The organism is Paenibacillus sp. 79R4 (assembly GCF_013393165.1).
Lineage (GTDB): Bacteria > Bacillota > Bacilli > Paenibacillales > Paenibacillaceae > Fontibacillus.
In genome coordinates, this window is the sequence record NZ_QJOT01000008.1 from 1 (window position 1) to 57,671 (window position 57,671).

Below are 57,671 nucleotides of genomic sequence, written 5' to 3' on the forward strand. Positions count from 1 at the left end.
TAAGACCCCTTGAAGACGACGAGGTTGATAGGCCTGAGGTGGAAGTGCAGCAATGTATGGAGCTGACAGGTACTAATCGGTCGAGGGCTTATCCAAAAACATCTAAATATGCAAAATGAGTTTCGTATCCAGTTTTCAAGGATTAACCTTGAACGTTTGGTGGCGATGGCGGAGGGGTTCCACACGTACCCATCCCGAACACGACCGTTAAGCCCTCTAGCGCCGATGGTACTTGGACCGAAGGGTCCTGGGAGAGTAGGAAGCCGCCAAGCGAAACCCCTTAGGGGGATTTTTTTTCGCCGGTGTATTTATACATACTAGTTCGTTGAATCGTGTTCCTTTAATGAGGGCCCTTAGCTCAGTTGGTTAGAGCGCACCCCTGATAAGGGTGAGGTCGGTGGTTCGAGTCCACTAGGGCCCATTTTATATCAGTATGGGGCCATAGCTCAGCTGGGAGAGCGCCTGCCTTGCAAGCAGGAGGTCAGGAGTTCGATCCTCCTTGGCTCCACCAATATTCCCTGATAGCTCAGTTGGTAGAGCACTCGACTGTTAATCGAGTTGTCACAGGTTCGAGTCCTGTTCGGGGAGTTGCTTTCCCAGAAGGTGAAGATTTTGCTATTGAAGCTTAATCCATTCGCTTTCTGGGGACCCTAAACACATGGAGAGGTGTCCGAGTTGGCCGAAGGAGCACGATTGGAAATCGTGTAGGCGTCACAAGCGTCTCGAGGGTTCGAATCCCTCTCTCTCCGCCATGATTATCTAGCATGTTATATTTAATGTAAGGCCCGTTGGTCAAGGGGTTAAGACACCTCCCTTTCACGGAGGTAACAGGGGTTCGAATCCCCTACGGGTCACCAAGTATGGAGGCTTAGCTCAGCTGGGAGAGCATCTGCCTTACAAGCAGAGGGTCAGCGGTTCGATCCCGTTAGCCTCCACCATTATATTCTAATTGACGCGGGGTGGAGCAGTCCGGTAGCTCGTCGGGCTCATAACCCGAAGGTCGTAGGTTCAAATCCTGCCCCCGCAATTAGCTTCAAGTTTTACAACTCAATGAACAACATTATGGCGGTCGTGGCGAAGGGGTTAACGCACCGGATTGTGGCTCCGGCACTCGTGGGTTCAAGTCCCATCGATCGCCCCATTTAATCTCAAAGTAGTTGTTGGGGATTAGCCAAGCGGTAAGGCAACGGACTTTGACTCCGTCACTCATAGGTTCGAATCCTATATCCCCAGCCATTTTATGAGCCATTAGCTCAGTTGGTAGAGCACCTGACTTTTAATCAGGGTGTCGAAGGTTCGAGTCCTTCATGGCTCACCAGTATTCTTCAGGAGAATACATTGTGTATGTGCGCGTGTGGCGGAATGGCAGACGCACCAGACTTAGGATCTGGCGTTTCACGACGTGGGGGTTCAAGTCCCTCCACGCGCACCATGCTTTGCGGACGTGGCTCAGCGGTAGAGCATCGCCTTGCCAAGGCGAGGGTCGCGGGTTCGATTCCCGTCGTCCGCTCCATTTGCGCCCTTAGCTCAGCTGGATAGAGCGTTTGACTACGAATCAAAAGGTCAGGAGTTCGAATCTCTTAGGGCGCGCCATTTCAATTCAATAACATCATGTTTAACGGGATGTAGCTCAGCTTGGTAGAGCACCTGGTTTGGGACCAGGGGGTCGCATGTTCGAATCGTGTCATCCCGACCATCATTTTGCGGGTGTAGTTCAATGGTAGAACTCCAGCCTTCCAAGCTGGTAGCGTGGGTTCGATTCCCATCACCCGCTTTGTACCTTTTAAGACTCGAAACCCTTATTTCAAGGGTTTTTTGTTTCCATAAAATTCGATAAAGCCCAAACTACTTTCTCGTAGGGGGCGTATTGTGGGGCAAATTTCTGGTTTGTTGATCAAAGTTCTCCTCGAGTATCGCTGTACTCTGAAATAAGTTTGGAATCAATAATACGTCATTAGCAAGCAGATCGGGGATACATTCAATAGATTAGCAGCTAAGCTTCCCCAATCTAATGTTTGATCGAGCCCCTTATCAAGGTGCTTTTTATTTCCCTGCAGGGGGCGGAAAAAGAAGAACACCGACATCATTCGTTCGGTGTTCTTTCGGTTTTAGCTAGTTGGAACCCATACGCCATTTTGGCCGGTATGCAAATTTTCGCTATGGTAATGTGGGAATTCGGGTCCGTAGTAATAGGTACCAGCTGAATCAGAGTATGCACAGTTTGGGGGATTGCATATAACCCCGGGAGCATAATCTGAGGTGGTATCAGCTTTTGCAGCAGCTCTGGTAGTAGTTGAGGCCAGATAAGGGAAGTACCCACTCTGGAGAATGATGTACAGGAAAATGAATAACACTAATATAATCACCGGTGAAGTATCAACTTTGCTCGTACTCAATTGTTTACCTCCTTCAGGTAAATAGTTATTGCAAGATATGAGCGGAGTGGGCTTTTTGACCTGGTCATTTGACCATATTGCGGAAAATTAATAAAAAAGAGCTATGATCATGTCAGGAAACGTGGAGCAATAAATACCGTACTCATGTTGAACTTGAGCTTCTGCTGCTCGGGGCATGGACAGGGAACGGGTAATTGATGAGCAAACTCCTAAACGTTCATAGGAAAATCCCACTGATCAATGAAGATCGGTGGGATTGTTGTTTATTCCATATGGCATTCTTATTAGTGATGATGTTCATGGTGGTGGTGTCCGGAGGCTTCAGCCTTCACGGTACACAGAATCGAATTGTCATGACGATGGGCAGAAGTCTCTAATTGAATTGTCATATGATGAATGTTCTTATGTTCAAGCTCATGTTCGATTTGACGGAGCAATCGCTCACTGTCAGCAATGGACATTTGATCATCTACAACTGCATGGCAGGAAAGAGCATTTAACCCGCTTGTAATCGACCAGACGTGCAGGTCATGAACGCTTTGAATTCCTTTTGCATGTTGGAGCGTTTGAATCACTTCGTTCATATCTACATTTTGCGGAGTTCCCTCCATCAGGACATGGAGCCCGGACTTCATAACATAATAACCGCTGCGTAATACGAGTGCGGCAACAATGACACTGGCGAGTGGATCTGCCCAGCCCCAACCGAAGAACATAATCAGCAGCGCGGCAATAATCGCACCCACAGAGCCAAGCATATCACTAATGACATGCAGATATGCTCCACGCATATTCAAGTTTTCTTCCACATCCCCACTGCGCATCATAAACCATGCTACAAAAATATTAACCAGCAAACCAATTGAAGAGATGATCAACATGCCGGTTGAAGCCACTTCAGGCGGGTTTTGAAAACGCTGGATCGCTTCATAGAAAATATAGATTGCAATGAATACGAGCGTCACCCCGTTAAGAACTGCGGCTAATATTTCAAATCGTTTGTAGCCATATGTTTTATTGTAGTTGGCCACCTTTCCGCCGAGGGTAAAAGCCAATAGTGCCACACCAAGTGAGATGGAGTCACTTAACATATGGCCTGCATCAGATAATAACGCAAGGCTGTTGGTAATAAATCCTCCAAATGCCTCAATGATCATATATCCTGTAATAATAATAAAACTTATCAGTAATGCTTTTTTATTTGCACCATGTGTATGGTCATGTCCATGATCGTGTCCCATTATATGTCTCCTCTGCATTATAGATGTACAGCATGCTCAATGGCTTTCCCCAGCAGGTTCATAACGTGATCATCATCTTCTGAATAATACAAGGTAGTGCCTGCTCTTCTAAACTTGACCAATCTTAAGTTTTTCAAAAAACGCAATTGGTGGGAAACGCTCGATTGGCTTAGATTTAGTAGCTCCGCAATTTCATTGACGGAATGCTCCCCTTTACACAATAAATGCAAAATGCGGATTCTTGTTGGGTCGCTCAACGCTTTGAAGGTTTGTGAAACGACAAATAACGTTTCTTCATCCAGATCCTGCGCTCCGTCATGAAATGCTTCTTTGTATTCCTGCTCTTCACTCATTTATTACACCCCTCTGTAAGGAAAATTAGATGTATATGAACATATACTCATATTGTCATACATAGATTATAATACTCTGCACGGAATGTCAATCCGCAGGTTTCACATTTATTTCAGTCTTGCCGTTTCTCCAAAGGATCAATCATATGATCATGGGCTCCTCGATTCTCGTGACACTAATCCATCTCTTACATCCTACTTTTATTCAAATATCTAAAATAAAGAGGGATAAACCTTTAATTTGATAAGTTGTTATGTAAACGCTTTATTTCTATAATTTACAAGTAAGGAGGTGAAAAATAGAATTTTCAGGAAGAAAAAACAGTAAAAGTTACGTACTGCAAGTAAAACCGACAGAAGGATGTAGGGTAGGGCGTAGTTGCAATAATATATTAAGGAGGTATTCTATGTTCAAATTTAATAGGAAAATAATGACGGCATTACTCGTAGCAGCGATGAGTTTTAGTATGTTTGCAGTGACCTCCAGTGCAGCAACAGACTATTGGCAAAATTGGACCGATGGTGGCGGAACCGTTAATGCGGTTAATGGATCTGGCGGCAATTATAGTGTGACATGGTCAAACTCCGGCAACTTTGTTGTGGGCAAAGGCTGGGGTACGGGATCACCATCCAGAACCATCAACTACAACGCTGGCGTCTGGGCACCAAATGGCAACGGATATTTGACGCTTTATGGTTGGACAAGAAACTCGCTTATCGAATATTACGTTGTAGATAGCTGGGGAACTTACCGCCCTACTGGAACGTATAAAGGCACTGTATCAAGTGACGGGGGAACGTATGACGTTTATACAAGCATGCGGTACAATGCTCCTTCCATTGACGGTACACAAACTTTCCAACAGTTCTGGAGTGTTCGTCAGTCGAAGAGAGCGACAGGAAGCAACGTTGCTATTACGTTTAGCAACCACGTTAATGCATGGAAGAATTATGGAATGAATTTGGGCAGCAGCTGGTCTTATCAAGTGTTGGCTACAGAAGGATATCAAAGTAGCGGCAGTTCTAACGTAACGGTGTGGTAACAGGTCGACTGTAACCAGGTCGATGAACAATGCCAGGCCGTAGCTTCAAAGTTAAAGTTCTAGAGCTTTCTTAACGCTGAATAGCGCCAAAGGCCTGCCGGCCCACAAGCCGGCGGCCTTAATATATTTATTATCTTCTGTAAATGTCCAAGCTTAACCACTTTTTTCATCTATTTAAAGGAGATATATCCATGAGAAAATTATTCACTTTCCTTCTAGTAGCCCTAGTATTAGTAGTCAGCGCTTGCTCACAAGAGAGGCCTGGGAAAAATGACGCCAATCCCGGTCTTGTCTTTGTAGAAGGTGGGGCAATGACGAACACGAAGTCCAACTACTATGGAAAAAGTGTAACCATATCAAATTTCTACATTGGTAAATATGAGGTCACTCAGAAAGAGTGGGCCGAGGTTATGGGCTACAATCCATCCGGATTCCAGGGAGACCATTTGCCGGTTGAAATGGTAACCTGGTATGACGCGATTGAGTACTGCAATCAGCGAAGCGTCAAAGAGGGCCTGGAGCCATACTACATTATCGATCAGAACAACCAGGATCCGAACAATATGAGTGAGAACGATAATATGAAATGGATAGTAACGATGAATGAAGGGGCTAACGGTTACCGATTGCCGACCGAAGCCGAATGGGAATATGCTGCTGGTGGAGGTCAGTTGAGCAAGAGCTACACCTACAGTGGAAGCGATAAGGCTGATGATGTAGCATGGTATTGGAGAAATGCCGGAAATAAATACTTATCAGGGGACTGGAACTGGCCAATCATAGAAGATAATAAAAATAAAACCCAATCTGTTGGTGCCAAAAAGGCTAACGAGTTAGGGCTCTACGATATGTCAGGCAATGTAAGGGAATGGTGCTGGAACTGGTATGGGGAAGATCTGGACAGCAGCAGCGGATCTTTTCGGGTGGTGAAGGGCGGCGGCTGGATCGGTGATGTTAGCAACAATGAGATTGCTTTCCGCGGCAAGTTCGAGGCGAATGGCCTTGGCCCTGACCAAGGGTTTCGAGTGGCTCGCAGTGAGTAGAATGGACAGGCCGCCATTTCACGCCAGTGACAAGTTGGTGGGGATGGGGGCTTTATTCAATTACAATTCCTATCTAACAATATCCCTGTTTGTCCAATTTTTAGGAGCGGCGGTCGTGGGGGCTGTGGAATGGGGCTTCAGGTACGGCATATCTTTAAAGCTCCTCCATGGCAGAAAGCGTAACATTTTTAATTCACACATCAGGTCGATTTGGCTATTGTAAGCAACTTGTTTCTGTTTAAAATTAGGAGTAGATTAAACAATCAATAAAAGGTGAGACCGCCTTTTCGAAATACGTTAGGAAATAATAAGGGGGATCCATTAAATGGACTATACGAAGCTTGGAAATACTGGATTGGATGTATCTCGGATCTGTCTTGGTTGTATGGGCTTCGGTGATGCAGATAAGGGGCACCATCGTTGGGTGCTTCGTGAGGAGCAAGCTCGCCCAATAATCAAAAAAGCTTTAGATAGTGGAATCAATTTTTTTGATACAGCGAATGTATATGCCGACGGGACAAGTGAGGAAATTATTGGAGGGGCTCTAAAGGATTATGCCAATCGAGATGAGATTGTTCTAGCAACCAAGGTTTATAACCGCATGCATCAAGGGCCAAACGGAGCTGGACTTTCCCGCAAAGCGATCATGAGCGAAATCGATAAGAGTCTTAAGAGATTAAAAACCGACTACGTCGATTTGTATCAAATTCATCGTTGGGATTACAATACACCTATTGAAGAGACGATGGAGGCACTGCACGATGTTGTTAAGGCTGGTAAGGCGAGATACATTGGTGCTTCTGCCATGTACGCCTGGCAGTTCCTGAAGGCGCTGCATGTGGCTGAGAAAAATGGGTGGACACGATTTGTATCCATGCAGAATCATTTAAACCTCATATACCGTGAAGAGGAACGGGAGATGCTGCCACTTTGCAAGGAAGAAAAAGTCGGAGTGATTCCTTACAGCCCGCTCGCGGGAGGAAGACTGGCGCGCGAGATAACAACATACCGTGCTGAAACTGATCAAATTGCAAAACAAAAATATGATACAACAGCGGATGCGGATCAAATAGTTGTGGATCGGGTTGTAAGTCTCGCAGAGAAACATGGCGTTCGTCGCGTTCACATCGCACTTGCTTGGCTTCTGCATAAAGAACCGATAACTGCTCCCATCGTTGGGGCAACAAAAATCTCTCATCTTGAAGATGCGGAAGCGGCTCTAACCATTAAATTAACAGCCGAAGAAATTGCGTTTTTGGAAGAACCTTACGTACCGCACCAAGTCGTTGGCCATTATTAATTGAATTATTTGGTACCGCACAGTTTAGCGAATACATATGGAAAACGGGCTTGACGTGTTTTTAAGTCATTGACTGTAGTGAAATAGGGTTCGTCCAGCGAAGCAAATTATCACATAAGGTTACGTAGGAGGTAACAGTTCTGAGCGTTACCTCCTGCTTAATTCCTATTTGAGGAACTTACCTTATGAAATTTTCGGAAAATGCTTTTATTCGATCTACGAAAATTCCTTTCAATTGATCCGTTCCTTCTTTTGGTGCAGCGTGAGCCTTATAACCGCCAAACGATTCAATGCAGATAGCTGCTTCTTTTAGATCGGCGGGGATATTCCGTTCTATTATTTCTTCAGTCTCCTTTGGCTTCTCGTTACAAATGAAGTAACCCATTCTTTTTTTCAATAACTCTTGATGATTTTTTTTGATAAAATCACGAATCGGTTTATATATTTTTCCGTCCCGAACTCCCGCTCCTAAAATGATACGATCGAAATCCTCGATAGCGGGTTTCTCCATTTGAATATTACAAGTTGCACAGTTTGGAATCTCTTCAGCAAGCACTTTTATGCATTGTGCCGCGGCTCCTGTTTTCGTAGCATAGATAACTAGTACAGCCATTTAACTCATCCCTTATCCTTTGGTTTTTTGGTGTTTTGTAACATAACATTATCGCGAGGAGGAGCTATTGCGTGCTTGTAAATGAAGCTGATGAATTTGCTCTTCTAAAACGGTGCTTGCTTTATTCAAGAATTGTGTAATGAGCTCAAGCTCTTCATCTGAATACGATGAAGCCAGCTTGACCATCGCTGCGTGGAGCAGAAGGTATGTCTTACGAACTTCTTCTTTATCCTCATATAGTGGTACAATAATCACTTTGCGACGGTCATGGGGGTCAGGTTGTCTTTGCACAAATCCGTTTTTTTCCAGCCGGTCGATTAATGAAGTAACGCTGCCTGTCGTAAGTCCGGTTAGCCTGGACAGTTCTCCGGCAGTGATAGGACCTTTTTCATGCAGGATATCAACGGATAGAAAGTCATTATTGTAGAGACCTAAGACAGCAGCTACACTTTGCTGGTAAAGTATCGTTCTGTTTCCTAATCCGCGCATACTCATCGTCAGGTTTTCTTGCAACTCCGAGGGTTGTTCAGGTATATTGCTTGACAAAAATAGCCCTCCTTGAATTTTAATAAATCTTGATGATCAAGATACTTAATTATCAAGATACTTTAATATGCTTTTGCTGTCAAATATTTAGCGATAATTGAGATTGCTTTCCGCGGCAAGTTAGAGGCGAATGGCTTTGGTCCTGACCAAGGGGTTTCGAGTAGCTCGCAGTGAATAGATAAGGTATATAGCAAAGCAGTTGCGCTTGGACATATTAGACAAACATTGATGTTATAATATTGGGAAGAAAATGATGGAGAGGGACCAGCTATGGACACGAACAAGATAACCTATGAATCAATCGATCATTATATTGCCACATTCCCACCGGACATTCAGGAGATTCTGGAGAAGATCCGCCAGGTCATTCGTGAAGCGGCACCTGAAGCTGTGGAGAAGATCAGCTACCAAATGCCGACATTTGCGCAACAGGGCAATGTAGTCCATATTGCAGCGTTCAAGAATCATATTGGCTTCTATCCGGCACCTAGCGGGATTGATGAATTTGAGCAAGAGCTAGCACCTTATAAAGCGGGTAAAGGAACGATCCAGTTCCCTTTCGGCCAGCCAATCCCCTATGACTTGATCACCAAGATTGTGAAGTTCCGAGTGTCCGAGAATATAGCCAAAGCCGAACGTAAGGCGAAGCAGAAGAAAAAATAATGTTCTCCGCGGCCGAGGCTGCCATTTAACCCTAGCGATAAGCAGGTAAGAATGGCGGTTTTTTTGCGTGGTAAGAGAGGTAGAGCCTTTGGGTACATATTGTAATTAATTAACAATTAAAAACCCTGTTTATTGAGTCCTTCTTATATACGGAGAGGCAGGAATGTGAGATAATCATAAATGTTTTTTTGCTAAAATAGCCAAGAAGGGAGGAGAACTAGAATGAATGCCATACATCAGCAGGTATTTGATATTTTGAACAGGATGGGAATTGAATATGGGTTTGTGGAACATCCAGCCGTATATACAATAGAAGAAATGGAGCAACTCCCAATAGACAATAGGGAAGCGATTGCGAAAAATCTGTTCATCCGGGATGACAAGAAGAAGAGATATTTTATCATCGTGCTGCAAAAGGAGAAGACCGTTAATCTGAAAAGTTTAAGACAAGGATTAAACTGTCGACCGCTTAGCTTTGCTTCCGAAGAGGATTTGCACAGATACTTGAATCTGAATAAAGGAGCTGTTACCCCCTTAGGGATTTTGAACGATGAGACTCGTAGAGTAGAGGTTGTAATCGATCAAGATATTTTGCAGTTTAACCAAGTTGGAGTACATCCGAATGATAATACTGCAACCATCTGGCTTCGTCCGCAAGATTTAGAAGCAGTCATTAAGAGCCGCGGAAATAAGATTTGTTACATAGAAATCTAGGGCCTGCTAGACTCTAGCGGGTCTTTTTTTGACTTTTTAAGGCAGAGGAATAGAGGAGATTTTTGTTTGACAGAAATAAGGGTTTCATCCATAATATTATTCATACTAATCTTATCTGTTTTATATGAGAAGGGGGAAGAGGCATGAAAAGGTTCCAATCATCTGTAAGAAAATCAATTTGGGCAGGGACATTGGCAGTTCTATTGTTGGTATTAATTGCGGGATGCGCCGGAAACAAAAATGCTCCTGCTGCGAATAAAGATGCTCAGCAAAATGCCAATCAGGAAAAGAACCAAAGTGCTAATACAGGCGAGCCTGCGGCGGGAGGTACCTTTGTCTACGGGCGGCCGGCTTCCGTAAATTCGCTTGATCTGCATAATCAGATTACAGCAAACAATGCTTTTGCCATTGATAAAATATTTGAACCCCTCGTTGCCTTTGATAGCAAAGGCGAGATTGTCGATTGGCTCGCCAAGTCGCATAACATTAGTGACGACGGACTGGCCTATACCTTTGTGCTGCGCGATGGCCTGAAATTTTCCAACGGGACGGATGTTACTGCGGAGGACGCCGTATTCTCGCTGCAGCGGCATTTGACTGTTGGCGGTCCACTTGCTATAGCGGCCAAGGTTGACACCATCAAAGCGGAGGATAATCACACGCTGGTCATTACGCTGAAGGAGTCGTATACCCCGTTCATCTCCGAGTTGTCCAACTTCTCCAACGGTATCCTTCCGAACAATTTCGGTGGGGTTTCTGAGGAGGAGTTCTTCAAGAAGCCTGTGGGCACAGGGCCCTTCGTTGTAGAGCAATGGGACCCGGCTGGCGATCTGACTTTTGCCAAGAACCCGTACTATTGGCAGGAAGGGAAGCCGTATATGGATAAGCTGGTCTACAAGCTGATAGAAGACGACAGTCAGGCGATCAATCAATTGAAGGCGGGAGAGATCGACGGCATCGAATCGCTTGCTCTGCAAAATGCCGAAGAGATCAAGAATGGCGCTGACACTACCGTAGTAACAAATGGCAGCTGGGTGACTGAACAGTTGTTCTTCAATACGTTAGATCCACATTTCTCCGATGTTCATGTTCGCCGGGCTCTAGCCTTGGCCATCGATCGTGAAGGCTTGACCAAGGCGCTAACCTTCGGCTATGCGCAAACGGCGAATTCATTGCTGCCAACGGCAATCCCATATCATTCAAATGATACGATCAAAGCGTTGAACTTTGATTTGAATGCTGCCAAGGAGGAGTTGGCCAAATCAGCCTTCCCTGATGGATTCAGCACAAAATTGCTTGTAGCCTCCGGCAATAGTACAAGGGCCCAAGAGGCGCAAATTATCCAGGCGGCGGGCAAGGAGATCGGGATTAATATTGAGATTGAATCGATCGAATTAGCCACTTTCCGGGAACGTTTCTTCGCTTACGATTTCTCGGCTATGCTTAACAGCGGGCAGGCGGATTCTCCTGATGCGAACTCGATTATCGCCTTCCAGACCGATCCGGAAGGATTCAGTAAATCGTACTGGACGCATTATACGAATGAGAAAGTAACCAAGCTTCTGCATGAGGGGCAGAAGACGCCGGATGGGGATGGCCGTGCGAAGGTCTATTCAGATCTGCTGCAAATTGTTGCGGACGAAGTGCCGTACATCCCGCTTTATTATCCGGACATCCTGAAAGGCGTTCGTTCTTCAGTCGATAGCTTCGTCGTCTTGCCTAACGGTAGTGTTCGCTTTGAAGAAGTTCATGTTAAACAATGATGAGAGTAAGCAAGACATTAAATAAATCGCCGGGTGGCAATGTATCCGGCAGTTGGCTCATATTGGCTGTTGTCCGCGCGTTAGTTGTGATCCTATGTGTGATGACAACCGTATTTTTCATCATCCGTATTGTTCCGGGGGATCCCGCAAAAATGATTCTGGGAGAATATAGCACACCTGAAGCTATCCAGAAGATGCGTCATACGCTTGGGCTGGATCTTCCTCTATGGGAGCAATTCTTCCGATTCGTCAAGACACTGTTCACTCAAGGAGATACGGGGAATTCCATTATTGCCGGAACCTCAACCAGAGCATTAATCGCCGAACGGGCTCCCGTTACCCTGCTTCTGATTGGGATGGCTTGTGTTCTGGCAGTGGTGGTTGCGCTTCTATTAGCTGTGCTTGCTGCTACACACAAGGATCGGCTTGCGGATCATCTAATACGGGTTATCCCTACAATAACGCTGGGCATGCCCGTTTTCTGGGTTGGCTTGCTATTGATCCTGCTCTTTAGCGTCCGTCTTCACTGGTTTCCCGTTGGCGGGATCGGGGAAGGCTGGACCGGAACTTTATACAGTCTTACGCTGCCGGCGATTACCGTCGCTTTCTCCCAGATCCCTACGCTGGTTCGTTCATTAAGAGCGCAGATGCTTGAGGTGCTGGAGTCCGATTTTGTAGTTACCTTAAAAGCTGCGGGAATACCGAGCCGGGTAGTTCTGTTTAAGCATGTGCTGCGCAACTCGGCTCTTCCGACACTGATGCTGCTGGGCGTGAATATCTCTTATTTGATCGGCGGCACGCTGGTCGTTGAACAGGTATTTGGCATTAAAGGGATTGGAAGCCTGCTGTTCAGCTCCATCGCGAAACGGGACTTCCCGGTTATTCAAGGAATAGCACTATATTGCGCAGTAGCTGTTGTGATCATCAGTTTGCTGATTGAAATAATATCCTGGTGGCTTGACCCCAGAACGAGGGGAAAACAATGAATCCTATCCAAATAGACTCTCCAAGGCCTATGGGCGGAAGGAAAATAAGCCTGGCAAGCCGGGTATGGAACACTCCCTCTCTTCTGGTCGGAGGCCTTATGTTTGCCGTACTTATCGGGCTGGCGCTGTTTATTCCTTTCATTAGTCCTTATCAGCCCTCGGAGCAAAATTTAAGCGCCTTTTTGCAGCCTCCCTCACCGGAGCATTGGCTGGGGACGGATCAGCTTGGGCGCGATTTGTTTACAAGATTGATCTATGCTGCGCGAACTGACCTGAAAATTATGGTCCTGGCGGAAATCATCCCCTTCTGCACGGGAGTATTTCTAGGCATGCTGGCAGGTTATTACGGGAATTGGCTTAATACCATGATTTCGCTGCTGACGGATACGCTGATCGCGTTTCCTTTTTATTTAATCGTCATTATCGTAGCCTTTGCCAGCGGAGCGGGAGAACGAGGCATTTATATCACCTTTATGCTGGTAGGCTGGATCGTATTTGCCCGTGTGGTAAAAGGTCTCAGCGCTTCGTTCCGCGAACAGGAATGGGTCGCATCCGCACGGACTTTAGGGCTGCCTGGAGTAAGAATCATCCTGCGCCATCTGCTGCCCAATGTGCTGCCGCAAGCGATTGTGGTATTGATGACGGACATGATCGGCCTGCTTGTGGCGATCGTTACGCTCGGTTATCTGGGTATCGGCATTACACCGCCAACCCCGGATTGGGGGACGATGATTGCGGACGGGCGTTCCTTTATTACGACAGCCTGGTGGCTCTCGGCAGTTCCGGGTCTGGCTGTAGTGTATACGGGGATTGCGTTGTCTCTGGTGGGTGACGGCTTGGCAGACTTATGGAGGAAAAAATAATGACTGCTAACACGGTGTTACAGGTTGAGGCCTTATCATTGGCTGCTAAATCCAAGAAATTAGTTGATAATGTCAGCTTCTCGTTGGGTAAAGGAGAAAGCCTCGGCCTGGTTGGCGAATCAGGCTCCGGCAAATCACTTACGCTGCGTGCAATTCTCGGACTGCTTCCCCGCGGTATTGAGCAGACGGGAGGAGTCATCAAGAGCGACGTGAGCAGCGCCATGGTATTTCAAGACCCGAGAGGTGCTCTGGACCCGCTCTGCCCGGTTGTGGCCCAGGTGGCGGAGGTCATTTATTATCGGCAAAAAGCAAGCCGGAAGGCTTCCCGCATTCAAGCGCTTGATTTGCTCGAAATGCTGGGCCTCCCCGATTCTTTGAAAAGGTCAGACCGTTATCCGAGCCAGCTTTCGGGCGGTCAATGCCAACGGATTGTCATCGCTATGGCCTTGGCATGCAAGCCCGGCATTTTGCTCTGCGATGAGCCAACAACGGCGCTGGACGTGACGGTACAGCAGCAGATTATCGAGACGATCACAAATCTACAACGTGAACTAGGGTTTGCCATGGTGTTTGTCACCCATAATCTCGCGATTGCCGCGGCTCTATGTTCCAAGCTGTGTGTGATGAAAGAAGGACAGATTATTGAGCATGATGATACGCTCAGTCTTTTGCAAAACCCTACCCATCCTTACACGCGGATGCTGCTTGATTCGGTGCTTGCTTTACCGGAGCTTGAAGGGAGTGAACAGTGATGGAGCCAGCTTTGCAGGTGAAAAATATAACGGTTCAATATGGCGGGTTTACCGCGCTGAACCATGTTGATCTGAATATTGAGCAGCATACGACCCTTGGCCTTGTCGGAGAATCCGGCTCGGGGAAATCCACCCTGGCCCGCGTCATTGCCGGCTTAATCGTTCCCGATGAGGGGGAGATCCGGCTCGGATCGCAGCCATTGAAGAAGAAGAGGAGCCGCGAGCAGCACAAGAATGTGCAGATGATCTTTCAGAACCCGGACGCATCGCTGAATCCGAAGCATTCGATCCGGCAGATTCTATCTGAAGCGCTGTTATTTCATAGAATCGTAGAGCGGCGTCAGGTCGAACAGAGATGTAAAGAGCTCCTGGAGCGTGTTCATATCGAAGAGGGAGCTTTAGACAGATATCCCTATGAATTTTCCGGGGGCCAGCGGCAGCGGATTGCGATTGCGCGCGCATTAAGCGTGGAGCCAAGCCTGCTGATTGCCGATGAACCAACGAGCGCGCTGGATGTGTCTGTTCAACGGAGTGTGCTTGAATTGTTTCATACGCTCAAGGAGGAGCTTAATCTCACCATGCTGTTTATCTCCCATGATTTGGGGGTTATTCATGCGATCAGCGATAACGTAGCGGTTATGAGGCAGGGGAGAGTGATAGAGGTCAATTCCAAGTCTAAATTCTTTGTCCGGCCCGAGACGGATTATAGCCGTGAGCTGTTGTCCGCAGTGCCGCGAATACCAACATCAAGCAGATCAGGAGGTTCATATGAGCAGAGAATTTAAAGGCTATGTACCGCTCTCACAAGTCGAGTTCGATACACTTACCGGGCTGTTCTCCAAACTTTTGCATACGCAGCATCCGCCTGTCATCATTCCCGGGGAAGCGATCTTGGGTATTGAGGCGATGGCAGCAGGGATCGCTGCGCCCGGCAGGACGATTTTGAATATAGTAACCGGCCCTTACGGAAGCTTATTTGGAGGTTGGCTTGAGCGTGGCGGAGCAACCGTTGCCGAGGTGAAGGTTCCTTTTGATGAAGTGGTTACCGTAGAGGCGGTTGCTGCAGCGATTGAGCGGTTTAAGCCATGTGCGCTTTCTTTTGTCCAGGCAGAAGTGGTTACAGGCGGGGCGAACCCCGCTGAAGAGATATTAAAGCTTGCCCGCGACTACAACCTTATTACGGTGATGGATTCCGTCTCAGCGGTCGGGGGAGAGACGCTGCGGGTGGATGATTGGGGTGTCGACATTGTGGCAGTAGGAGCGCAGAAGGCTTTGGCCGGACCTAACGGTGTCAGCGCGGTCGGTATCTCACCACGCGGCTGGGAATTCATGGAGTCCAATGCAAATGCGCCGCGTAATTCGATCTTATCCTTGCTTGATTTGAAGCCAGTCATGGATGGTGGAGAAGCGCCAGTGCGTGTTCCTGCCAACCTTCCAACGCTGGAGGCCAGGGCACTGGTCACAGCTTTGACCCTTGTTGAGGAAGAAGGTTTAGCACAAGTGATTCGACGTCATCAATTGGCTGCATCCTCTGCCGTTGCCGGCATTAAAGCCTTGGGGCTGGAGCCTTGGCAGAAGGATGGCAGATATTATTCCAAGCTGACGACAACGGTGCGGATTGCCGATGAGCAGAGTTTGCTTATCGAGCGCCCTGTTGGCATCGTGGCCCCGGGGGATGGTGAATTGTTCGGCCAGCTTCTGCGGATTAACCATTTTGGGGCTAATGCTAGTCGGCAAAGTGTGGAGGAAGCGATTGAGGGAATTGGTAAGTTAGTAGAGCGGGACGCGGATGCCGCGGTTGAGAGGGTCCGGCAGGTCTGGGAGGCAGGACATGATCAATAAGCATCCGCGCGAACAAACCTTTAATCGTATTTTTATAGCAGGGATTGGAGACAAACGCTTTGATATTGCCATCAAGGATGGGCGGTTTTCCTCAATTGTGGAATCGGGGCGGGAAGATGGCGAGTTGGCTCCGTCAGGACAGGATTTATGGATCAGTCCGGGAGTCATTGATCTTCATACCCACCTGGCTTGGACAGACTTTGATCATGATGATCAATTGAGGCGCGATGCCCGGGAGATTGAGGCTATGCAAGCTGAAGCCTTTGCGGCTACGCTGCGGACCGGTGTAACGACGGCCCGCGATGCGGGCGGGCTCCTTCCAGGCACCGTGGCCCATCTCGTTCAGCATTATGGTCAGCCATTAAGGGTACAGACCAGCAGTGATATGCTGGGGACAGCAGATGCCCGTGGGGTGAAGTATTTGGAGCAACGTATGAAGCAGATCTTCGATACAGGGGCAGGCTGGATTAAGATTATGGCGACAGGCGGTCTTGGTGCACCTGCTGAAAAGGTGCTTGATCCGAATTTTTCGCAGGAAGAGTTCTCTTTCATCGTCCGCCATGCGCATGCTCATCATAAAAAGGTGATGGTTCACACCTGGGGCGGAGTAACGATTGACTGGTCCATCCAGGCCAAGGTGGAATCCATCGAGCATGGAATGTACCTGACCGAGGAGCAGGCGAACGGGTTAGCTCAATCCGGCGTAGCTTATGTGCCTACCGCTTCGATATATCGCATTGCTGCTGACCCGTCAGGCGTGCTGGCATTGCCTCCGGTCATTTGTGATCGCGCCGCTCGCGCTGCGGAAGCCCATCCTAATGCGGTTCGCTATGCCAGGAGAGCGGGGGTCCACATCGGATTTGGCACGGATTATGCCACGCCCGCGCTTCATGGGTACAACCTTCAGGAGCTGGACACGCTGCTCGATTATGGGTTGACCCGGGCGGAAGCGTGGCAGGCCGCCACGGCGGGTGCCGCCGAAATTCTCGGCAGCGGCCATGAATTGGGACAAATCGCCGAAGGATATTTGGCCGATGCGATTATTTTCGATGCCGATCCATATCAGGCAGCTGACGCGGCTCAGCTTCGGCAGAGCATGGTCTCCGTCATTACCGGAGCCGCCGAAGCGGACTTGATATAGGGCGTAGCTCCGGTGCAGCCTAGTTCGCAGTTTTGGGCGCAGCCTCGCCGTGCGACCAGAGTGAACTCTGCCGAAACGTAGTATCGTCGTTATTCGGGGCAAAAGAGGCATCGTGGAACTCAAGTGAAATGAGGCATCGCCATTTGAGCCCAAAGGGGCATCTGGGAACTCTATCGAAATGAGGTATCGTTATTTTGAACCAAAAGGGTCACCTGGGAACTCTGCCGAAACGTGGTATCGTTATTAGAGCCAAATTGGGCACCTGAGAACTCTACCGAAATGTGGTATCGTTATTCAGACCAAACGGGCACCTGAGAACTCTAACGAAACGTGGTATCGCTATTCAGGCCAAAAGGGGCCTCTGAAAAATCTAACGAAACAGGGTAACGTTATTTAGCCCAAATAGGCCCTTAAAGCCTGTTTTTGATCCAAATAACGATACGTAGTTTCGTTAGATTTTTTTTGCCGCTGTTTTTGTGGAAATAACGATTTGTAGTTTCGCTAGAGAAACTTAAGGCGTGGCTGATTGACCAATCAGCCACGTTTTTTGTGGACGCTGTTCGTTCATCTAACAAATGATTCACTTCTACCCATCTGCTATCTTCTCTCAACCATCGCTCTATTGTAGACAACATATCAGCATAATGTCTAAACCATGTATTATCTCGGTATCCTGTTCCGTTCCCAACCGCTGTTCTTGTTCATCTGCGTATCCTATCCCCAAAAGCGTATTCTATCAAGTCCAACATGCCCGAGAATCCGTTCTCCAATACCATTCTCCTATTTGCCTGAATAGGGCCAAATCTACCTTCTCATAAATAACATGTTTTATTACAAAGGTAACTTAAAATATCAGAGTGGGTTATAATCCCATATAGGGAACTATTGCTGTTATTTTCACAAAACTAAATTAAAAATAATGGTATCTGTTCCCAGTATTTTAAAATGTTTGACTCTTTTCAATAATATTTGCTAGCTTCAGGATATTGACATGTTCATTAAAAATATATATTGAAGTATGTGATAACTCGGGGGGGTATTTAATTATGCCATATGAATTAGGGGGAAGAGCAGACAAGAGTGGAAACAGATTTGAAATTAGATGGACAATATATCAAATCCTTGAGGTATTAGATGAAAAACTAGATTACGTTATCCTAGAAGCCATTGGCGATGATGAGCAAGGTGTCGATATATGGATTGGTAGAAAGAATGGTAGTAGAGAAGCTCAGCAATGTAAAGGGAGAAATGCCAGTAAGGAATATTGGGATTATGGTGCAGCGAATGCTAAAGGAATCTTTAAGAATTGGAAGTTTCAATTAGATAGGGATGAGTCGAATACGGTTGCACTAGTATCTCCATTAGCTTTTACTTTATTAGAGGACTTAATTAATAGAGCAAAGAACACTAGTAACACTCCTAAAGATTTTTACCAAAATCAAATATGCAATGCCAGTAAGGACCTTTTAGGTTTATTTAGAAATGTTTGTAAAACAATGGATATAAATCCAGAGAAAGATACTGATTTATTAAGGTGTATTTCCTATTTGAAAAGGATATCCTATCGTCAATTTCCAGATAGCGAACTTAAAGAAATGATTTTATATAAAATAAGTTACTTATTAATTGGTGACGAAGAAGATATTTATGAAAAATTGGTTGCTTGGATAGTGGATGGGGATATTTTAGGAAGACCAATCAACCAGTCTGTATTATACAAATTCCTTAGAGAAAGAGGAATTAAGCTAAAAAATCTCGCTACTGATATACGAATTATTCCAAAATTGGAGGAATTGAACCGAGAATATAGATCAGTGTTTATTCCGTTGAATAATGAGTTGATTGCTAGAGAAGAATTTTCTATTTGTAGGAAAGTAATAGATTCAGGGGAATCTTTAATAGTACACGGAAAAGCAGGAAGAGGAAAAAGTGGATGTACAGAAGATATTATTAACTACTGCCAAGAAAAAGCCATACCATATATAGCGATCAAATTGGATAAACGTATTCCAAAGGGAACTGCAGAGAGGTGGGGCAAAGATTTAGGACTACCTACATCAATAGTTCATTGTATTCATAGTGTGTCGAAAACTGAAAAAGCTGTAGTTATTTTAGATCAATTAGATGCATTAAGGTGGACTCAAGCACATTCTAGAGACGCTTTATTAGTATGCAGTCAGATTATAGATCAAGTTGAGAGATTAAACTTTGAAAGAGAACATAGGATAACCGTGGTTTTTGTGTGTAGAACCTATGACTTGGAAAATGACAATAATATTAAGTCATTATTTAAAAATTGTGATAAGGAAAATAAGAGTATCCAATGGAATAAGATTCAGATTAACGAATTAAATGATGAAATAGTGAGAGCTGTAATCGGGAAGCGTTACGATAATATAACAGGTAAATTGAAGGAGTTACTTCGGATTCCAAGTAACATATACATTTGGAACAAACTCGACGCAAGTAAAGAATATAATGAATGTTCAACAGCTAATCACCTGGTATCGGAATGGTGGAGACAACTAACAACACAATGTTTTGAGTTTGGTTTGAATGAGGGAGATGTAATTGAAACAAAAGAGAAAATAATTAATTATTTTGATGAACTAGGTCGAATATGTATTCCATTGAAAATATTGAGCGTTAATAGCTCCTGCCTTGGTTTTTTATCTTCTAATGGTTTTCTGGTGATACAAAATAATAAGGTTTCATTCGCTCATCAATCGATATTAGATTGTTTCCTAGCTGAAAAGATGCTAAAAAAATACTATGAAAACGGAGACATTATAGAAGTCATTGGACATAAAGTAAGGCAAACTCCAGGAAGAAGATATCAGGTGCAGATGCTTCTACAGAATTTAATAGAGTTTGATAGTCAGGATTTTATTAATGCAGGTCAAAAAATGCTGGCTTCTGGGCAAATCAGATATAGTGTGAAATTTGTCTTTTTTGAAGTATTAAATCAGTGGGATGTCTTAGATGAAGATATAAAGAAGTATGTTGTTGAAAATTGTGAAGACGAAACATATGGTGCTCATATAATAAATGATGTTATATATTCCAGACCACAATATATTAGATTACTTAGGGATTATGGCATTTTAGACAGATGGTTTAAGAATCCAGATAAGAAAGATATTGTGTTTAATATGATTGTAAGTATGTCGCCAAAATATGAAGTAAAAGATGTTGCATTTATAGAAAAATATATATTTCAATCGGAAGATGATGATAATAAACTTTCTCGATGCTTCTTACACGATATCAATCAGGATACGAATGAGATGTTTGAACTGAGAATGAAGTTTTATCATCAGTATCCGCAAATGGCTGACACATATCTTGATTTTAGGGAAATGCTAAAAAATTGTGAAATGAGAACAATACGAGTGTTTGAATTTCTATTGGAAAATAAGCTTAAAAGAAACGGTAAGATTATTTATAGATACGAAGAGGAATTCCTGCAAGCAGATTCAGAAGTATTTATTAAAAATGGTTTAGGGGTGGTCAATTTATTATTACCATATATCCCTCATGAAAAAGACAATATGTTACCTTATAGCGATTGGTCTGGAAGGTATTTTCACCAAAGAAATCTAGAAAGAACATGCATCCAAATTATAAAAAAAGCGAATGAAGCGTTAATTTCCTTAAAACCTGAGACCTTTTGGAAACGATATAGAGAATATATGGGAATGGGAAATGATCTATACAATGAAATTATATTAGATGCACTCTATAAGCTACCTTATATTTATAGCAATGACATTATTGGGTATTTATGTAGTGACTTTGATAATAACATATTCGAAAGAACAAGTGGGAATGGCGATGAATTATTACTTGCCAAACAAGTTTTAGCTAAGCATTCTGAACATTGTAGCCAGTATGTTTTTGAAGTATTAGAAAAAACGGTTATTAACTACGTATCACCACGAGCTAAAGATATATATCAACGTAGAATTGATTACAACAGAGAAAAAAATGTTTCTAGAGAGTATTGGAGTTTTTGGGGAGATTTACAGAAGGAACTCCTAGAAGTTCTTCCGTATAATCGATTAAGCGATAAGGCAAAAGAATTGATACGTATTTTGAAGCGGAAATTTTTCGAAGAACCTACTTTATATAAGTACTTAGATGGACATAGTGGATCGGTAAGATCCCCTATTGCGGGGAAAAAACTAAGTAATAAAAAGTGGCTAGATATATTGACTAACAAAAAAATAAATAATAACTCTCGTCGTAGTTGGAGAACTCCAGATGGTTTTATTGAAAGTTCTGTTGAAGAATTTTCAAGGAGTTTTAGTAAAGCTGTTTTTAATGAACCTGAAAGAATGGTGAAATTGATACTTTCGTATAACGATAGAATTGCAGATGTATATATAAATTCGTTATTTAGTGGAGTAGCATATAGTGAAGAGTTGAAAAATGTACCGTTGAAATTATTGGAAACATTGATTTTGAAATATCCATATGATTATTCTTCATATAGGGCAAACTACATTTGTACGATTATTAAGAATAAAGAGGAAGGGGAATGGTCACAGGAAATAGTAGAGATTCTTAAGGACATTGCTGTTAATCATAAAAATCCAGATCCCCCCAAACCGAATGAGACTAGTAGTGAAGATAAAGACTTGCGTAACTTTGAGATGTTACAAAATAATGCATTAAACTGTGTAAGAGGCAAAGCCGCTCGAGCAATAGCTCAACTATTATGGAAAAACAATGATTTTTTTGAACAGTTTAAAAACACAATTGAAAATTTGATATTGGATGAAAATCCTGCAGTAAAATTCGCAAGTTTATTTGCGTTATGGCCTTCATATAACATTGATAAGGAATGGGCATCTGAAAAGATTCTCAATCTTTATGAACAAGATTATAGATTAGCAGGCTTTCATGGCTCGAAAGATATGGTTTTTTTATTGTATCCGCAATATCGTCAACGTATATTAGATGTTATCAAAAGATGTTATGAGTCCGAAGATGAAAACATAATTAAAATAGGAGCATATTGCGTATCGGAAATGTTTATTCTTAAAAACGAATTCATCGAAGAAATGAATAATATAGAAACTATGAGTAAAATACAAGCAGAAGCAATTCTCAAGATGGTTATTCTATATTTTAACAAAGAGAAATATAACTGTTTGGCTAAAAATATTATATGTAGATTTAAAACCAGCACATTAGATTTGGAAATTCCGATTTCAAGATTATTTTATGATAATCTTATTGATTTGAAGAGAGATAAGGATTTTTTGATCGAAATAATGAGTTCAGGCTTAAGTCGTAGAACGTTACGTGCATTTGTTCGTTATCTTGAAAAGGAATCAAGGTCTGTAGTTGAGTACAAAGATATTATACTGTCATTAAGTTATCATTTGATTCAAAATGAAGTTGAAAAACATGAAAATGCTTGGGGAATACAAGATGAAATTTCTAAGTTAATTATTGGGTTATATGACGAGACTTCTGAGTTTACACAACCAGAGCTAAAGAATATAGCGCAGGAATGTCTTGATATTTGGGATTTGATGTTTGAAAAGCAAATTGGACCAGTTAGAAGGTTGAGTCGTGAGATGATGGAAAGATAGCGGGAAAATTTTATTTTAATGAGTCCTAAAAAAGTTATTCCGTAAAATACCGCATAAATCGTGATGTCTACGATAAAAAATAGAGAATAATAAGCTATGAACTATCAATATTACCGCCTTCACATACACATCAAATCTTTGGATTCAAATAACAGACAAAGGGACACGGCTCAATCTAGCCTGTGTCCCTTTTAAATTTCTGCGTCCTTCTCTTGAATATTCTTATACTCGCTTTCAACCAACTTGAAGAAATCAGATGGTTTGATTTTTAGACCTTTACAAAGCTCGAATATTTTTGTAACGGAAGGCTCATTCCTACCGACTTCAATCATGGAAATATAGGATCGGTCTACATTGCATTCATGTGCCAGATCCTCTTGACTCAAGCCCTTTTTGATACGTATAGCCTTGACGGTTTTCCCGATGATTTGCTTGATAATAATGGACTGATCTCTCAAGAAAATTACCCCTTTTAAGTCCATTATTGGTCTGTTATACTAACCTTAACAGATAAAGTTTTCAACAATATGTAATAAATTTACATTATAGAATGTGACAAATAAAATCTATTTATGAAATTGGAGGCCAGGCCGATGATTCCTTTATTTATTGTGCTGGAAGAGGAGAGGCAGAAACTAAATGAACTCGGGCGCAATTCTTTGGAGCAGGGAATACCGATATTTCAAAATGATGCGTTACAGGCTCAAAGCAGGAAAGTGGATGAGTTGGTTATCCAAATACAGAGGAGGCCAAGAAATAGCAATGGAATTGCCATCGTGGTTTCAAAGTGCAATTGAGCAGAGGATGGATCAGGTTGCAGCCTGGATTGAGCGCCAACCCGAACTGCGTGAACTCCGTGCTGAAGAACGCGCTGCATTCGACGCAATGTTTCCAGATACAGATCAGATGAGTCTTCTAGAGTATATGGCTTGGGAGGATAAACATCATTTCAAGCGGGCAGTCGAGAACGAGCACTCGTATTTACAGGGGATGAGTGACGGCGTACAGCTTATAGTAGCGTTATTACATGATTGGGTAACACCGGATACAAAGAGGGAAATGCAGGAGGCTGACCCGAATAAATACTAGTGGAGCTTGATCAGCTTCCTGTCGCTTGTTTTCCATGGCGCAATACGTACAATATTATTCAATTATAGGATTCTACCTAACCCTATAAATAAAAAAGAGTTTGGAGGTAATCGCTTGTATACTTACGACTCGTTCGAAACGGTAGGGGCATTTACATTATTGATACCATGCCTTGATGGTTACCTCCAGCTGTTATCGTCTGAAGAGGTTCATCCAGTGGTTGACTAATATTTTTCTAACGAAACGTGGTATCGCTATTCAGGCCAAAAGGGACATCTAAAAATTCTAACGAAACAGGGTATCGTTATTTAGCGAAAATAGTGGCCTAAAGCCTGTTTTTAGCTCAAATAGCGATACGTAGTTTCGTTAGAATTTTTTTGCCCTGTTTTTTGTCCAAATAACGATATACAGTTTCGTTAGATTTGATCCGTCCTTGTTTTAACCCAAATCGCAATTTGGAGTTTCGTTAGAGCGTCCCCCAAGGGTGTACGAAGGTGTGCGAATTTGATCCAGCGGCCCGCCTTTTTTTCGCACTCGCTTATGAATGACTCGTCATACTTGTCAGCCAAAATGAACGAGGCTTATTGATACACCCAGATGTTCGAGACTGTCATTACCGCCGGCAGCGCTGCTTCGTCGACTGGGACATTGTCATACCAGCCGCCCACCGCTAGGTTAAGCACCAGATAGAACTGCTCATCGAAGGGAGTAATCCCGGGCCGCAGTTCTCGTTCAGCGTAGCAGTGCCCATCGATCAGCCAGCGGATCGAGTCGGCGTTCCATTCCATCGCGTAATCGTGGAATTCGTTGATAGTTCCCTTCTCAAGCTGGTAGGAGAACTCATCGGTAACTTTATGATCCCAATCCTTCCCGTAGTGAAGGGTACCGAATACGTGCTGGGGCAGGCGGCCTTTGGCTTCCAGCATATCGATCTCGCCAGAAGCGGGCCAAGGGCCGTAAGCCTGTTGCTGCGGGAGCAGCCAAACGGCAGGCCATAGTCCATGGCCAACGGGAAGCTTGGCGCGAACAACGAGCTTGCCGTAACAGAAGGAGAAATGATCCTTTGTGTCTATACGAGCCGAAGTATAGGCAAAGCGCTGTCCGTTTGCAAGGGTCTCCTCACGGTGCGCGCATAAGTTTAAGCCGGACTGATCTATATACAAATTATGATGATTCCCCGTGTAAAACTGCTGTTCCCCGTTCCCCCAGCCTGGTGCCAGAACATGGCCCAGGTCATCCAGCAAGTCGTTGCCCAGGCGAATATTCCATTCCTTCAAATCGGTAGGATGATGTACAAAATCCTGCTGCCAGATTAGTTTATTCATTACATGCACGCTCCTTCCATTTTCTACAGCATACTTCATCCAGACCAAGGGTCAAACGAATCTAAAAAAATGGGATACGGCCAAAAATGATGGCCTTTTTTTCCTATGTGTATTTTCATACGATGGAGTGGAAGGGGGCAAGGCGCTATGTTCCAACAGAAAACAGAACGAATCAAGACCTTTATGAGACAATGGCAGCTGCAGAGCATGGTTATTCCGGGGATTGTCTGGATGTTTATCTTTTGCTACATCCCTATGTTTTGGCTAATTATTGCGTTTATGGACTACAACATTGCCAAACCTATGTTGGAATCGCCCTTCGTAGGGATGAAGCATTTTCAGGACTTTGTAATGGACGACCGTTTCTGGCGATCGATCCGCAATACGCTGGGGATGAGTTCAATTCGCCTGGTGCTGGGCTTTCCCATCCCGATTTTATTTGCCTTACTACTTAACGAGATCCGCAGCATTCGTTTTAAACGCACGGTGCAGACCATCTCCTATTTGCCGCATTTTATTGCTTGGACGATATTCGGCGGCATAATGCTCAATTGGCTGGGGGAGGGCGGCGTGATCAACCAGTTGATGATGGCTTTGGGAATCCAGCAGCGTGAAATTCTGTTTAACAGCGACCCTAAATACTTTTGGTGGATCGCCTTTTTCTCCGATACGCTTAAAGAGACCGGATGGAGCGCCATTATCTACATCGCTGCCATATCCGGCATAGATCCTGGGCTATATGAAGCGGCGGAACTGGATGGGGCGAATCGCTGGCAGCGAATGTGGTACATTACCATTCAATGCATCCGTCCTACCATTGCCATTTTGTTCATTCTCGCCGTCAGCGGGCTGCTGGGCAGCAACTTTGAACAGATCTTCATGCTGAAGAACAACATGAACATGAAAATGGCGGAAAGTATAGATCTCTACATCTATAACATGGGGCTCGTCTCCGGACGCTACTCCTTCTCAACGGCCGTCTTGTTTGCCCGCTCTATTGTGGCATTAGGGCTGCTGTTCATGGCTAATTTCACATCGAAAAAGCTGAATGGCGAAGGCATTTTTTAGGAAAGGGGGGATGGAGCCATGGGAAAACGCAGAAAACTTCGCGGCATCAGCCTGTTTGGTGTCTGTAATACCCTATTGATGCTGGCAGTTTGCTTTATTACACTGTATCCGATGTATTTCGTATTCATCAACGCGCTTAATGCGCCGGAACAGGCTTTGCTTGGCACCGTGAACTGGTTCCCGAAAGCGATCTCATTGGACAGCTACCGCGTCGTATTTAATGATGAGCACTTGATGAACGGATTTCTGGTCACCACCTTGCGTACCGTAATTGGAACCGTAGTCCACGTCTTGTTTACCGCTATTGTGGCCTACGGCATGAGTAAATCCAATCTGATCGGTCGTAAGATATATATGAAAATCGCTTTGATTACGATGTTGTTCTCCGGCGGCTTGATTCCTACATTTATACTCATGACCAAGCTGGGGCTCTATGATAACTTCCTGGTTTTCATCATACCGGCGATGTATACCTTTTTTGATATGGTTATTTTCATTAGCTTCTATCGTACAATCCCTGACAGTTTGGAAGAGTCCGCAAAGGTAGACGGAGCTTCCGATTATGGGGTACTGTTCAGAATTGTGTTGCCCAACAGCATGGCCGTCATTGCGACCATCTCGCTTTTTGCAGCCGTATACCATTGGAACGACTACTATCAGGGGGTTCTGTACATCCGTTCGCAGGACAAATTACCGCTGCAGACGATGCTATACAAAATTATCGCCGAAAACTCCATGTCGTTCATGCAGCAGCAAGCCATGGCACAATTCGGAGCGAAGCTGCCTGGCAACTCTATCAAGTTTGCTTCCATGATGGTGGCGACTCTACCGATTCTTGCGTTCTATCCCTTTATCCAGCGCTATCTGGTCAAAGGCGTGATGATCGGCGCTATTAAAGGGTAAGCGTCATTTGTCCCAATAACCGCAACCGGAGCAACCAAAGATTTGCTAGGACAGATGATTTATATACAACCATTATCGTTAGCAAGAAAGGATGATCATGTAATGAGACACAAGCACATGAAGCGAAGCATGGCCTTAATCATGGCTGTAGTTCTGATGCTGAGCCTGGCTGCATGTACGGGAAGCAAGAATAGCTCCAATAAGCCGAATTCCCCGCCTGCAGACAATAAGCCGGAGAACACGCAAAATGAAGTCAAGCTGAATCCGGATGAGCCCGGCTGGAAATTGGATACGAGCCCAGTAGAGTTGTCGTGGTTTGTAGGCGCTTCCTGGTATGGCCGTTCCTGGGGGGAGAGCCTGAATTCCAAGTACATTACTGAAAAAACAGGCGTAAAAGTGAACATTGAAGTTCCCTCCGGTGAAGCTAATGAGCATATTACCCTGATGATGACCTCCGGCAAGCTTCCGGACCTGATTACTATGGGCTCTTGGGAAACCGCTGTCAAAAAGCTGTGGGAAGGCGATCATGTGTATGCCTTGAACGAGCTGGCAGACCAGTATGACCCCTACTTCTTCAAAGTAGCCGGGGACGGTACGCTGAAGTGGTATAAGCAAGAAAACGGCAACACCTATGGCATTCCTAATGATTCATACAGCCCGAATCTGATGCATGAAACCGGGATGACTGCGGCTAACCAGACCTTCCTGGTTCGAAAAGACCTGTATGAGGATATGGGCAGTCCGGACTTATCAACACCGGAAGGCTTCCTGAATGCCCTGCAACTGCTCAAGGATCAGTATTCCGAATACAAAGGCCAGCCGATCAGCCCCTTCTTTGCCCAAGGGAATGTGCCTTACGGGATGACAGAGTATTTGCAAAATTTGTTGGCTGTCCCGCATGAAAAAGACGGCAAAGTCTACGACCGCATCACCGACCCGGATTACCTGACTTGGCTAAAGACATTCCGTACCGCCTATGAGCGTGGACTGATTAATGTAGATTTCCTGGTAGATTCCGATACCCAGGTCGAGGAAAAGACGAATAATGCCCGTTATTTCATGATGGTTCGCGAGTGGACCGGAATGACGGCGGTGAACCCGATGCTGGCGGCAAGCAGCAATCCGGACTCTTACTATATTGCCGTTGATGGGCCGAAGAACAGCAAAGGTGACAGCGCCAAGCTATTCCCGGGGAATATGGATGGCTGGATGGTGACGATGATTAGCAAATCCTGCGAGAATCCGGAGCGTGCCATTCGCTTCCTGACTTACTTGGCTAGCGAGGAAGGGCAAAAAGATTTATTCCTCGGCCAGGAAGGCGAGACATGGGAAATGGTTGACGGCAAGCCGCAGCTAAAGGCGGATATGGCCCAATTGCTGGATTCCGATATCGAGAAGCTGGAGAAGGAATACGGCATTATGGATACCTACTGGATGATGCGCAACCCTGTAATCGTCGATCAGTGGAGACCGGAGAAAGCCTCAGTCATCAAGCAAATGGCCGATTTCGCCAATGCCCAGGCTGATATTGATGGCGGCATTTACAAAGGATTGGATCCTCTTGGCGATTCCGATGTAGCGGTAAACTGGGCGCGTATCTCTCAAAACTGGGAAGAGGTCATGCCAGAACTGATTACCGCCAAGGATGAAGCTGCCTTTGATAAGATCTTCGAAAGCTTCCTGGCCCGCCGCACAAGCTACGGTTATGACCAGGTGATGGAATACCGTCAGACCGAGCTGGATGCACGAAAGGCTAAAATGGCGGAGTAATCCGGTCTCGTTATGTTGGAATGGATGCCGGCTACTCATAATGGTGGCTGGCACCCCCACTCCTACCGTCTCTACATTTAAAAATGAAGTCAGATGACTTTACGGGCGGGATGTAATATATGGTATATTACAGGGAAGTGGGGGGCGCCTAAAATGATGGAGATATTAACAAAAGTCAGAAAAATATACCGTAACTCTCGCATATCTCAAAAGTTGTTCTTAACCTTTAGCATGCTGATAGCTATACCTGCCATTGCAGTATCCTTTTTATTTATACGTATTCAGGAAGCCCAGCTATATAAAGATGCAATGTCTAATGGAAGCAGCCATATCTCACGGATTGATGAGAAGCTGCGCAGTAAAATGGACATAATTGAAAACGCTTCCTCTACGGCGTTGACGCAAAAATCCTTTGTAGATTTTATTCATTCCAATATGCGCAGCGATGGTCTGCGGCTGGTAAAATTCAGGCAAAATCAATTTGAGCAGATGCATAACATTATCCAGAGCAATGAGATGATTAGCGAACTCAGCTTCTACGTTGATAATCCTGACCTGTATGAAATCTGGCCGGAAATCTACCATTATGACAAGTTCACGCCGCAAGATTATTGGCAGACACTCCGGGATGAGGGTGGAGCAGCTTACCGCATATTTGCGTTTCAGGATGGGGAGCACACGCTCTCTTACTATCGGCTCGTACGTCTTCAGGGCCAGCAGCAGAAGCGCCCCAGCATTATGGAAATTCGCACGCCGCATAATCTGTTTTTCAGCGATCTTCTGGAAGAGACAGGGGGGGATTTCTTCTCTGTCGTGATGGAAGGAGGCGATGCTTCCCGTTATATCTATAATCCTCAGCATTCATTCTCGCAAGCAGCTGGAGAAGAGCTGGAGCAAATTCTGGCCAGCATCCATCGGCAGCTGGATACGCTAGAGCAGAATAGCCCACTGAAGGTTCAGGTAGGAGGTCAAACCTATTACGCTGTATACCGCTATCTTGTTCCGCTGGATGCCTATGTGGTAGATATTGCTTCACATCAGGCACTGATGAAGGGCCCGCGCAGTTGGTATACGCTTGTAGTTGTCATTACCCTCTGCGTGCTGTTGCTATTGATGCTCCTGGTATCACATACCACACGGCGCCTTTTTCGCCGATTGGACAGCGTGCTCTCTTCTATGCGTAAAGTTCGAAAAGGGCAGCTGGATGAGAAAATTGATACAGGGCTGGAAGAAGACGAAACCGGTGACGAGATCGATGAGGTCGCCATTACCTACAATAAAATGCTGGATGAGATTAAACATTTGATGACCCAGGTCGTTGATAAACAATTGATCGCCAAAAACGCACAGCTGCATTCGCTCCATTCGCAAATCAATTCGCATTTTCTCTATAACGCGCTGGAAGCGATTCGGATGCAGGCGGAGGTCCAGCAGCAGCCGGTGATTGCCGAGGCGCTGGTATCGCTAGGTTCATTGCTCCGCTACAGCATGAAATGGAACGGAGATACCGTATCCCTTGGAGAAGAGCTTGCCAACATCCAGAGTTATATCAAATTCATTAACTTTATGGAGGGAGAAGGCTTCGTATTAACGGAGATACTCCCCCAGGAAGTGCTTCTCTACGCGATTCCGAAAATGTGCATGCAGCCCATCGTTGAAAACGCCGTTCATCATGCGGCGCCCAAAGGCGGCGGTGTGCATATCCAGATCACCGTCCGGGTGGAGAATGACAACCTGTTGCTGATCGAAATCGCCGATGACGGCGTGGGCGTCGATCCTCAGACATTGGCCGGCTTGCAAGCTGTATTGCTGGGGGAATCGGATACGCCAATCGTTGCCGGCAAGAACGGATTGGGCTTGGGGAACGTGCATAAACGCTTGCAGTTGAACTATGGCAAAGGCTATGGACTTTGGATAGACAGTGTGCAGGGCGCCTATACTCGCGTAACGATAAGGCTGCCATGGGAAAATGGGAATCTGGGGGGATGGTAGGGATGATTAACATTTTGATTGCCGATGATCAGAAGCATATTCGCGATGGATTGCAGGCCATGCTGCAGCAGTTTCCCCTGGAGCTAGGTTTTATTTACTGCGCTGCCAATGGGGTGGAAGCCCTGCAATTGCTGCGTCAACAAAACATCCAGCTGGTGATTACCGATATCCGGATGCCGGATATGGATGGGCTTGAGTTAATGGCCCGCACCAAAGAGGAGCGTATTAAGGTGGATTATCTGATTATCAGCGGTTATAGTGATTTCGCCTATGCCCAAAGAGCCATTGCCCTCGGAGCGAAGGCCTACCTGCTCAAGCCTGTGAAGCGGGAGGATCTGCAAGCCTCGATCGAGCATGTCATGCAGGAGGTAAGAGCCAGGCAGGCGCTGTCACGCAATATGAAGCATTTGTCTCGCCTGGCTAAGGAGACAGATCGGAAAGAGCTGAGCATGTATATGCAAGGCGCGGCTAACGAAGAGGCATGGATTCTTCAGACTCAGCAGCAAAACCCGCAGCTGTGGAAGAACTATCGCTTGTGCCTGCTGCGTGAGAAGCTGTGGATTAACCAACCGGGAGCAAGCAGTTCCCACAGCATGGAATCAATAGCCTACCGTGTATATGGCAAGCAGGGCTGCATCTGTCTGCAGCATAGTCCACAGCTGATCCTTGCTGTAGACGCATCTGTGGATACGGATGCTTTGCCAGCTGCTCTCAAAGCCGAGCAGATTCGCGCTATTTCAGTGATGACGAGTCCGCAGCAAGGATTAAAAGAGCTGCCGGCCAGCTATGTTCAAGTGATGGAGCTTTACCGCAACAGTTACCTGTTCCCCGAGCAGGACTGTATTTTGCCGGCTCATACGGAGGGACTGGCGCAGCAGTGGCAGCTTCCCTATGAGGAGATTTACGCGCTGTTCCAGCTCATAGGCACCAGAAACAATGTAAAAATCACCGAAGGGATATCCAAGCTGTTCCATAAGGATGTGCTGCAGCGTTATCACATTCGTTATACCCAGGACCTGGGCCGCGTGATGATTCAGATGCTGAGGGAATATGAGCGAGTGATCCGGCCCTACATGGGAGAAGAAGCGTTAGATATAAAATGCTTGCAGAATCTTTTCGATTATCCGGGCATTCGCGACTATATACAGGCGCTGCAGCAGCAGTTGCTTAGGCTGAATCAATTTTATTATGAATTCAAGTGCCATTATCGCAATTCGCAGGACTTAAACGAAGCGATCCGTTTTATCCATGAAAATTACTATAAACCTCTGGATTTAGCCATGGTATCCAACCATGTGTCGCTGAATTATGCGTATTTTTCAAACCTGTTCAAGAAGAATATCGGCAAAGGCTTTGCGGAATACCTGCGCGATGTGCGTATGGGAAAAGCCCGGAAGCTGTTGGCCAAGACCGAACATAAAGTTGTCGAGATCGCTGCTATGGTGGGGTACGAGAGCTACAAGAGCTTTACGCGGGCATTTCGCGATGTGATGAACATGCAGCCCACGGAATATCGCCAACTGATACGGCGCAAGCCTGAGCAATCATTTTTAGAGGAGGATGAATATGAAACGGTATAGGGAAAAGGTGTTTTCCTTGGTTCTGGCAACAATTCTGATCGTGAGTATGGGATTATTGCCGGCCCCAAAAGTCCAGGCAGATGGAGCGGGGACGACAGTTAGCTCTATGTCTTATTTCTCGCTAGCAGACGGACCTGTGATCTCAAAATCGGGAGTCGGGCAAGCCAGCTATGGGTTTGTTATGCCAATATTTAATGGAGGCTCTGCAACCTGGAATGAGGTGTCCGCTGACATTGGTGTAAACGTGAAAGTGGGCAGCAATTGGGTCGACATTGACAGTGCCGGCGGCTTTATTTACAACCAGAATTGGGGGCATTGGAGCGATGGCGGCTTGTACGGCTATTGGTTCACTCTCTCGGCAACCACGGAGATTCAGCTGTACTCCAAGGCTAACGGGGTTACACTGGACTATACACTCGTATTTCAAAATATCAACAAAACAACGATCACTGCCATGTCACCGACACAAGGACCAGACATTACAGCTGGATTTACGGGCGGTGCGGGCTTTACTTATCCTATTTTCAATAATGACTCAGCCATAATCTATGAAGCCGTGGCCGATGATTTGAAGGTGTATGTGAAGCCTCTAAACAGCAGCACCTGGGTTGATATTGACAATAATGCAGCCAGCGGCTGGATTTACGACAGCAACTTTGGACAATTCACCGAGGGTGGCGGCGGCTATTGGTTTACCGTTACGGAGTCTATTCAGGTGAAATTAGCGTCCAAGACCTCCTCGGCCAACCTGGTGTATACGATCCATTTTAATGAACCTGTGAGGAATTCCTATACGATTACCCCTTATGATGGAACGACATACACAGCGGATGAAAAAGGGGTTATTGGCATACCGCTGCCTAAAATCGACGGGGGAGCGCCGATTGGCACCGAGCTCGGAAACTTCGTATATCAGATCAATGTCAACGGACAATGGGTAGATATGTCGAACTCGGCTCAGAGCGGATTTGTATATGCGGGTAACGGCTACAATAACATGTCGGATGCCAATCAGTGGGGATATTGGGCCGATTATATCTATGGGCTGTGGTTCCAGCCGGTACAGGAGGATATACAGCTGCGTATCGGTTATCCGCTAAATGGGCAATTGGGCGGAAGTATCGGCAGCAACTATGTCTACTATACTTTCATCGGCAATCCGAATGCTCCGCGTCCTGACGTAACCGATCATGAGGATATCGCCATCGGTACTTCAAACGATCCGTCGATTGCGGGCATGACGCTCATTTGGCAGGATGAATTCAATGGAACTCAGTTGGATACCAGCAAGTGGAATTATGAACTAGGCTATTATATTGGTGATGATCCTAATAGCTGGGGTTGGGGAAATGCGGAGCTGGAGCACTATACGAATAGTGAGCAAAATGTATTCGTACAGGATGGAAAGCTGAATATCAGAGCCTTGAACGATCCGAAGTCTTTCCCGCAAGACCCGAATCGTTATGCGCAGTACTCTTCAGGCAAGATTAATACCAAAGGCCATCTCTCGCTGCAGTATGGCAGAGTTGACTTTAGTGCCAAATTGCCTACAGGCAATGGAATCTGGCCGGCCTTGTGGATGCTTCCGGAAGATGAAGCCTATGGTGCATGGGCTGCTTCCGGGGAAATCGATGTGATGGAAGCGAAGGGACGGTTGCCTGGAACGACCAGCGGTGCGGTGCATTTTGGCGGCCAATGGCCGGTGAATAAATATATTGCCGGCGAATATCACTTCCCTGACGGGCAAACCTTCGCCAATGATTTTCACGTATATACCTTGATCTGGGAAGAGGATAACTTCAAATGGTATGTGGACGGCAAATTCTTTTTTAAAGTTACCAGAGATCAATGGTATTCGGTAGCTGCGCCTAACAATCCGAACGCGCCATTTGATCAGCCTTTTTACATTATTATGAATCTGGCGGTTGGCGGTCATTTTGACGGCGGGCTGGCTCCGAGTCCTGGCGACATCCCGGCAACAATGCAGGTGGATTATGTGCGCGTCTATAAGCCAGGCGGCGGCGAGAATCCCGGGAACATTCCGGTGAGCGGCATCGCTTTGAATCAGACCGATGCCCAGGTGGAAGTAGACCAGCAGGTACAGTTACATGCCAATGTGACGCCAGCGAATGCAACGAATAAGCAAGTCTCATGGACTGTATCCAATGCCAGCGTTGCCTCCGTAAATCAGAACGGCGTGGTGACTGGGCTGGCTCCGGGGACGGCTACAGTAACCGCTGCAACGGTCGATGGCAATAAAACAGCCGTCTGCACCATTACGGTTCTCCCGAAGGCGCCTGCGGTTGTTATCATTGGTGACGAAGTGCGCGGACTGAAGAAGACAGGCGATAACTTGCTGTTTTATGTGAACGGGGCAACCTTTGCCGATTTGCATTACAAGCTGAATAACGGGGGCCAGTTAAACGTAGCCATGATGCCAACGGGGGACGGCAATTATACCTATCCTATCAATAATTTGCAATACGGGGACACGATTGAGTACTTCTTCACCTATAATCCGGGACAAGGGGCGCTGGATACTCCATGGATGACATATGTTCATGGGGTGACTCAAGGAACAGTGGAGTAAATTGAGGAATGGGGGCTGGAGCAAGGTTAAATCAAGCTAAACCAGTCTAGTCTAGTCTGGCCATGGCTAAGCGTGGCTCAACTAGGTAAAACGTAACCAGACCAAGATAAACCTGAACGAGATCAAGTGAGAAAAAGCCAGAACAGAACGGGAACTAGACTTCGCTAAGGTGGCTGAACCAAGGAAAGTCATAGCTAGACTTCGCTAAGCCGGTTAAACCAAGGTAAATCATAGCTAGATTTCGCTAAGCCGGTTGAACCAAGGTAAATCATAGCTAGATCAGGCTAAGTTTGGCTAAACCAATCAAGCTAGTCAAAACCCAACAAGACCAGACTAAAACCAGAACTAAGCCCTGCTTGCACGCATTAGCCCAAACCGGTTTTTGAATCGCAGAAAGGGCGTCTCCAAGCCGAAAGACCTTGGGGACGCTCTTTTTTGCATAAAGGTTGGAAACAGCTTGTTCGCCAGGGATTCTAATGTGCCAAGTTGATTTGTATAATGAAATTATTGGAAACCAGAGTTGTGGATTAGGCAGCGAATACGTGGCAGCAAGATTCTAACGAAACAGGGTATCGTTATTCAAGCCCAAAAGGGCAGCTAAAAATTGTAACGAAACGTGGTATCGCTATTTTGCTAAAATAGGGGCTTAAAGCGAGAATTTACCCTAAATAGCGATACACCGTTTCGTTAGATGTGAAAACCCCTTTATTTTGCGGCAATAGCGATATGTAGTTTCGTTAGCGTAAAGCGGAGTAGAAAGAAATAAGTGGATTAGGCAGCGAATACGTGGCAGCAAGATTCTAACGAAACAGGGTATCGTTATTTAAGCCCAAAAGGGCAGCTGAAAATTGTAACGAAACGTGGTATCGCTATTTTGCTAAAAGTGGGGCTTAAAGCGAGAATTTACCCCAAATAGCGATACACCGTTTCGTTAGATGTGAAAACCCTCTTATTTTGCGGCAATAGCGATATGTAGTTTCGTTAGAGTGAAGTGGAGTAGAAAGAAATGATTGGAGCAGGCAGGGAATATGTGGCAGCAAGATTCTAACGAAACAGGGTATCGTTATTCAAGCCCAAAAGGGCAGCTAAAAATTGTAACGAAACGTGGTATCGCTATTTTGCTAAAATAGGGGCTTAAAGCGAGAATTTACCCCAAATAGCGATACACCGTTTCGTTAGATGTGAAAACCTTCTTATTTCGTGGCAATAGCGATATGTAGTTTCGTTAGCGTGAAGTGGAGCAGAAAGAAATAAGTGGACAGAAAAGTGAAGTGATAAAGATGTTAAGTCAAACCCGGGAAAAAGACTTGAGTAAAATGATGAGCAAGATCCTTCGGCACACGCCTGAGGACTTTGGCGTTGTCCTGGATCCGGAGGATGGCACGTGTTCGATAAGCACCTTACTGGCCGCCATTCAGGCCCAGTCCAGGTGGTTGTGGGTGAAGCAGGAGGATATAGAGCAGGTGGTTCGCAATTCGGACAAACAGCGTTTTGAAATTAAAGCCGACCGTATCAAGGCAAGGTATGGGCATAGTCATGATAAAATACAATATGCCCCGGGAAACCCTCCGGCTATTTTATACCACGGTACGAACATGAAGGCATTGCCATTCATTTTGAAGGAAGGACTACGCCCGATGGGCCGGCAGTATGTTCATTTGTCGGAAGGCACCCATTTTGCAGCGTTGGCAGGAAGCTGAAGGGGAGAACTGGTCATACTTCAGGTTGATACGTCAGCTGCACAGCAGCAGGGGATCATTTTCTATGACGCGGGCAATCAAGTTTGGTTGTCAGATCAAGTGCCGCCGGTCTGTCTTTCGGTTACAAAGTAAAAAACGTACTGTCATGGATTACAAACAAACAAATGGGCTCCTGCTGCACAGGGGCCCATTTGTGTTCATGATCCCTGATGCTCAAGAGGCGTGCCGTGTTGTTCCGTGTTGAATGAGATCAAGTGCCGCCGGTCTGTCTTTCGGTTACAAAGTAAAAAACGCACTGTCATGGATACAAACAAACAAATGGGCTCCTGCTGCACAGGGGCCCATTTTGCGTTCATGATCCCTGATGCTCAAGAGGTGTGCCGTGTTGTTCCGCGTTGAATCAGTTCATTATCCATCTGGTGATTCATTTCTTCCAGCGGCTGCTGCTCAATCTTCTTGATCAGGATGCGGGCAGCCAGCATGCCCATTTCATAAATCGGCTGAGCTACCGTAGATAATTCCGGGTAGACCATTTCTCCAAGCGGAATGCCGTCATATCCAATGATTTGTACCTGATCCGGTACACGAATCCCGCGTTTTTGCATCACGCGAAGCGCGCCTATCGCCATTAAGTCATTGCCGGCAAAGATGCCATCAATATCAGGATGTGTCTCAAAGATTTTATTTACTGCTTCTGAAGCCTCTTTTAACTGAAAATTTCCGTTAACAATAAGCTTAGGGGTGAACCAATCTAAATCTTCAACCAGATCGAGATACCCCTGGCAGCGTTCCTCTGCAATCCATAATCCTTTTGGCCCCCGAATGTGCATGATCTTGGTACAGCCTTGCTGCAGCAAGGCTTGTACGGCCAAACGCGCACCCTCGCGATTTTTCGAAGAAATAGTGGGTACCGTCTGGAAATTGGAGCGATCCAGGGCAACCAACGGAACCTGTAACTGGTCTATCTCATTCGAGGACAAGGTATTTGTAGCCATAATAAATCCGTCAATGTATTTTTGTTTTAATGTTTGAATGTATTGTCTTTCCACGGCTGGGGAATCATTGGTATTGCAAAGTATCGTAGTGTATCCGTACATTTGCGTTACCTTCTCCACGGCAAGCGCAAGTTCATTAAAGAACGGATTCGTAATATCAGGTACGATGAGAGCGATCGTTTTGGAGGATTTCTTGGATAAACTACGAGCAATATCATTGGGTGTGTATTGTAACATTTCGATAGCTTCATGAACTTTCTGGACCGTATCTTTATGAACATACCCCTTCTGATTAAGGACGCGAGAAACGGTCGCCACGGAAACCCCTGCTAATTTTGAAACATCTCGAATCGTTGGGATTGTTCTCAGCTCCTTTTGTTACTACTTTCTATACTACTATACTTAATAAATATCAGGTATTCAACTGCATCAAACTCCAAAATTAGGATACCGGTTACACAATATTTTATGAAACATGTTACCGGTTCCACATTATTCACATCAATTCTAATAATTTCAAGGAATATACGTATTGACAGCGTTTTAAGATACGTATATTATGATACTCAAATGAGTAACCGATTACACATTTAAAAATACGTCGGAAATTGAGAGTCTGGAAATACTCTATTACACCAATTGAGAGGATGTTGAACCGTATGACTGATAAGAAAATCCCTATTATCATTGATACCGATCCAGGGATTGATGATGCCGTTGCTATCGGAGTAGCGTTATTCCATAAGAAGTTGGATGTCAAGCTTCTGTCAACCATTGCCGGGAATGTCTCTGTTGAAAAAACGACGAATAATGCACTCAAACTGGTTGAATTTTTTGATAAGGACATTCCGGTTGCCAAGGGTGCCAATAAACCACTATGTATTCCTTATGAGGACAGCAGCCATATTCATGGAGAATCGGGGATGGGCGGATATGAATTTCCTGAACCGAAGAAGGCGATTCATCCGGAGCATGCCGTTAATGCAATCAGAGAGATGATCATGAATAGCGAAGACAAAGTAACCCTTGTTCCGATTGGCCCTTTGACGAACATCGCTTTATTTCTGACCTTATATCCGGAATGCAAATCACGGATTGAACGGATTGTGCTGATGGGCGGTTCAGCATCTGCGGGCAATCATACGCCAACGGCAGAATACAACATCTTCGCCGATCCGGAAGCTGCCAAGATCGTATTTGCTTCAGGGCTTGATATTACGATGGTAGGACTGGATGTCACAAGCAAGGCCACCTTGACCCCGGACAATGTAGAGACGATTCGCGATTTGAATGAAACGGGCAGAATGATGTATTCGATGTTCCAGCATTATCGCGGTGGCAGCTTGAAGACTGGGCTGAAAATGCATGATTTATGCGCAATCGCCTATATTGTTAATCCCGAATTATTCAAAACTCAAGTTTGCTTCGTAGATGTCGAGACGTCAGGCACATATACCGCAGGCACTACGATTGTAGATCTGAAAAATCGATATCATAGAGAGCCAAATGCAACGGTGTGCTTGGATATTGATGTAGACGCTTTCAGAGCGTGGGCAGTAGAGCAGTTAGCTAATACCCGATAAAAGGCAGCATTTAGAGAGGAGAATCACTTTGGTAGAACTCATATTCGGTTTAGTTGTAATCGTGCTGGCGGGCTGGATGATTTATAAGAAGGTCAATGCTACGGTTGCATTATTCATTGCGGGTATCCTGCTTCTGTTTGGAGCAGCTATTATGGGGCACCCTGTATTGCCTGAAGAAACGACGACTGGCTCTATATGGCTGGATCCGATCAAATCGATTACGCAAAGTTTCGTCAACAACCTGGGAAATATCGGGATGACGATCATGGTTCTGTTTGGCTTTTCGTCGTATATGACTCAGATTGGCGCGAACGAAGTTACAGTCCGCACCTTGATGAAGCCATTATCCGGCATTAAATCAGTTTATGTGTTAGTTCCGGTTATTTTTATCGTAGGGAACCTGTTGTCTCTCGTCGTTCCAAGTGCATCAAGTCTGGCCGTACTTCTGATGGCAACATTGTATCCGGTTCTGAAACGTATCGGAATGTCCGCGCTTACAGCAGGTGCTGTAATTGCGACAACAGCGACGATTATTCCGACTCCTCTAGGTGCGGATAATGTCATTGCGGCTGAGACCTTCGGTATCAATCTGATGGATTATGTATTGAAATATCACGCTGCCATTTCGATTCCTACGTTGATACTCATGACGATTGCACATTACTTCTGGCAGAAATATTTGGACAAGAAGAATCCGGAAACCGATGATATCGATGAATCCAAGCTGACTGCATTACGTGAGGATTTGCCTCCGGCGTTCTATGGGATTCTGCCGATTCTTCCGCTGATTCTGATCACAGTATTTGGTATATTTATTAAATCGATTAACATTGGTCTGGTTGAGATCACGTTTATTTCTCTGATCGTTACAGTTATTATTGAAATTATTCGCAAACGTAAAATCCAGCAAGTGTTCGATGAGCTGATGGTGTTCTTCAAAGGTATGGGGAACGGGCTTGCCATGGTCGTAGCGCTGCTTGTTGCGGCAAGCTTGATGGTTGATGGTCTGAAGGCGCTGGGCATTATTGATATGCTGACCAATTCTGTAAAAGACGTCAATGGGGCAGGAATGATCCTGATGTTCGCTTTCTCAGGGATCACAGCGCTTATTGGTCTGATCAGCGGCGGCGGTCTTGCCGTATTCTACGCTTCGATCGGTTTGCTGCCGGATATCGCACACAATGTGGGTATCAATGGAGTTATGTTGGCCATTCCTATGCAATTGATTGCTAACCTGGTTCGCTCGGTGTCACCGGTCGCTGCAGTTATCATTGTTGTCTGCAGTATTATTGGCAAGAGTCCGATGGCGATTGTGAAACGGACCTCGGTGCCAATTATTGTTGGTATTATAAGTACGTTAGTATTGTCTTATGTGATGTTCTCGTAAAACTGCCCTGAATTCCTGAAATAGATAAACAGAGAGAATATTGTGATTTGGATAGGAGCGAAGCACAAATGAAGAAGATATGCATACTTGGGAGCATCAATATGGATTCCAGCTTATTGCTGGAGTCCCTCCCTGTTGAGGGTGAGACTATATTTGCAACGGACAAAATGGTTGGGCCAGGGGGCAAGGGCTTCAATCAGGCCGTATCGGCTGCAAGGCTAGGAGCGACGGTGCAATTTATCGGTAAAATCGGGCAGGATGAGAATGGCAAGCAGCTTATGGCCACAATGCAACAGGAGGGCATTCTTACAGACCATGTTTATACCGATCCGCATTTGCCTACAGGAGAAGCCCTGATTTTGTTTGCCAACAACGGCAGCAATATGATTGTGGTCAGCGCCGGGTCCAATATGGGGCTGACAACACAGGAAGTTGACCTGTCCAGAGAGAATATCGGGTCATCCGACGTTATTGTCGCCCAGTTTGAAGTTCCGATTCCTGTCATAGAGCATGCTTTTGCATTAGCTAAAGATGCGGGGAAAATCACTGTGCTTAATCCTGCGCCTGCAAAAGAAATTCCGGCCGGATTGCTCAGCGTTACGGATATTCTTATCCCGAACGAAAGCGAGATGCATATCCTGACAGGATGCAATACCACCAGTGAAGATGAGATTGTACAAGGCGCGCATAAGTTAATGGAACAAGGCGTCGGTTGTGTCATTGTTACGCTGGGTGAACGCGGCAGTCTGATTTGCCATCCGGAGGGCTCTATCGCTGTTCCGGCTGAAAAAGTACAAGCTATCGATACAACGGCGGCGGGCGATAGCTTTATCGGAGCGCTTTGCACCAGATTACAAGGGAATCATCTCAAATCATTGGACAACATTATAGAAGCCGTTAAATTCGCAAGTAAATTTTCATCGATCGTAGTTCAACGTAAAGGGGCATTCCAGTCGATACCTTATGCTCATGAACTTACGAATGGATAGAAATGAGTGGATAGAATGAATATTTTATGGGGGCTGCTGGGCTGTTTCGTTGTTTTCGTGATCGCCTATTTGATGTCAGACCATAAGAAAAATATCAATTATCGCACCATTTGTATAGGTTTTCTTATTCAATTATTGTTTGGCTTTATCGTGCTGAAATGGGATCTCGGCAAGCAGGTGATCAGAGCGATATCAGGGGGTATTACGAACTTGTTCCACTACGGGTATGAAGGTCTGGGCTTTGTATTCGGCAGCCTGGCCGACAAGACGATGCCCACAGGCAATATCTTTGCGATTCGCGTGGCCATGCTGGCCGTCTTTATTACTCCTTTGATCGGTATTTTATATCATTTTGGGATCGTCCAGATTTTTATGCGTGTCATTGGCGGGGGACTTGGCAGATTGCTGAAGACAAGCCGGTCTGAATCTTTAGCGGCAGCGGGGAATATTTTTCTGGGACTGCAGGAAATTCCGATTATGATCAAGCCTTATATGAAATACCTGACGCGATCGGAAATGTTCGCGGTTATGGTTGGCGGACTAGCCTCTGTTGCCGGCGGGATCATGGTCGCTTATGCTGCGCTCGGGATACCTATGGAATATTTATTATCCGCGAGCATTATGTCGGCTCCTGCGGGGCTTATTATAGCAAAGATTATAATTCCGGAACGGGAAGTACCCGTCAAGGTTGATATACATGAGCTTGAAGAGAACAAGTCGGGGAAAAAGGAAAGCATCGTTAACATTATTTCAAAAGGCGCTTCTTCCGGTATGAAAATGGCGCTGCAAATTGTGGCTATGCTGATCGCTTTTATATCGATGGTGGCTTTGCTCAACGGGCTGCTTGGGTGGATCGGCGGATGGTTTGGTTTTGGCGAACTGTCACTGCAATTAATTCTGGGCTGGATCTTCTCGCCTATTGCCTTTGCGATTGGTGTTCCTTGGTCAGAGGCTACTATGGCAGGAAGCTTCCTGGGACAGAAGCTTGTGATGAATGAAATGATAGCCTTTGGTTCTTTTGCTGAACAGATGGGACATTTGTCAGACAAGACGGTTGCTATCGTTAGCTTTGCCCTCTGCGGATTTGCCAATATCGGCTCCATGGGGATCATGCTGGGTTCATTTACTTCATTATCCCCTGAGAGAAGCAGTGAGGTGGGTGGGCTTGCATTTAAGGCGGTCATTGCAGGCTCGTTGGCTAATTTGCTGAGCGGGGCAATTGCAGGCATGTTCTTTTAAGCGAAATCAACGCAATGCATCCAATAATCGCTTTAGTCGATTGAAATAATCCTACACGGACTCTGGCGACTGGCAAGCTTGAATAGTTATTGCAAAATGATAGGCTGCAAACGAAATCGGGAATCAGGTTTCCTCTGAAACAGAGCTGTTCCCGATTTTTTGCGGCCTTTTTTGGTCATCCGGGCTGGCCCACGCAAGTCCCTCCCTCTAACCACCTATACGTTCAGCACCATCCCTACCTTTGTGAGATGCTCTTCCATCCGCTGGGAGGCAAGGGGTTCGTCTTGAACGGAAATAGCTTCATAAATCAGCTGATGCTCATTCCATAGCTGCAGTGCAGAGGCGCGTTCGCCGAACAGCCACATGCGCCGGGTGCTGCCTATATGCTTGGCACATTCCTGATGGAACAGGGCAAGCATCGGGACCAAAATCGGATTGTGGCTAGCTTCAGCCAGATAGACATGGAATTGTAAATCCTCCTGCTGACTTCTCTCTTCATCGTCCAGATATTTTTCCATCAGCTTCAGACAAGTGGACATTCGTGTGAGATCCTGTTCCGTTCTTCTTCGCGCCGCGAGTGCGGCTGAGCCGATCTCAACCAGCTTGCGAGCCTCGATCAAGGAGCGGAGCGAATCCATATCGGCGAGGGAGCTGAGCAATTGCTCGGCCGGATTGTGCTCCGGCCTGCGTGCGAAGGTACCTCCACCGTGACGAATATCGAGCCAACCCATCGCTTTCAGAGCGCTTTGGGCCTCGCGAATCGTGGACCGCCCCACTTGGTATTGCTTGGCCAGCGCCTCCACCGAGGGAAGACGCTGCCCTTCGGCATAGCTGCCGTCTTTTAATAGCTGGAGCAGATGCTCTGTAACGAGTTCGGCCCCTTTTTTCATTTGGATAGGGTACATGATGGATTTCTCCCTGCTTGTTGATGTGGATAAGCTGTATAATCCTCAAATTCTATATTCCTTCAAATTTTAAATTAAGTCTATACATACGCTTTCATTATAAGGTATAATATCCCAAAAGTCATCAGATGACCTGAACAGTTATCCGAATCTAAGCTGCTTCTGTCCAGAATAATTGCTATTGGTTACCGATCAATTCATGGCAATCATCGATTTGTGTGGATTCGACTTCATCTACGATGAAGACAGGAAGAGGAGAGGTGTAAATGATATGCTGGATTCTGAGGTAAGACAGTCATTGCTTCAATGGCTTGGCCAGGAACGGTTCCGAGAGGATCAGGAAACTTTGGTCACCCATTCTTATGATGCTACCCCTATGCTGCAATCGCTGCCTGATGCGGTGGTCTATCCGGAGACGACGGCTGAGGTGCAATCTATATTAAGGCTTGCCAATGAACATCACATCCCAATCGTTCCGCGAGGCGCTGCGAGCAATCTATGCGGCGGCACTGTCCCTGTGCAGGGAGGCATCGTTGTAGCCATATCGCGGATGAATAAGCTGCTGGAGCTGGATACGGACAACCTGACGGCTACCGTACAGCCTGGCTTGAATACGAGGAAGTTCCATCAGGAAGTGGAGCGGCGGGGACTGTTCTATCCGCCAGATCCGAGCAGCATGGTCATCTCTACATTAGGCGGCAACATTATGGAGGGCGCAGGGGGCTTGCGAGGTCTTAAGTATGGCACAACCAAGGATTATGTGATCGGTCTTGAAGCGGTGCTTCCCTCCGGGGAAATAATCCGTACAGGCGGCAAGCTGTACAAGGATGTAGCCGGTTATGACCTGACGAAGCTGTTAGTGGGTTCCGAGGGAACTCTGGCGTTAATTACGGAGGCGACTTTAAAGCTTCTGCCTGCTCCAGGAGTACGTCAGACGATGCTGGTTGCTTTTGCAGATATTTATGGGGCGGCTCGCTCGGTCTCGCGGATTGTTGGCGCGCGGATTATTCCGGCCACGCTGGAAATTATGGATCAGGCCACGATATGTGTGGTAGAGGATTATAATCATATCGGTCTGCCCACGGATGTGCAGGCTATATTGCTGATTGAGCAGGACGGTCAGGAACCGGAGCAGGTGAAGAGGGAGATGACTGATATCAAAAATATCTGTGCGTCGGAAGGGGCCACAGAAATTCGTATGGCACAGGACGAGGCTGAAGCGGAGCAGTTGATGATGGCTCGTCGAAGCGCATTATCTACGCTTGCCCGCATCTCGCCGACGACGATCCTGGAAGATGCGACCGTTCCGCGATCTGCCATCGCCGATATGATCCTGGCAATTAACCGGATTGCTGAGAAGTACCGTGTCAACATATGCACCTTCGGGCATGCCGGGGACGGCAATTTGCATCCTACTTGTACGACAGATGCTCGTAATGAAGAGGAAATACACCGCGTTGAGGAAGCTTTTGCGGAGATCTTCGAGGAGGCGATCTCGATGGGCGGGACGATTACGGGCGAGCATGGGGTCGGAACGGTAAAGGCTCCTTATCTGGAATGGAAGGTAGGGACTGCGGGGATCAGCGTGATGAAGGGCATCAAGCAGGTTTTCGATCCGAACGGCATTATGAACCCGGGCAAGATCTTCGCCAAGCCGTCCCGTAAAAGGCTGGTGATCTCAAAATGAGCAGCCCTAATCCCAAAAAAGAGCGAGATTCATCCTTATTAACGCTACAGCAGGAGCTTACGAAGCAGCTGGATTATAATGAGCTAATGAATTGTATGCGCTGCGGCTTCTGCCAGCCTTCCTGTCCGACCTATCAAGAGACCGGCATCGAAGCTGCGTCGCCGCGGGGGAGAATTGCGCTTATGAAGGCGGTAGCTGACGGTGTAATGGAGCCGAATGAGTCGTTCCGCCAGCAGATCAATCTATGCTTGGGCTGCCGGGCCTGTGAGCCCGTATGCCCATCCGATGTGAAGTACGGTCAGCTGCTGGAACAGACCAAGTCGGTGCTGTTCGAACAGCCGTTTCACTCTGCCAAGACCAAGAAGATGAGTGGGCAGACGGAAACTGCACCCGGGCCCGGTTATAGCTCTAAATCGGATCGGCCTCCGAACATGAAACGGCTGCATAAGCTGGTTAAGCCTGCCTTCAAGAGCCATCATCGCATGTTGTCTCTTAGCGCTCTGCTAGAGAAATATCAGCGCTCCGGATTACAGCGTTATGCGGCGAAGAAGAAGCTGCTTCGATTTTTGCCAGAGCATTTTCAGACCTTGGAGCGTATCCTGCCGCAGGCTGACAGTCAAGGCGTAGTAAAACGGGTGAAGGCCAGCTTGCTGCCAGCCAAGGGAGAGCGGATCGGAACTGTGGGCATGTTCCGCGGCTGTATCATGGATGTGCTCTTCACCGAAACGAATGTGAATACGGTGAACCTGCTGAGAGAATCCGGGTATGATGTGGTCATTCCTGAAGCGCAGGGCTGCTGCGGAGCATTGTTCTCTCACAGCGGCGATCTGAAGACCGCCCGGCAGTTCGCCAGGAGGAATATCCAGGCCTTTGCCGAGGCCAAGGTCGATTATATTGCCTCTAACGCTGGAGGTTGTGGAGCCATGCTGATTGAATATGATCATCTGCTGAAGGATGATGCGCTGTGGAAACCGCAAGCGGAGCATTTCTCACAGCAGATCAAGGATATAAGCGAGCTGCTGCTCCGTTCAGAGCGATGGAATTCATTAAAATCTGTAGGTGCAGGGCCTGACGATCAAGAATTCATTTCCCAAGAACGTCCCGATCACACACCTCAAGATACAGTTACTTATCAAGACTCCTGCCACCTGAGGAATGTCATGAAGGCAGGCCGGGGACCAAGGCAGCTGCTTCACCTTCTGCCCGATTTGAATTATGTAGAGCTTGAAGGTGCGGAAGGCTGCTGCGGTTCAGCCGGGATTTATAATCTGATGCAGCCGAAGATGGCGAATGATATTTTGGATCACAAAATGGATAAAGTGAATGAGACAGGGGCATCGATCATTCTGACCAGCAATCCCGGCTGTCTGCTGCAGATGAAGATTGGCGTTGAGCGGGAGCAGGCACAGGATCGTCTGAGGGTGATGCATGTGGTTGATTATTTTGCGGAGAAAGTCGAGAAAGTAATGAAATAAGAGTTCATCCCGCGCCCTTAGGGGCGTTTTTTTATATTCATATAGCTGCTTGCTCGTTGACAACGACACTACTCTGCGTTATTATGTAGCGGTACTCAGTAATATTAAGTACCTCAACACATGTCAATATTGTTCTTGTGAGGTGTATGTGTTTGGATAATCTAAGTGAAATGCTCAAAGGAGTGTTGGAGGGAATGGTGCTGGAAATCATCGGACGGGATGAGATTTACGGTTATGAGATTGTAAAGCGGCTCAATGCTCTTGGTTTTGAAGGGATTGCCGAAGGCACCGTTTATGCTTTGTTAGTACGACTGGAAAAAAACAAGCTGGTTCATATCGTGAAAAAGCCGTCCGGAATTGGTCCGCCAAGGAAGTTCTACACTCTCAATGAGCGAGGGCGGGATGAATTGATGTCATTTTGGGCACGATGGGATTTCTTAAACGAACGTATCCAAATTTTAAGAAATAAAGGAGGCAATGAAGGATGAGCTTCAGCAATGAAACACTTCGAAAGATAGATCAGTTTGCCAAGGAACAGGCGCAGCATTATCTGGAGGAGGCGGAGATGACCTATCTGGAAAAGCTGCGGGCCAAAACCAATCAGACCAAACATAAAATCGGCAGGAAATTAGCCAGATTTAAGAGCAGCTCGGATCAGGCGCAAGAGGCGCGTAATGATATGATCCTCTACATGAGCGACTACATGAGCGATCTGATATCTCAGGGCTTATCGGAAGAGGAAGCTTTTGAAAAGGCAAGGGATAAGCTCGCGGCTTCAGGTGATTCTGATTTCCAAGCTGATCTTCATGAGCGTTTCCGCCAGTATTATGAAAATCGTGATCCTGCAGACTATGAGGCTGTCGGACTATTCTACGGCGGGTTCCTGTTTTTAGGTGTTGCTATCGGTTCCCTGATCGGGTTTCTCACTAGTGGGGGCGTTCCTGCCTTTATGCAAAATGGATGGATCTATACGCTGATCGGTACCGGGGTTGGAGCGATTATTGGCATAGGGCTGGGAGAAATAAGCCATGCGCTTATATCTATGAAGAGAAAGTAGGTGCTGTTTATGTCCTATATGAAAACGGCTCGCCGCAAGAAAGATTTGGGCATCACCGGCTGGATGGCGAAATGGTATGACAATAACACCCGTAAGTCGCGTCTTTCGGAGATGCGGGAATATGCTGATATCGTAAGCGGATATGTTGAAAATGGAGCGGAGTTGCTGGAAGTCGCTCCTGGCCCCGGCTATCTGGCCATCGAGCTAGCGAAGCAAGGCTACTCGGTAACCGGCTTGGAAATCAGCGCGGATTTCGTGGAGATTGAGAAGCGTAACGCCAGAGAAGCTGGCGTAAATGTAGACTTTCGGCAGGGAAATGCCTCTGCAATGCCCTTGGCCGATGGGGTTTATGATTTCATAATTTGCTCCGCTGCGTTCAAAAATTTCAGCGAACCACTGAAGGCTTTGCAGGAAATGTATCGTGTTATCAAGCCCGGCGGTGCGGCGCTTATTCTGGACATGAACCACGAAGCCACGAGTGAGGATATCGAGAACGAAATTCAAAAATCCGGTATGAAAGGCTTTGATCGCTGGTTTGTCAAACTGTCGTTCCAAACTTTTTTGAAGAACGGCGCCTATACCCGCGAAGGGTTCGAGGATCTGATAGCGCAGACAGACTTCCCGAAACATAAGATCGAAAAACACGGAATCGGCTTTCAAGTCTGGCTGTATAAACCAGAGCAGGACAGCCCCAAAAGTATGATTTAACATACCTCCTGTGGGGCTGCCCTCATTTAAAAATATCTGTTATTTTTCGCTTAGCGTCTCCTTGCGGCCAGGCAAGAACTTATTCAGCAAGATAGCCGCCAGGGAAGCGGCCAGGATTGGCGAACCCAGCAAATATTGCACGAAGGTAGGCAAGGAATACAAGTAATCCTTCGGAATAAGCACTAATGCCAAGGTTAGAATCATCGGAATGGCGACGATGTACATCTCTTTCTCGCCGATCCGCTCGTTCTTCATGACCTGTATGCCGTTAATGGCGATAATGCCGCAGACAATGCAGAATACGCCGCCGATGACAGCCGTCGGGATCGATGCAATTAGAGCAGCCAGCTTACCGGAACAGCCAAAGATAACGAACCAGCCACCAACGGCAAGGAAGACTCGGCGGCTGGCAATCCCGGTAATGGAAATAATGCCGGCATTGGTGGAATAGCCTGTAACCGGAGTAGAGCCGAGCAGAGAGGCGATCAGACAGCTAATGCCTTCGCCGATGACCCCTCGGTTAATATTTTGATCGGTTAACGGTTGATCGATGACATTGCTGACAGCGAACCAGGTCCCCGTTGTTTCAGCGAGCAGCACCAGATAAATAATGACCATCGTGATAATAGCCGAGAAATTGAAGGAGAAGCCGAAGTCGGCAAAGGGGATCTGCGGCATGCTGAACCAGTTGGCTTGGCTAACTGCCGAGAAGTCCAGTACTCCCATAAAATTAGCAGCGATACATCCGCCGATTAATGCGAACAGGACGGACATAATCCGGAATAATGATCCTTTGGTCCCTAGCAGGGAACCGAGGATTACAAAGATCAGCAGCACTGCGCCTGAGATTAGGGCCAGCATCACGTTCTGATTGATCGTCGCATCAGCGGCTTCATAAATATTGTCCCTGATCCCCACTGGCAATAAAGACAGACCCACAATAAAAATGATCGTGCCGCCCACAATCGGCGGAATGAAGGATTTGACGATCTTATTGAACACGCCGCTCATCCCCAAAATAATAACGAGAACCGCACCGACAAGGCTGGCGCCCAGCACGGAATTCCAGCCTAGCTGCCCGCCTCCGCTGGCGGCATAGATGCTGACAATTGCGCCAAGCGGAACATACGAAGGACCTTGAGCGATCGGCAGCTTCATGCAGAAGTAGCTCTGCACAATCGTGGCTAACCCCGCAGCGATAAAGGTAGATTGGATCAGTGCGCTGGACTGGTTGGATTGCAAGCCGATCAGCATGGCGATCAGGAAAGGAACCACATAGACGTCCATTGCTAATACATGCTGCAAGCCCAGAAGGGCGGACTTGCCAAATGATACCTTCTGATCGGGCAGAACTGTTAGCTGCGATGAATGGGTTTGAGCTTGCCCCTGGTTGACTGCTTCTGTTTTCACTGGGATGTACACCTCGAATATTATAGTTTTTTTGTATTTTAACGAGAATGAACCTTCATACCCTGTACCCATACTTCACGGATGTTTTCAGGTCTGGCCAGATAGATGATCTTCTCAAAAATCCCATGCCAGTCTTCATTCTCATCAAAGATCGGCAGCTTGGCAGAAGGCATTTTCGTATCGATGATCTGTACATCCCACGCATAATTCTGTTCAAGGCGACCGATCGGCAGGCTTAGACTCTCACCGCCTCCGGCTGTCGCCAGGTAGAACGCTTCATCGACCGTAATCCGCGACTCCGGAACACCGCGCTTATGTGCGGGGAGGGAAGGATCAACACCATCCTCCAGCATTCTCGAAGAGATGACGGCTTGTCTTATATTATCGAACAGACTCGGCGAGAAACCGCCGGATATGTCCGTGCCCAGCCCGATATCAATGCCTTTGCCATGGAAATGGGCAACCGGAATAACGCTATTGGCAAAATAGGCATTCGAGATCGGGCAGTGCGCAATCGCGGTTCCAGTCTCTGCGAATAAATCCGCATCAGGCTCGTCCAGGAAATTGCAATGCGCCATAACCGACTTCTCCCGTAGCAGGCCGAAATCGCGCAATGCAAAGGCATCATTTTTATCCAATCGATCCCGAACATAACCATGCGCCCAATCGCTTTCACTGCAGTGTGACTGGACATAGGCGTCATATTTGTCAGCAAGCTTGCCCAGGCCTCGCAAAGCTTCATCCGTACAGCTGGGAATGAAGCGTGGTGTTACTACGGGATAGACGCCCTGCTTTGCGGTTTTGGCTAGTTCCCGAACGGCGAGAATAAAATCCTCCGTATCCGCCAGTGCTGAATGGGTATCTGCATCACGGTAATATTCCGGGTTTTGCGCCGGATCATCCATCACCACCTTGCCGACGAGTCCGCGTTGTCCTTTCTTCACACAGAGCTCAGCCAGCAATAGACTGGCCTCTTTATGCACGGTAGCAAAATAAAGTACGGTCGTTGTCCCGTTCGCGAGCAAAGTGCTGACCAGATCCTCATAGACTTTCTCGGCGAAATCAAGATCCGCAAATTTGGATTCCAGCGGGAAAGTGTACGTATTCAGCCAGTCATAGAGCGGAATGTCCAGGGCTGTCCCGGATTGCGCCCATTGCGGTGCGTGCACATGCAGATCGATGAACCCGGGCAGCAAATACTGGCCCTCAGCCAAACGACGGAAGTTGCTCTTGCCTTGATAGGCCTCCAGCAAAGGCTGGTATTCCGCATCCTCCGGAGCGATGACCTTCTTGATCACGCCCTCTGCATTGATCGCAAACAGATAGTCTTTTAATATTTGAACTTCTTTGGCAGAAGTACTGGAAAAAGCAGTTCCTTGAAATAATTGCATATATTGTTCCATAGTTACCGCCTTAATGTTCGTATTTTCATATGATAAAAGCTATTATAATCCGTTAAAACAGATTAGTCCATAACAAAAGACGAATATAGATAACGACTTGTTTAATTGTTGTAGGGAATTCGTTCATTATCTGTAAAATAGAGAGTAAATAATAAAGACGTATCGCTTTATTCTGCATGCAGGTTAAGCGATACGTCTTATTGTTCTGCTCAGGACTAAGGATCAGCTTTCTAACTTTCTAATTAAGAAGGCATTATGATGGCTTTTGTTACATTTAGCTTAGGATAGGAAGTCATAAATTCCGGCAGTTCCTCAAGGTCAATACGATGGCTGATAAGCGGCTCAATTTGCACAATATTCTGCGCAATGAGTGTAATTGCTTCCTCATGGGTGTACGGGTTGATAAAAGAGCCCATAATTCGCAGCTCTTTGCTAAAGACATCGAAGGGCGAGAAGGATGCTTGCGCATCTGGCGAGGCAACTCCGAAGATCAACACCTGTCCTCCTTTACGCGCTGCTTTAATGGCTAACTCGACTGATTCAGTTCGCCCGACACATTCGATGACGAGATCTGCCGAGCTCAGCAGTCCCGCAGCCTCAGTTGGATCAAATGGTGACACGACATTGTCAGCGCCAAGCTTCAGCAGTGCCTCCCGCTTGTTCGGGTTTGGCTCGCTCACGGTGATGAGCTCAACGCCTGCTGCCTTGACAAGCTGGAGGAACACCTGTCCAATGAAGCCGCCGCCTGCGATCAACACATGATGATTCGCCCGCAGCTCCAATTTCTTGTAGCCGTGCAGCACACAGCCAAGCGGCTCGACCATTGCTCCTTCAAGCATACTTAAATGATTCGGTAGCTTGTAGCAGTTGGAAGCGGGAACGATGCATCGCTCAGCCATTCCGCCGTCCCGTGTCACACCAACGGCATTTAGCTTGTCGCACAGGTGAGCCCGCCCATTACGGCAATACTCGCATGCCCCGCAATAGATATTCGGATCAACGGATACCCGGTCTCCCTGCTGTAGAGTAAATACAGCTTCGCCTACGGCCAAGACGACTCCCGAGAGTTCATGGCCCAGCACAATCGGGGGATTTACCTCAGCTGAGCCTGGGTGACCGTGATAAATATGCTGGTCTGTACCGCATATGCCGCAGCAAGCAATTTGAAGCAGAACTTCATGTTTGCCGGGTGCTGGTTCACTCCACTCTTCAACTTTCATATTTAATGCTCCGTGAAGAACTGCAGCCTTCATGCTCCTCATCTCATTTCTCAATAATATTAAAACCGTGTGATGCTATCCCCATTAGTATTTAAGGCGGACACGCGAAGTGTCTCCCAAGGGATCGTCTTGCCATTGACCTGCTTAACTTGAATCTCTTTGATCTGGCCTGGAAGCAGGTCGAAGAAGTTGTCATTCATGACGAGCCATTCTTCGTCGAGTTCAAGCTTGACCATACGAGCTGCCTGATCTGTCGATATCCGGACAAGATCGGCTGACTTGTCAACGCTTACCCGCAGCTGCGCTGGATTGAATCGCATGTCCTTATAATCGCGCAAGTAGATGAAGTTATCCTCGGTAATAGAGCTTGCAGAACTGGCTACACATACAACATCTGCGGCATTGGCTTCGGCTGTCAATTCCATTTCCGTTAGCGCAGCAATCTGAAGCTTGCTATTTGCAGGTACCGATACGTCGAATTCTTGGATGGACAACACCGATCCATCCATGCGATACACCGTTAGCCGTACTGTATCTTTGTAGTCATCCAGCCTGTCGTTAATTACCCACAATATCAGGTCTTTCCCCGCATCATGATCCGCAGTGATCAGCACAGGGGCAAAAAACTTGCGCGCATAGTGATACGCCGCCTTCGCGAGTCCATAATAGTCGATAACAGACCAGCTTGTTCCCGGCCAGCAATCGTTCAATTGCCAGAACAGAGCCCCGCTTGTCTCCGGTTTGTTGCGGCGGTAGTGTTCGATGCCGTATTTTAATCCTTCCGCTTGGGTTAGCATAGAGTAGTCCAGATACTCTTCTATATTCCCCGGAGCACCTGTAAATCCTTCCATGAGCAGAATTCCCTTCGCATGATGGATATCCTTATTGCGGTACTTCATCTCATCGCTGCCCCAGAAGAATTGATTCTCGGGGATGTTGCGCTGCAAAGTGTAGCGATTGGATGATGCATGCATGCCGAATTCGCTTGCGAATCGGGTCGTGTCGCCTTTGAACTTCTTGAAGGATAAACCGTCCATGCTATAGTCCTGCAACTGCGGCTGACCGAACTCCCGTGGTTCAATATTGCCATGCCACACTTGCCAGTTATGAGTGTCGCCTTCCTCACGCGAGTTGTGGTCATTCCCCCCGTAAGGAGAACTTGGCCAGAAAGTCCGTGTTGGATCTAGCGTCTCCAGCAGAGCTGGCATCAGCTCGTGGTAAATCTTCTCGCCATAAAATGGATGAGGGATCTCTCCGCTTGAACGAAGCGCCTCGTACAGCCAATCGTTCTCGTTATTCCCGCACCATAAAGCCAGGCAAGTTCGACTACGCAGTCGTTTTACGACTTGCTCGATCTCCCGCCGCACATTATTCATGAAGTTGCGATTATAGTCCGGATATAAGGCACAGGCAAACATGAAGTCCTGCCATACCAGTAAACCAAGCCGATCACATTCATCGTAGAAAATATCGCGTTCATAGATGCCGCCTCCCCAGACACGCAGCATGTTCATATTGGCGTCTTTTGACATATGAATGAGATGCTGGTATCGAGAATCTGGCACAGCAGCCATGAAGCTGTCTATAGGAATCCAGTTGGCTCCTTTGGCAAACAGCTTTATACCATTTAATACGAAGGTAAAGGTCTGCTGTCCATGTTCATCCCGCTGCATAAGTTCAACCGTACGGATGCCAAATGGCTGCTCATGTACGTCAACAGACTTTTCGTTATATAGAAGCGTTACTTTCAAATGGTATAAATACGGTACACCTAGGTCGTGCGTCCACCATAAGGATGGGTTTGAAATGTTTAGACATGCTTCGCTGCTTAAGCTATATGCACAAATTGCACCGTCTTGGACCAGTCCATTACAACGATCGAATGGGATTATTTCTGAGGCGACCCGGTTGTTTTCGGTATCGATCAATTCCACATAAGCCGAGCAAGGCTTGTCTTTGTTGAATGACAATACGTCTACTGTTACTTCAACAGCTGCTGCCTTGTCCGTTATTGTTGATGTGCGGGCGAATACGCTATCTATATAAGCGTTGCGGCGCTTGAGGAGATGTACCCCCTTCCAAATACCTGCACATACAAGCCGTGGACCCCAGTCCCATCCATAGTGGTATTGAGCCTTGCGTGTCCAAATTCGCTTCTTGCTGAAACCGGACCAATAATATTGCATTTTGGCTTGAGCATGCAGATGTACGGGATCAATTTTGACGGCAAGGACATTCTTGCCTTTCTTCAATTCACGTGTAACTTCAAATGAATGGGCAATAAACATATTGTCAGTGGAGTCAAGCTCCACCCCGTTCAGGTACACAGTTGCATAAGTATCCAACCCATCGAAGACCAATTCAATGCGTTCCTGGTCATCCTGTTCGCCAAACCACTCAAAGGTGTTGCGATACCACCATACCTTGTCCTCGACCCAGCGCGACTGTTGATCGTTATGTCCATAGAAAGGATCTGCAATAATCCCCCGCTCGATCAACGTGCTGTGCACATCGCCAGGTACTTTGGCAGTCATCCAGAAATAGTCAATATACTCGGGAGAGGCAACCTCCAAATCGCGAGCTTCACCTACATCGAAATCCCGCAGCTTCCAGTTCTCTTGTAGTTCCATATGATTCTCCATTCCGAAGCAAGCCAATAACCTGAGGCTATACTTATAGTTCCATGATTGAAACTGTCATAATAACATTACAAAAAAATGATAATGTGAGTGAATTTAAATTACAAATGATTAGTAATCTCATTACTAAAACATTATTGATTAGCCTTAATTTAATGTCAAATAAATTGCTGCCAAAGGGAGTATAGTTTTTAACAGTACCATTAATACTAATATTGACCGCTTTTTTTTGTAACGTTATAATTATTTGTAATGTTTAAATTTGAATTTGGAAAGGAGGGACTCTCTGATGAAATCTAAAGTAACAATGCAAGATATTGCTGATCAGCTCAATCTCTCCAAAAATTCTGTATCACAGGCTATATCCGGCAAGGATGGAGTAAGCGAAGAGACGAGAAAGCTAATTCTTGATACAGCGGAACAAATGGGTTATATCTACCAGGCGGGACGCAAGAAGAGCCAGACGGATCAGTCCGGATATATTGCTTTAATTGCATCCGACTTTGCTTTTGCCCAAAAGGGCTTTTTTGGTGAAATCTACTTAAGCGTGGAGCAAGAGACGAGACAGCGTGGTAAACAATTGCTAATTCAATCCATTAGCCAAGAATCCGAAGAAGCGCTGATCCTGCCACCCATATTAGAGAATCAAGGTGTAGAAGGTATACTTATCCTCTCTCATCTAAGTACACCTTATATGAATAAGGTGATTTCCAAAGGGCTCCCAACCGTACTGATCGACCATCATTATCCGGCTGTAAAGGCAGATTGCATATTGACGAACAATCGCTTCGCAGCCTATGAAGCCATTCATTATCTGACTGAGCTGGGTCATCGGAATATCGGTTTTGTGGGCGACATCAATTTTTCTCCAAGTTATTATGAACGATATGAGGGATTCCGACTCGCGATGCGGGAAGCTGGGCTTGAAATGCGCAAGGAATGGCTCTTGCTGGATGCAACGGAACAAACTGAATATATGATGAATGCCATCAAATCAATTGCTGATCAACCCACGGCTTGGTTTTGCGTTAACGATGGTCTTGGCTTCATTCTAAATTCGACGTTACAGCAACAGGGCTTTCAAATTCCGCAGCAGGTATCGATTTGCAGTTTCGATAACGGGCAATTGTCCCAATTATCTACACCACTAACTACGACGATGGGAATTGATTTGAAGACATTTGGACGCAAGGCTGTGGAGCAATTATTCTGGAGAATGGATCATAAGCACGAGCCATTTGTGGAAATATTGCTGCCAACTATGCTGATTGCTAGAGAATCGACAACGAGACCAAGAGAGTCAAATGTTTTGATATAATGCTCTGGAACAGACTGCATGGAATTTATTCCTGCGGTCTTTTTTTGTGCTCTTTTACTGTAATTATTAATAATCCTTTGTAATGTTTAAGGTTATCTTTGGGCTATTACTAAGGAAAATTTATAGAAATATAGCTATAATAAGCCCTGCTAACTTTAAAATGTCACCTTAAAATAATGACAAAGAACATTACAAATGTGATTATAGTAACTTGATTTATTTTGATGATAATGTACAATTAATGTTACAATGAGGATTTGGATCATAATCTAATAGATGGATAATCTAAATTTTTTTAATGAAAAAGGATAAGAAGGTGGTCTAAACTAACTAAAATATTTTGTTGGAGAAGCATTAATGGTGGTAATTTACGTTTGACAAGCGGAATTTTATGTTTAATAATGTTTTTAACCGCTTACAATAATTTATAGTAATTAATTTTGTAACGTTACTATATCTTGTTTGTAATACAGGGATAAAAGGAATGAAGTGAGAGCATTTTATTAATGAGGAGGCTATACTATCATGAAAAGGAAACTTTTGCTAATTCTTGCTCTAACTGCGATGGTTGCTAGTGTACTTGGAGGATGTTCGAAAGGCGGAGGTGCTGAAAGTGCAGATGGAGTAATCTCCATCGATTTCTGGGCAGCGCCAAATCCACCCCAACAAGTATTCTGGAAGGAAATGGCTAATAAATATGCTGCCGTTAACCCTAAGGTGAAAGTTAATGTAAGTGCCATCAAAGAATCTCCAAGTTCCGAAGCAAGTATTCAGGCG

At 46.1% G+C, this 57,671-nt stretch carries 45 protein-coding genes, 15 tRNA genes and 2 rRNA genes (1 of these 62 running past the window's edge); 50 read left to right on the forward strand and 12 right to left on the reverse strand.

The genetic code is table 11. The annotated features are described in order from the left end of the window. The 17 genes from DMN77_RS12700 to DMN77_RS12780 form a co-directional block, all read left to right on the forward strand. Positions 1-96 (forward strand): 23S ribosomal RNA (locus DMN77_RS12700); the annotation flags it as partial. Positions 97-155: 59 nt separating this feature from the next. Beyond that, a 5S ribosomal RNA gene (gene rrf, locus DMN77_RS12705) occupies positions 156-272 on the forward strand. A 75-nt stretch (positions 273-347) separates the two neighbouring features. Then, positions 348-421: transfer RNA gene (locus tag DMN77_RS12710), tRNA-Ile, on the forward strand. A 14-nt stretch (positions 422-435) separates the two neighbouring features. Then, a tRNA-Ala gene (locus DMN77_RS12715) sits at positions 436-511 on the forward strand. A gap of 4 nt (positions 512-515) precedes the next feature. Beyond that, positions 516-588: transfer RNA gene (locus DMN77_RS12720), tRNA-Asn, on the forward strand. Between the two features lie 72 nt (positions 589-660). Beyond that, positions 661-752 (forward strand) — tRNA-Ser (locus DMN77_RS12725). Positions 753-782: 30 nt separating this feature from the next. Next, positions 783-857, forward strand: a tRNA-Glu gene (locus DMN77_RS12730). A 5-nt stretch (positions 858-862) separates the two neighbouring features. After that, positions 863-938, forward strand: a tRNA-Val gene (locus DMN77_RS12735). A gap of 15 nt (positions 939-953) precedes the next feature. Continuing rightward, positions 954-1,027, forward strand: a tRNA-Met gene (locus tag DMN77_RS12740). Between the two features lie 38 nt (positions 1,028-1,065). Then, a tRNA-His gene (locus tag DMN77_RS12745) sits at positions 1,066-1,141 on the forward strand. 20 nt (positions 1,142-1,161) lie between these two features. Further along, positions 1,162-1,236 (forward strand) — tRNA-Gln (locus tag DMN77_RS12750). A 6-nt stretch (positions 1,237-1,242) separates the two neighbouring features. Next, a tRNA-Lys gene (locus DMN77_RS12755) sits at positions 1,243-1,318 on the forward strand. Between the two features lie 30 nt (positions 1,319-1,348). Further along, positions 1,349-1,432, forward strand: a tRNA-Leu gene (locus DMN77_RS12760). A gap of 6 nt (positions 1,433-1,438) precedes the next feature. Further along, positions 1,439-1,513: transfer RNA gene (locus DMN77_RS12765), tRNA-Gly, on the forward strand. A gap of 3 nt (positions 1,514-1,516) precedes the next feature. After that, positions 1,517-1,593, forward strand: a tRNA-Arg gene (locus DMN77_RS12770). 26 nt (positions 1,594-1,619) lie between these two features. Continuing rightward, positions 1,620-1,696 (forward strand) — tRNA-Pro (locus tag DMN77_RS12775). Between the two features lie 7 nt (positions 1,697-1,703). Continuing rightward, positions 1,704-1,774 (forward strand) — tRNA-Gly (locus DMN77_RS12780). Positions 1,775-2,680: 906 nt separating this feature from the next. Here the strand turns inward: DMN77_RS12780 and DMN77_RS12785 are convergent. Together DMN77_RS12785 and DMN77_RS12790 are read right to left on the reverse strand one after the other, a co-directional pair. Further along, the gene (locus DMN77_RS12785) at positions 2,681-3,637 is read right to left on the reverse strand and encodes a cation diffusion facilitator family transporter (protein ID WP_068782706.1); all 957 of its coding nucleotides are present in this window, start codon (positions 3,635-3,637) and stop codon (positions 2,681-2,683) included. A 17-nt stretch (positions 3,638-3,654) separates the two neighbouring features. Then, positions 3,655-3,990: an ArsR/SmtB family transcription factor gene (locus DMN77_RS12790; RefSeq protein ID WP_179015278.1), complete on the reverse strand. Its 336-nt coding sequence runs from the start codon at positions 3,988-3,990 to the stop codon at positions 3,655-3,657. A 407-nt stretch (positions 3,991-4,397) separates the two neighbouring features. On the opposite strand from DMN77_RS12790, the gene DMN77_RS12795 reads away from it, so the two are divergent. The 3 genes from DMN77_RS12795 (at position 4,398) to DMN77_RS12805 (ending at position 7,376) form a co-directional block, all read left to right on the forward strand. After that, positions 4,398-5,033, forward strand: a complete 636-nt coding sequence (locus DMN77_RS12795; RefSeq protein WP_068782704.1) for a glycoside hydrolase family 11 protein — start codon at positions 4,398-4,400, stop codon at positions 5,031-5,033. 191 nt (positions 5,034-5,224) lie between these two features. Then, complete coding sequence (locus tag DMN77_RS12800) at positions 5,225-6,076, forward strand: formylglycine-generating enzyme family protein (RefSeq protein WP_179015285.1); 852 nt, start codon at positions 5,225-5,227, stop codon at positions 6,074-6,076. Between the two features lie 325 nt (positions 6,077-6,401). Beyond that, complete coding sequence (locus DMN77_RS12805) at positions 6,402-7,376, forward strand: aldo/keto reductase (RefSeq protein ID WP_179015287.1); 975 nt, start codon at positions 6,402-6,404, stop codon at positions 7,374-7,376. Between the two features lie 178 nt (positions 7,377-7,554). Here DMN77_RS12805 and DMN77_RS12810 read toward each other — a convergent pair whose 3' ends face one another. Next, complete coding sequence (locus tag DMN77_RS12810) at positions 7,555-7,989, reverse strand: flavodoxin domain-containing protein (protein ID WP_120464821.1); 435 nt, start codon at positions 7,987-7,989, stop codon at positions 7,555-7,557. 48 nt (positions 7,990-8,037) lie between these two features. After that, a complete protein-coding gene (locus tag DMN77_RS12815; protein ID WP_179015289.1) occupies positions 8,038-8,535 on the reverse strand; it encodes a MarR family winged helix-turn-helix transcriptional regulator in 498 nt (165 codons plus the stop codon). Positions 8,536-8,805: 270 nt separating this feature from the next. Here DMN77_RS12815 and DMN77_RS12820 point away from each other — a divergent pair, with 270 nt between their 5' ends. From DMN77_RS12820 to DMN77_RS12865, 10 genes are all read left to right on the forward strand, one after another. Further along, positions 8,806-9,198, forward strand: a complete 393-nt coding sequence (locus tag DMN77_RS12820) for an iron chaperone (RefSeq protein WP_179015291.1) — start codon at positions 8,806-8,808, stop codon at positions 9,196-9,198. Between the two features lie 222 nt (positions 9,199-9,420). Continuing rightward, positions 9,421-9,912, forward strand: coding sequence for a prolyl-tRNA synthetase associated domain-containing protein (locus tag DMN77_RS12825; RefSeq protein ID WP_179015292.1), 492 nt, complete (start codon positions 9,421-9,423; stop codon positions 9,910-9,912). Positions 9,913-10,055: 143 nt separating this feature from the next. Next, positions 10,056-11,675, forward strand: a complete 1,620-nt coding sequence (locus DMN77_RS12830; RefSeq protein WP_179015294.1) for an ABC transporter substrate-binding protein — start codon at positions 10,056-10,058, stop codon at positions 11,673-11,675. Next, positions 11,672-12,661, forward strand: coding sequence for an ABC transporter permease (locus tag DMN77_RS12835; RefSeq protein WP_229521112.1), 990 nt, complete (start codon positions 11,672-11,674; stop codon positions 12,659-12,661). The genes DMN77_RS12830 and DMN77_RS12835 overlap by 4 nt, the downstream gene beginning before the upstream one ends. Then, positions 12,658-13,524: an ABC transporter permease gene (locus DMN77_RS12840; protein ID WP_256872372.1), complete on the forward strand. Its 867-nt coding sequence runs from the start codon at positions 12,658-12,660 to the stop codon at positions 13,522-13,524. Before DMN77_RS12835 ends, DMN77_RS12840 begins: the two co-directional genes overlap by 4 nt. Further along, complete coding sequence (locus tag DMN77_RS12845; RefSeq protein WP_179015295.1) at positions 13,524-14,276, forward strand: ABC transporter ATP-binding protein; 753 nt, start codon at positions 13,524-13,526, stop codon at positions 14,274-14,276. Before DMN77_RS12840 ends, DMN77_RS12845 begins: the two co-directional genes overlap by 1 nt. Continuing rightward, complete coding sequence (locus DMN77_RS12850) at positions 14,276-15,061, forward strand: ABC transporter ATP-binding protein (RefSeq protein ID WP_068782694.1); 786 nt, start codon at positions 14,276-14,278, stop codon at positions 15,059-15,061. Before DMN77_RS12845 ends, DMN77_RS12850 begins: the two co-directional genes overlap by 1 nt. After that, a complete protein-coding gene (locus DMN77_RS12855) occupies positions 15,045-16,118 on the forward strand; it encodes a pyridoxal-phosphate-dependent aminotransferase family protein (protein WP_179015297.1) in 1,074 nt (357 codons plus the stop codon). The genes DMN77_RS12850 and DMN77_RS12855 overlap by 17 nt, the downstream gene beginning before the upstream one ends. Then, on the forward strand, positions 16,108-17,259 hold the full coding sequence (locus DMN77_RS12860; protein ID WP_179015304.1) for an amidohydrolase family protein: 1,152 nt from the start codon (positions 16,108-16,110) through the stop codon (positions 17,257-17,259). Before DMN77_RS12855 ends, DMN77_RS12860 begins: the two co-directional genes overlap by 11 nt. A gap of 1,046 nt (positions 17,260-18,305) precedes the next feature. Further along, the gene (locus DMN77_RS12865) at positions 18,306-22,862 is read left to right on the forward strand and encodes a hypothetical protein (RefSeq protein WP_179015306.1); all 4,557 of its coding nucleotides are present in this window, start codon (positions 18,306-18,308) and stop codon (positions 22,860-22,862) included. Positions 22,863-23,053: 191 nt separating this feature from the next. Here DMN77_RS12865 and DMN77_RS12870 read toward each other — a convergent pair whose 3' ends face one another. Continuing rightward, positions 23,054-23,320, reverse strand: a complete 267-nt coding sequence (locus DMN77_RS12870) for a helix-turn-helix domain-containing protein (RefSeq protein ID WP_256872373.1) — start codon at positions 23,318-23,320, stop codon at positions 23,054-23,056. A 135-nt stretch (positions 23,321-23,455) separates the two neighbouring features. On the opposite strand from DMN77_RS12870, the gene DMN77_RS12875 reads away from it, so the two are divergent. Both DMN77_RS12875 and DMN77_RS12880 read left to right on the forward strand, forming a co-directional pair. Then, complete coding sequence (locus DMN77_RS12875; protein WP_179015309.1) at positions 23,456-23,659, forward strand: aspartyl-phosphate phosphatase Spo0E family protein; 204 nt, start codon at positions 23,456-23,458, stop codon at positions 23,657-23,659. Next, positions 23,625-23,951 carry a hypothetical protein gene (locus DMN77_RS12880; RefSeq protein ID WP_179015310.1) on the forward strand — a complete coding sequence of 109 codons (327 nt, stop codon included), beginning with the start codon at positions 23,625-23,627 and terminating at the stop codon, positions 23,949-23,951. The genes DMN77_RS12875 and DMN77_RS12880 overlap by 35 nt, the downstream gene beginning before the upstream one ends. Before the next feature lie 581 nt (positions 23,952-24,532). Here DMN77_RS12880 and DMN77_RS12885 read toward each other — a convergent pair. Then, entirely contained in the window at positions 24,533-25,276 is a 744-nt protein-coding gene (locus tag DMN77_RS12885) for a glycoside hydrolase family 16 protein (RefSeq protein ID WP_179015312.1), read from the reverse strand. A gap of 147 nt (positions 25,277-25,423) precedes the next feature. On the opposite strand from DMN77_RS12885, the gene DMN77_RS12890 reads away from it, so the two are divergent. From DMN77_RS12890 to DMN77_RS12920, 7 genes are all read left to right on the forward strand, one after another. Continuing rightward, the gene (locus tag DMN77_RS12890; RefSeq protein ID WP_179015313.1) at positions 25,424-26,344 is read left to right on the forward strand and encodes an ABC transporter permease; all 921 of its coding nucleotides are present in this window, start codon (positions 25,424-25,426) and stop codon (positions 26,342-26,344) included. Between the two features lie 18 nt (positions 26,345-26,362). Then, positions 26,363-27,247 carry a carbohydrate ABC transporter permease gene (locus tag DMN77_RS12895; RefSeq protein ID WP_068782687.1) on the forward strand — a complete coding sequence of 295 codons (885 nt, stop codon included), beginning with the start codon at positions 26,363-26,365 and terminating at the stop codon, positions 27,245-27,247. Positions 27,248-27,349: 102 nt separating this feature from the next. Beyond that, positions 27,350-29,017 carry an extracellular solute-binding protein gene (locus DMN77_RS12900; RefSeq protein WP_068782686.1) on the forward strand — a complete coding sequence of 556 codons (1,668 nt, stop codon included), beginning with the start codon at positions 27,350-27,352 and terminating at the stop codon, positions 29,015-29,017. A gap of 153 nt (positions 29,018-29,170) precedes the next feature. Then, positions 29,171-31,009 carry a sensor histidine kinase gene (locus tag DMN77_RS12905; protein ID WP_179015315.1) on the forward strand — a complete coding sequence of 613 codons (1,839 nt, stop codon included), beginning with the start codon at positions 29,171-29,173 and terminating at the stop codon, positions 31,007-31,009. A gap of 2 nt (positions 31,010-31,011) precedes the next feature. Then, on the forward strand, positions 31,012-32,589 hold the full coding sequence (locus tag DMN77_RS12910) for a response regulator transcription factor (RefSeq protein ID WP_179015317.1): 1,578 nt from the start codon (positions 31,012-31,014) through the stop codon (positions 32,587-32,589). After that, entirely contained in the window at positions 32,576-35,179 is a 2,604-nt protein-coding gene (locus DMN77_RS12915) for a family 16 glycosylhydrolase (RefSeq protein WP_256872374.1), read from the forward strand. Before DMN77_RS12910 ends, DMN77_RS12915 begins: the two co-directional genes overlap by 14 nt. Before the next feature lie 1,307 nt (positions 35,180-36,486). Continuing rightward, positions 36,487-36,879 carry an RNA 2'-phosphotransferase gene (locus DMN77_RS12920; RefSeq protein WP_306294248.1) on the forward strand — a complete coding sequence of 131 codons (393 nt, stop codon included), beginning with the start codon at positions 36,487-36,489 and terminating at the stop codon, positions 36,877-36,879. Between the two features lie 368 nt (positions 36,880-37,247). Here the strand turns inward: DMN77_RS12920 and DMN77_RS12925 are convergent, their stop codons facing one another. Next, positions 37,248-38,234, reverse strand: a complete 987-nt coding sequence (locus tag DMN77_RS12925; protein WP_068782681.1) for a LacI family DNA-binding transcriptional regulator — start codon at positions 38,232-38,234, stop codon at positions 37,248-37,250. 299 nt (positions 38,235-38,533) lie between these two features. Between DMN77_RS12925 and rihC the strand changes: the two genes are divergently transcribed. From rihC to DMN77_RS12945, 4 genes are all read left to right on the forward strand, one after another. Beyond that, on the forward strand, positions 38,534-39,457 hold the full coding sequence (rihC, locus tag DMN77_RS12930; protein ID WP_068782680.1) for a ribonucleoside hydrolase RihC: 924 nt from the start codon (positions 38,534-38,536) through the stop codon (positions 39,455-39,457). Positions 39,458-39,485: 28 nt separating this feature from the next. After that, positions 39,486-40,844, forward strand: coding sequence for a C4-dicarboxylate transporter DcuC (gene dcuC, locus DMN77_RS12935; RefSeq protein ID WP_179015324.1), 1,359 nt, complete (start codon positions 39,486-39,488; stop codon positions 40,842-40,844). A 68-nt stretch (positions 40,845-40,912) separates the two neighbouring features. Continuing rightward, on the forward strand, positions 40,913-41,833 hold the full coding sequence (gene rbsK / locus DMN77_RS12940; protein ID WP_068782678.1) for a ribokinase: 921 nt from the start codon (positions 40,913-40,915) through the stop codon (positions 41,831-41,833). A gap of 15 nt (positions 41,834-41,848) precedes the next feature. Beyond that, positions 41,849-43,072 (forward strand): NupC/NupG family nucleoside CNT transporter, encoded by a 1,224-nt coding sequence (locus DMN77_RS12945; RefSeq protein WP_179015325.1) that lies wholly within the window; start codon positions 41,849-41,851, stop codon positions 43,070-43,072. 215 nt (positions 43,073-43,287) lie between these two features. On the opposite strand, the gene DMN77_RS12950 is transcribed toward DMN77_RS12945, so the two are convergent. Then, positions 43,288-43,977 carry a FadR/GntR family transcriptional regulator gene (locus DMN77_RS12950; RefSeq protein WP_179015327.1) on the reverse strand — a complete coding sequence of 230 codons (690 nt, stop codon included), beginning with the start codon at positions 43,975-43,977 and terminating at the stop codon, positions 43,288-43,290. Between the two features lie 271 nt (positions 43,978-44,248). Between DMN77_RS12950 and DMN77_RS12955 the strand changes: the two genes are divergently transcribed. The 5 genes from DMN77_RS12955 to DMN77_RS12975 all read left to right on the forward strand — a co-directional run bounded on the left by DMN77_RS12955 (position 44,249) and on the right by DMN77_RS12975 (position 48,904). Further along, positions 44,249-45,664: an FAD-binding oxidoreductase gene (locus DMN77_RS12955; RefSeq protein WP_068782675.1), complete on the forward strand. Its 1,416-nt coding sequence runs from the start codon at positions 44,249-44,251 to the stop codon at positions 45,662-45,664. Then, positions 45,661-47,139 carry a (Fe-S)-binding protein gene (locus tag DMN77_RS12960; protein WP_179015328.1) on the forward strand — a complete coding sequence of 493 codons (1,479 nt, stop codon included), beginning with the start codon at positions 45,661-45,663 and terminating at the stop codon, positions 47,137-47,139. Before DMN77_RS12955 ends, DMN77_RS12960 begins: the two co-directional genes overlap by 4 nt. A 194-nt stretch (positions 47,140-47,333) precedes the next feature. After that, on the forward strand, positions 47,334-47,627 hold the full coding sequence (locus DMN77_RS12965; protein WP_306294249.1) for a PadR family transcriptional regulator: 294 nt from the start codon (positions 47,334-47,336) through the stop codon (positions 47,625-47,627). Continuing rightward, positions 47,624-48,196 carry a hypothetical protein gene (locus tag DMN77_RS12970; RefSeq protein WP_179015330.1) on the forward strand — a complete coding sequence of 191 codons (573 nt, stop codon included), beginning with the start codon at positions 47,624-47,626 and terminating at the stop codon, positions 48,194-48,196. The genes DMN77_RS12965 and DMN77_RS12970 overlap by 4 nt, the downstream gene beginning before the upstream one ends. A gap of 9 nt (positions 48,197-48,205) precedes the next feature. After that, on the forward strand, positions 48,206-48,904 hold the full coding sequence (locus tag DMN77_RS12975; protein WP_069188428.1) for a class I SAM-dependent methyltransferase: 699 nt from the start codon (positions 48,206-48,208) through the stop codon (positions 48,902-48,904). Positions 48,905-48,943: 39 nt separating this feature from the next. On the opposite strand, the gene DMN77_RS12980 is transcribed toward DMN77_RS12975, so the two are convergent. From DMN77_RS12980 to DMN77_RS12995, 4 genes are all read right to left on the reverse strand, one after another. Further along, complete coding sequence (locus DMN77_RS12980) at positions 48,944-50,314, reverse strand: uracil-xanthine permease family protein (protein ID WP_120464840.1); 1,371 nt, start codon at positions 50,312-50,314, stop codon at positions 48,944-48,946. 38 nt (positions 50,315-50,352) lie between these two features. After that, the gene (gene guaD / locus DMN77_RS12985; RefSeq protein ID WP_068782671.1) at positions 50,353-51,717 is read right to left on the reverse strand and encodes a guanine deaminase; all 1,365 of its coding nucleotides are present in this window, start codon (positions 51,715-51,717) and stop codon (positions 50,353-50,355) included. Positions 51,718-51,959: 242 nt separating this feature from the next. Beyond that, complete coding sequence (locus DMN77_RS12990; protein WP_179015333.1) at positions 51,960-52,970, reverse strand: zinc-dependent alcohol dehydrogenase family protein; 1,011 nt, start codon at positions 52,968-52,970, stop codon at positions 51,960-51,962. Between the two features lie 26 nt (positions 52,971-52,996). Next, positions 52,997-55,567: a beta-mannosidase gene (locus DMN77_RS12995; RefSeq protein ID WP_068782669.1), complete on the reverse strand. Its 2,571-nt coding sequence runs from the start codon at positions 55,565-55,567 to the stop codon at positions 52,997-52,999. Between the two features lie 298 nt (positions 55,568-55,865). On the opposite strand from DMN77_RS12995, the gene DMN77_RS13000 reads away from it, so the two are divergent. After that, the gene (locus DMN77_RS13000) at positions 55,866-56,894 is read left to right on the forward strand and encodes a LacI family DNA-binding transcriptional regulator (protein ID WP_068782668.1); all 1,029 of its coding nucleotides are present in this window, start codon (positions 55,866-55,868) and stop codon (positions 56,892-56,894) included. 525 nt (positions 56,895-57,419) lie between these two features. Then, positions 57,420-57,671, forward strand: partial view of an extracellular solute-binding protein gene (locus DMN77_RS13005; protein ID WP_179015334.1) — the 5' portion only. The gene runs 1,065 nt beyond the window's last position; only the first 252 of its 1,317 coding nucleotides appear in the window; the start codon lies at positions 57,420-57,422; the stop codon falls past the right edge of the window.

Coding starts and splice junctions, on each gene's coding strand:
- DMN77_RS12845 (WP_179015295.1), top strand. CDS start 13,524: ATGACTGCTAACACGGTGTTACAGGTTGAGGCCTTATCATTGGCTGCT.
- DMN77_RS12890 (WP_179015313.1), top strand. CDS start 25,424: ATGTTCCAACAGAAAACAGAACGAATCAAGACCTTTATGAGACAATGG.
- DMN77_RS12820 (WP_179015291.1), top strand. CDS start 8,806: ATGGACACGAACAAGATAACCTATGAATCAATCGATCATTATATTGCC.
- rbsK (WP_068782678.1), top strand. CDS start 40,913: ATGAAGAAGATATGCATACTTGGGAGCATCAATATGGATTCCAGCTTA.
- DMN77_RS12865 (WP_179015306.1), top strand. CDS start 18,306: ATGCCATATGAATTAGGGGGAAGAGCAGACAAGAGTGGAAACAGATTT.
- DMN77_RS12965 (WP_306294249.1), top strand. CDS start 47,334: ATGGTGCTGGAAATCATCGGACGGGATGAGATTTACGGTTATGAGATT.
- DMN77_RS12790 (WP_179015278.1), bottom strand. CDS start 3,990: ATGAGTGAAGAGCAGGAATACAAAGAAGCATTTCATGACGGAGCGCAG.
- DMN77_RS12885 (WP_179015312.1), bottom strand. CDS start 25,276: ATGAATAAACTAATCTGGCAGCAGGATTTTGTACATCATCCTACCGAT.
- DMN77_RS12840 (WP_256872372.1), top strand. CDS start 12,658: ATGAATCCTATCCAAATAGACTCTCCAAGGCCTATGGGCGGAAGGAAA.
- DMN77_RS12880 (WP_179015310.1), top strand. CDS start 23,625: ATGGAATTGCCATCGTGGTTTCAAAGTGCAATTGAGCAGAGGATGGAT.
- DMN77_RS12805 (WP_179015287.1), top strand. CDS start 6,402: ATGGACTATACGAAGCTTGGAAATACTGGATTGGATGTATCTCGGATC.
- DMN77_RS12785 (WP_068782706.1), bottom strand. CDS start 3,637: ATGGGACACGATCATGGACATGACCATACACATGGTGCAAATAAAAAA.
- DMN77_RS12900 (WP_068782686.1), top strand. CDS start 27,350: ATGAGACACAAGCACATGAAGCGAAGCATGGCCTTAATCATGGCTGTA.
- DMN77_RS12970 (WP_179015330.1), top strand. CDS start 47,624: ATGAGCTTCAGCAATGAAACACTTCGAAAGATAGATCAGTTTGCCAAG.
- DMN77_RS12960 (WP_179015328.1), top strand. CDS start 45,661: ATGAGCAGCCCTAATCCCAAAAAAGAGCGAGATTCATCCTTATTAACG.
- DMN77_RS12875 (WP_179015309.1), top strand. CDS start 23,456: ATGATTCCTTTATTTATTGTGCTGGAAGAGGAGAGGCAGAAACTAAAT.
- DMN77_RS12990 (WP_179015333.1), bottom strand. CDS start 52,970: ATGAAGGCTGCAGTTCTTCACGGAGCATTAAATATGAAAGTTGAAGAG.
- DMN77_RS12810 (WP_120464821.1), bottom strand. CDS start 7,989: ATGGCTGTACTAGTTATCTATGCTACGAAAACAGGAGCCGCGGCACAA.
- DMN77_RS12915 (WP_256872374.1), top strand. CDS start 32,576: ATGAAACGGTATAGGGAAAAGGTGTTTTCCTTGGTTCTGGCAACAATT.
- DMN77_RS12860 (WP_179015304.1), top strand. CDS start 16,108: ATGATCAATAAGCATCCGCGCGAACAAACCTTTAATCGTATTTTTATA.
- DMN77_RS12830 (WP_179015294.1), top strand. CDS start 10,056: ATGAAAAGGTTCCAATCATCTGTAAGAAAATCAATTTGGGCAGGGACA.
- DMN77_RS12795 (WP_068782704.1), top strand. CDS start 4,398: ATGTTCAAATTTAATAGGAAAATAATGACGGCATTACTCGTAGCAGCG.
- rihC (WP_068782680.1), top strand. CDS start 38,534: ATGACTGATAAGAAAATCCCTATTATCATTGATACCGATCCAGGGATT.
- DMN77_RS12905 (WP_179015315.1), top strand. CDS start 29,171: ATGATGGAGATATTAACAAAAGTCAGAAAAATATACCGTAACTCTCGC.
- DMN77_RS12955 (WP_068782675.1), top strand. CDS start 44,249: ATGCTGGATTCTGAGGTAAGACAGTCATTGCTTCAATGGCTTGGCCAG.
- DMN77_RS12950 (WP_179015327.1), bottom strand. CDS start 43,977: ATGTACCCTATCCAAATGAAAAAAGGGGCCGAACTCGTTACAGAGCAT.
- DMN77_RS12945 (WP_179015325.1), top strand. CDS start 41,849: ATGAATATTTTATGGGGGCTGCTGGGCTGTTTCGTTGTTTTCGTGATC.
- DMN77_RS12895 (WP_068782687.1), top strand. CDS start 26,363: ATGGGAAAACGCAGAAAACTTCGCGGCATCAGCCTGTTTGGTGTCTGT.
- DMN77_RS12855 (WP_179015297.1), top strand. CDS start 15,045: ATGAGCAGAGAATTTAAAGGCTATGTACCGCTCTCACAAGTCGAGTTC.
- DMN77_RS13000 (WP_068782668.1), top strand. CDS start 55,866: ATGAAATCTAAAGTAACAATGCAAGATATTGCTGATCAGCTCAATCTC.
- DMN77_RS12850 (WP_068782694.1), top strand. CDS start 14,276: ATGGAGCCAGCTTTGCAGGTGAAAAATATAACGGTTCAATATGGCGGG.
- DMN77_RS12835 (WP_229521112.1), top strand. CDS start 11,672: ATGATGAGAGTAAGCAAGACATTAAATAAATCGCCGGGTGGCAATGTA.
- DMN77_RS12800 (WP_179015285.1), top strand. CDS start 5,225: ATGAGAAAATTATTCACTTTCCTTCTAGTAGCCCTAGTATTAGTAGTC.
- DMN77_RS12975 (WP_069188428.1), top strand. CDS start 48,206: ATGTCCTATATGAAAACGGCTCGCCGCAAGAAAGATTTGGGCATCACC.
- DMN77_RS12825 (WP_179015292.1), top strand. CDS start 9,421: ATGAATGCCATACATCAGCAGGTATTTGATATTTTGAACAGGATGGGA.
- guaD (WP_068782671.1), bottom strand. CDS start 51,717: ATGGAACAATATATGCAATTATTTCAAGGAACTGCTTTTTCCAGTACT.
- DMN77_RS12995 (WP_068782669.1), bottom strand. CDS start 55,567: ATGGAACTACAAGAGAACTGGAAGCTGCGGGATTTCGATGTAGGTGAA.
- DMN77_RS12910 (WP_179015317.1), top strand. CDS start 31,012: ATGATTAACATTTTGATTGCCGATGATCAGAAGCATATTCGCGATGGA.